This window comes from Aquabacterium sp. CECT 9606 (genome assembly GCF_918741295.1).
In the GTDB taxonomy this organism is placed as follows: domain Bacteria; phylum Pseudomonadota; class Gammaproteobacteria; order Burkholderiales; family Burkholderiaceae_C; genus Aquabacterium.
The window spans coordinates 227624-280035 of sequence record NZ_CAKKNB010000005.1; the positions used below are offsets into that span (position 1 = coordinate 227624).

The 52412-nt window shown below is 62.9% G+C and carries 36 protein-coding genes and 2 pseudogenes (1 of these 38 cut by a window edge); 19 read left to right on the top strand and 19 right to left on the bottom strand.

Annotated elements, in window-relative coordinates; genetic code table 11:
- From LQ232_RS22250 to LQ232_RS22275, 6 genes are all read left to right on the top strand, one after another.
- Nucleotides 1–3126, top strand: the 3' portion of a protein-coding gene (locus LQ232_RS22250; protein ID WP_230182586.1) for an efflux RND transporter permease subunit. It extends 159 nt beyond the left edge of the window; 3126 of the gene's 3285 nt are visible here — the last part of the coding sequence; its start codon lies off the left edge, out of view; the stop codon is at nt 3124–3126.
- 30 nt (nt 3127–3156) lie between these two features.
- Nucleotides 3157–3366, top strand: a complete 210-nt coding sequence (locus LQ232_RS22255; protein ID WP_230182587.1) for a DUF2892 domain-containing protein — start codon at nt 3157–3159, stop codon at nt 3364–3366.
- 19 nt (nt 3367–3385) lie between these two features.
- On the top strand, nt 3386–3826 hold the full coding sequence (gene trxC, locus LQ232_RS22260) for a thioredoxin TrxC (RefSeq protein ID WP_230182588.1): 441 nt from the start codon (nt 3386–3388) through the stop codon (nt 3824–3826).
- Nucleotides 3827–3828: 2 nt separating this feature from the next.
- Nucleotides 3829–5223, top strand: coding sequence for a TolC family outer membrane protein (locus LQ232_RS22265; RefSeq protein WP_230182589.1), 1395 nt, complete (start codon nt 3829–3831; stop codon nt 5221–5223).
- A gap of 73 nt (nt 5224–5296) precedes the next feature.
- Entirely contained in the window at nt 5297–6568 is a 1272-nt protein-coding gene (locus LQ232_RS22270; protein ID WP_230182590.1) for an NAD(P)/FAD-dependent oxidoreductase, read from the top strand.
- Nucleotides 6569–7272: 704 nt separating this feature from the next.
- Nucleotides 7273–7398 (top strand): cyd operon YbgE family protein, encoded by a 126-nt coding sequence (locus LQ232_RS22275; protein ID WP_230182625.1) that lies wholly within the window; start codon nt 7273–7275, stop codon nt 7396–7398.
- 41 nt (nt 7399–7439) lie between these two features.
- Here the strand turns inward: LQ232_RS22275 and LQ232_RS22280 are convergent, their stop codons facing one another.
- Both LQ232_RS22280 and LQ232_RS22285 read right to left on the bottom strand, forming a co-directional pair.
- Nucleotides 7440–7817 carry a TIGR01244 family sulfur transferase gene (locus LQ232_RS22280; RefSeq protein ID WP_230182591.1) on the bottom strand — a complete coding sequence of 126 codons (378 nt, stop codon included), beginning with the start codon at nt 7815–7817 and terminating at the stop codon, nt 7440–7442.
- The gene (locus LQ232_RS22285) at nt 7814–8188 is read right to left on the bottom strand and encodes a metalloregulator ArsR/SmtB family transcription factor (protein WP_230182626.1); all 375 of its coding nucleotides are present in this window, start codon (nt 8186–8188) and stop codon (nt 7814–7816) included. The genes LQ232_RS22280 and LQ232_RS22285 overlap by 4 nt, the downstream gene beginning before the upstream one ends.
- Before the next feature lie 417 nt (nt 8189–8605).
- Here LQ232_RS22285 and LQ232_RS22290 point away from each other — a divergent pair, with 417 nt between their 5' ends.
- Nucleotides 8606–9673: a fatty acid desaturase gene (locus LQ232_RS22290; protein ID WP_230182592.1), complete on the top strand. Its 1068-nt coding sequence runs from the start codon at nt 8606–8608 to the stop codon at nt 9671–9673.
- A 14-nt stretch (nt 9674–9687) separates the two neighbouring features.
- On the opposite strand, the gene LQ232_RS22295 is transcribed toward LQ232_RS22290, so the two are convergent.
- Nucleotides 9688–10002: a YSC84-related protein gene (locus LQ232_RS22295; RefSeq protein ID WP_230182593.1), complete on the bottom strand. Its 315-nt coding sequence runs from the start codon at nt 10000–10002 to the stop codon at nt 9688–9690.
- Complete coding sequence (locus LQ232_RS22300) at nt 9996–10271, bottom strand: hypothetical protein (RefSeq protein ID WP_230182594.1); 276 nt, start codon at nt 10269–10271, stop codon at nt 9996–9998. Before LQ232_RS22300 ends, LQ232_RS22295 begins: the two co-directional genes overlap by 7 nt.
- 267 nt (nt 10272–10538) lie before the next feature.
- On the opposite strand from LQ232_RS22300, the gene LQ232_RS22305 reads away from it, so the two are divergent.
- Complete coding sequence (locus tag LQ232_RS22305) at nt 10539–11045, top strand: CBS domain-containing protein (protein ID WP_230182595.1); 507 nt, start codon at nt 10539–10541, stop codon at nt 11043–11045.
- 236 nt (nt 11046–11281) lie between these two features.
- Here LQ232_RS22305 and LQ232_RS22310 read toward each other — a convergent pair whose 3' ends face one another.
- The 3 genes from LQ232_RS22310 to LQ232_RS22320 are packed head-to-tail and all read right to left on the bottom strand — an operon-like array spanning nt 11282 to nt 14606.
- Nucleotides 11282–11935, bottom strand: a complete 654-nt coding sequence (locus tag LQ232_RS22310) for a phosphoribosyltransferase (RefSeq protein WP_230182596.1) — start codon at nt 11933–11935, stop codon at nt 11282–11284.
- A gap of 1 nt (nt 11936) precedes the next feature.
- Nucleotides 11937–12608 (bottom strand): dienelactone hydrolase family protein, encoded by a 672-nt coding sequence (locus tag LQ232_RS22315; protein ID WP_230182597.1) that lies wholly within the window; start codon nt 12606–12608, stop codon nt 11937–11939.
- 12 nt (nt 12609–12620) lie between these two features.
- Complete coding sequence (locus tag LQ232_RS22320) at nt 12621–14606, bottom strand: erythromycin esterase family protein (RefSeq protein WP_230182598.1); 1986 nt, start codon at nt 14604–14606, stop codon at nt 12621–12623.
- A gap of 186 nt (nt 14607–14792) precedes the next feature.
- On the opposite strand from LQ232_RS22320, the gene LQ232_RS22325 reads away from it, so the two are divergent.
- Entirely contained in the window at nt 14793–16877 is a 2085-nt protein-coding gene (locus LQ232_RS22325) for a [FeFe] hydrogenase, group A (RefSeq protein ID WP_230182599.1), read from the top strand.
- A 159-nt stretch (nt 16878–17036) separates the two neighbouring features.
- Here the strand turns inward: LQ232_RS22325 and LQ232_RS22330 are convergent.
- Both LQ232_RS22330 and LQ232_RS22335 read right to left on the bottom strand, forming a co-directional pair.
- Nucleotides 17037–17198 (bottom strand): annotated as a pseudogene (locus LQ232_RS22330) (YgcG family protein); the annotation flags it as partial.
- A gap of 33 nt (nt 17199–17231) precedes the next feature.
- Entirely contained in the window at nt 17232–17516 is a 285-nt protein-coding gene (locus LQ232_RS22335) for a hypothetical protein (protein ID WP_230182600.1), read from the bottom strand.
- A 160-nt stretch (nt 17517–17676) separates the two neighbouring features.
- On the opposite strand from LQ232_RS22335, the gene lon reads away from it, so the two are divergent.
- Complete coding sequence (gene lon, locus LQ232_RS22340) at nt 17677–20076, top strand: endopeptidase La (protein WP_230182601.1); 2400 nt, start codon at nt 17677–17679, stop codon at nt 20074–20076.
- A 97-nt stretch (nt 20077–20173) separates the two neighbouring features.
- Here lon and LQ232_RS22345 read toward each other — a convergent pair whose 3' ends face one another.
- From LQ232_RS22345 to LQ232_RS22355, 3 genes are all read right to left on the bottom strand, one after another.
- On the bottom strand, nt 20174–20659 hold the full coding sequence (locus tag LQ232_RS22345; RefSeq protein WP_230182602.1) for a YbhB/YbcL family Raf kinase inhibitor-like protein: 486 nt from the start codon (nt 20657–20659) through the stop codon (nt 20174–20176).
- 78 nt (nt 20660–20737) lie between these two features.
- On the bottom strand, nt 20738–23014 hold the full coding sequence (gene mprF, locus LQ232_RS22350; RefSeq protein WP_230182603.1) for a bifunctional lysylphosphatidylglycerol flippase/synthetase MprF: 2277 nt from the start codon (nt 23012–23014) through the stop codon (nt 20738–20740).
- The gene (locus LQ232_RS22355) at nt 22915–23679 is read right to left on the bottom strand and encodes a hypothetical protein (RefSeq protein WP_230182604.1); all 765 of its coding nucleotides are present in this window, start codon (nt 23677–23679) and stop codon (nt 22915–22917) included. Before LQ232_RS22355 ends, mprF begins: the two co-directional genes overlap by 100 nt.
- A gap of 20 nt (nt 23680–23699) precedes the next feature.
- Between LQ232_RS22355 and LQ232_RS22360 the strand changes: the two genes are divergently transcribed.
- Nucleotides 23700–24950: a class I SAM-dependent methyltransferase gene (locus LQ232_RS22360; RefSeq protein ID WP_230182627.1), complete on the top strand. Its 1251-nt coding sequence runs from the start codon at nt 23700–23702 to the stop codon at nt 24948–24950.
- A gap of 239 nt (nt 24951–25189) precedes the next feature.
- Here LQ232_RS22360 and groL read toward each other — a convergent pair whose 3' ends face one another.
- From groL to LQ232_RS22395, 7 genes and pseudogenes are all read right to left on the bottom strand, one after another.
- On the bottom strand, nt 25190–26821 hold the full coding sequence (groL, locus tag LQ232_RS22365) for a chaperonin GroEL (RefSeq protein ID WP_230182605.1): 1632 nt from the start codon (nt 26819–26821) through the stop codon (nt 25190–25192).
- 7 nt (nt 26822–26828) lie between these two features.
- Nucleotides 26829–27185: a hypothetical protein gene (locus LQ232_RS22370; protein WP_230182606.1), complete on the bottom strand. Its 357-nt coding sequence runs from the start codon at nt 27183–27185 to the stop codon at nt 26829–26831.
- Nucleotides 27186–27293: 108 nt separating this feature from the next.
- Nucleotides 27294–27377: pseudogene (locus tag LQ232_RS22375) on the bottom strand (IS5/IS1182 family transposase); the annotation flags it as partial.
- Nucleotides 27378–27605: 228 nt separating this feature from the next.
- Nucleotides 27606–28505: a Crp/Fnr family transcriptional regulator gene (locus tag LQ232_RS22380; RefSeq protein ID WP_230182607.1), complete on the bottom strand. Its 900-nt coding sequence runs from the start codon at nt 28503–28505 to the stop codon at nt 27606–27608.
- An 80-nt stretch (nt 28506–28585) separates the two neighbouring features.
- The gene (locus LQ232_RS22385) at nt 28586–28954 is read right to left on the bottom strand and encodes a hypothetical protein (RefSeq protein WP_230182608.1); all 369 of its coding nucleotides are present in this window, start codon (nt 28952–28954) and stop codon (nt 28586–28588) included.
- A 38-nt stretch (nt 28955–28992) separates the two neighbouring features.
- Nucleotides 28993–29490 carry a universal stress protein gene (locus LQ232_RS22390; RefSeq protein ID WP_230182609.1) on the bottom strand — a complete coding sequence of 166 codons (498 nt, stop codon included), beginning with the start codon at nt 29488–29490 and terminating at the stop codon, nt 28993–28995.
- Nucleotides 29491–29608: 118 nt separating this feature from the next.
- Complete coding sequence (locus LQ232_RS22395) at nt 29609–29920, bottom strand: hypothetical protein (protein ID WP_230182610.1); 312 nt, start codon at nt 29918–29920, stop codon at nt 29609–29611.
- Between the two features lie 411 nt (nt 29921–30331).
- On the opposite strand from LQ232_RS22395, the gene LQ232_RS22400 reads away from it, so the two are divergent.
- The 8 genes from LQ232_RS22400 to LQ232_RS22440 form a co-directional block, all read left to right on the top strand.
- On the top strand, nt 30332–31525 hold the full coding sequence (locus LQ232_RS22400; protein WP_230182611.1) for a PepSY domain-containing protein: 1194 nt from the start codon (nt 30332–30334) through the stop codon (nt 31523–31525).
- A 180-nt stretch (nt 31526–31705) separates the two neighbouring features.
- Nucleotides 31706–32182 carry a sigma-70 family RNA polymerase sigma factor gene (locus LQ232_RS22405; RefSeq protein WP_256450112.1) on the top strand — a complete coding sequence of 159 codons (477 nt, stop codon included), beginning with the start codon at nt 31706–31708 and terminating at the stop codon, nt 32180–32182.
- A 111-nt stretch (nt 32183–32293) separates the two neighbouring features.
- Entirely contained in the window at nt 32294–32506 is a 213-nt protein-coding gene (locus tag LQ232_RS22410; protein ID WP_230182613.1) for a DUF4880 domain-containing protein, read from the top strand.
- 121 nt (nt 32507–32627) lie between these two features.
- Nucleotides 32628–32867, top strand: coding sequence for an MbtH family NRPS accessory protein (locus tag LQ232_RS22415; protein ID WP_230182614.1), 240 nt, complete (start codon nt 32628–32630; stop codon nt 32865–32867).
- Nucleotides 32868–32875: 8 nt separating this feature from the next.
- Nucleotides 32876–33616 carry a thioesterase II family protein gene (locus LQ232_RS22420; protein WP_230182615.1) on the top strand — a complete coding sequence of 247 codons (741 nt, stop codon included), beginning with the start codon at nt 32876–32878 and terminating at the stop codon, nt 33614–33616.
- Nucleotides 33617–33627: 11 nt separating this feature from the next.
- Complete coding sequence (locus tag LQ232_RS22425; RefSeq protein WP_230182616.1) at nt 33628–34596, top strand: TauD/TfdA family dioxygenase; 969 nt, start codon at nt 33628–33630, stop codon at nt 34594–34596.
- Nucleotides 34597–34623: 27 nt separating this feature from the next.
- Nucleotides 34624–44451 carry an amino acid adenylation domain-containing protein gene (locus LQ232_RS23725; RefSeq protein ID WP_371820363.1) on the top strand — a complete coding sequence of 3276 codons (9828 nt, stop codon included), beginning with the start codon at nt 34624–34626 and terminating at the stop codon, nt 44449–44451.
- Between the two features lie 7 nt (nt 44452–44458).
- Nucleotides 44459–52412, top strand: a 7954-nt coding sequence (locus tag LQ232_RS22440; protein WP_230182617.1) for a non-ribosomal peptide synthetase, incomplete at its 3' end; no start/stop codon positions are given.

Genomic DNA, 52412 nt, shown 5'->3' on the forward strand with positions numbered 1-52412 from the left:
GAGGAGCCCCAGATCGACGTCACGATGGCCAATGTCATCGTGCCGTTCCCAGGCGCGTCGCCCAAGCAAGTCGAGCAGTCGGTGGCTGGGCCTGCGGAGCAGGTGTTCTCCCGGATGCCAGGGGTGGAGCATGTGGTCTCGGTGTCGCGTCCCGGTGTGGCCATGCTCACCGTGCAGTTCAAGGTCGGTGTGCCCCGCACCGAGGCCATTGTTCGTCTGCATGACACGGTCGCCGCACACCGTAATTGGCTGCCGCCGCAGTTGGGGGTGGGCGAGCCTATCATTCGCCCCAAGGGCATTGACGATGTGCCCATCGTCTCCTTGACCCTGCACGGCAAGACGGCGTCAGGCGGCAACACGCCGACTGCCTATGACCTGGAGCGCGTGGCCCATGCCATGGAGGCTGAACTCAAGCGCGTGCCCGGCACCCGTGACGTGAGCACAGTGGGCGGCCCAGGGCGCGCGATCCATGTCGAACTGGACGCCGGGCGCATGCGGTCTTCAGGCGTCACGGTGGCGGACCTTCGGGGCGTGCTGCAGTCAGCGAATCTGGGCTTGCCCTTGGGCGAGACGATCGCCGAAAACCAGTCCGTCGCGATCGAATCGGGCTCATTTCTGTCCAACGCCGACGAGGTGGCGAGCCTCGTGGTCGCTGCGCGCAGTGGCCGCCCTGTCTACCTGCGAGATGTGGCGCGCGTGAGCGATGGGGCCTTGCCGCCTGCCCGGCATGTGTGGTTTGGCCAGCGTAGCGAGAGGGGGACACCGCTGGAGGCCGACGCAGTCACGATGGCCATCACCAAGAAATCAGGCGAAAACGCCGTGGACGTGGCGCAAGCCGTGATCGCGCGTGTGGCCGAGTTGCGCAATACTGTGGTGCCGGCCGAGGTGGAGGTCAGCGTCAGCCGCAACTACGGCGAAACGGCCAACGACAAGGCCAAGAAGCTCATCCAGAAGCTGCTGTTCGCAACGGCCTCGGTGGTCGCGCTGGTGTTCATCGCGCTGGGCCGACGCGAGGCGGCCATCGTGGGCATCGCGGTGGCGTTGACGCTCACGGCCACCTTGTTCGCATCCTGGGCATGGGGGTTCACGCTCAACCGGGTGTCCTTGTTTGCGCTGATCTTCTCCATTGGCATCCTGGTCGATGATGCCATCGTGGTGGTGGAGAACATCCATCGCCACATGCTGCTCAAGCCGGGGCGGCCCTTGCAGGAGGTCATCCCCGCCGCTGTCGATGAAGTGGGCGGGCCCACCATCCTGGCCACCTTGACGGTGATCGCGGCCTTGTTGCCCATGGCCTTTGTGAGTGGATTGATGGGCCCTTACATGAGCCCCATCCCGATCAACGCCTCCATGGGCATGCTGATCTCCCTGGCCATCGCCTTCATCCTGACACCATGGTTGTCAAACCGTTGGCTGAAGGTCAGTCCTGGTGCATCGCATGAAGGTCATGGATCGGGTGGTTTGACCGGCAAGTTGCTACCGTTTTTCACCAAGCTGTTCATACCATTTCTGGACCGGCAAAGGGGACATGCCAACCGCATCAAGCTGTGGGTGGGCATCCTGGGCCTGATTGCTTTGTCGATTTCGCTGCCCGTGGGGCAACTGGTGGTGTTGAAGATGCTGCCCTTCGACAACAAATCGGAGTTCCAGGTTGTTCTCGACATGCCAGCGGGCACGCCTTTGGAGCGCACCGCCAGCGTGTTGCAGGCCATGTCGACCGAGTTGGCCAAGGTGCCCGAGGTGAGTGACTGGCAGGCCTATGCCGGCACCGCAGCTCCGATCAACTTCAACGGCTTGGTGCGCCAGTACGACCTGCGTGCTGGTGGCGAAGTAGGTGACATCCAGGTCAACTTGGTGGACAAGCACCATCGCAGCGAGCAAAGCCATGCCATCGCCATGCGGGTGAGGCCAGCATTGCACAAGATCGCCATGGCCAATGGTGGCCGTGTCAAGGTGGTGGAGGTTCCGCCTGGACCGCCAGTGATGTCGCCCATCGTGGCCGAGATCTATGGCCCCAGCGACGCCGCTCGCCTGGCCGCTGCGCGCGCCGTGCGTGGCGTGTTCGACAAGACGCCGGGCATCGTCGATGTGGATTCGTCCGACATCGCCACGGCACCTAAGCAACTGTTGGTGGTGGACCGCGAGAAGGCCGCCATGCTGGGCGTGCCGCAGTCGGCCATCGTCACCACCTTGCGTGCAGGCCTGGCCGGTGAGGATGTGAGCTATCTGCACAACCAGGCCAAGTACCCTGTTCCCTTGCACCTGAGCCTGCCTGTGAGTACACAAGGCGATACCAGCGAGATGCTGAAGCTGGCCGTGCGCTCGAACAGCGGGGCGCTGGTGCCGATTGCCGAACTCGTGCATACCGTGCAGACCATGCAAGACCAGCCCATCTGGCACAAGGACCTGCTGCCCGTGAACATGGTGATGGCTGACATGGCTGGCGTGCCTGATGCGAAGACCGGTGAGGTAGAGGGGCTGGACAGCCCGCTCTACGGCCTGGCTGGCACGCGCGGCGACATCGCCAAGCTGGATGTGGCCGGCGGGCGCATCCAAGAGTTCTTCACCACCCAGCCTACCGACCCTTACCGGGCAGTGTCCTTGAAGTGGGATGGTGAATCGCAGATCACCTACGAAACTTTCCGTGACATGGGCGCGGCCTATGGCGTGGGCCTCATCCTGATCTACCTGCTGGTGGTGGCTCAGTTCGGCTCCTACCGCACGCCGTTGGTCATCATGGCGCCCATTCCTTTGACCATCATCGGCGTCATGCCTGGCCACGCCTTGCTGGGCGCCCAGTTCACGGCCACCTCGATGATCGGCATGATCGCGCTGGCCGGGATCATCGTGCGCAACTCCATCTTGCTGGTCGACTTCATCGAATTGCAGGTGCGCGATGGCGTGGCCTTTGGCGAGGCGGTGATCCGCTCGGCGGCCACCCGTGCGCAGCCCATCGCGCTGACGGCCTTGGCGGCCATGGCGGGTGCCTTCTTCATCCTGGACGACCCCATCTTCAACGGTCTGGCCATCTCGCTGATCTTCGGCATCCTGGTGTCCACCGTGCTGACCCTGGTGGTCATCCCCTTGCTGTACTTCCGCACTTACCGGCATCGCCACGGTGCTTGAGTCCTGCTTTCTTGTTCGAAAGGAAACACCATGACCTCCTGGCAACTGACCCGTGTCATCGCTGGCACCTTCGTGCTCCTCTCTTTGGCTTTGGGTGCGCAGGGCAGCCCCCTGTTCCAGAGTCCGATGTGGCTGTGGTTCACCGCCTTCGTCGGCCTGAACCTGCTGCAAAGCGGCTTCACCCGCTGGTGCCTGATGGAGCGCATCCTGCGCAAACTGGGTGTGCCCGCGGCCAATTGATCACAACGAGGGACTCAACATGCACATCGTCTGCCCTCAATGTGGCGCCACCAACCGTGTACCGCGGGACCGCATGAGCGAACACCCTGTTTGTGGTCGTTGTGGCGCCGAGGTGGCCCCCACATCGCCAGTGGCTCTGCGTGACGACACCCTGCCTGCCTATCTGGCCAAGACCGAAGCCCCCGTGCTTGTGGACTTCTGGGCCGATTGGTGCGGGCCTTGCAAAGCGTTCGCCCCGCATTTTGCCCAGGCTGCGGCGCAGCGTCCCGGGGTCCGCTTTGTCAAGGTGGACAGCGATGCGTGCCCCCAGGCCTCCATGAGACACCGCGTGCGCAGCATCCCCACCATCGCGCTGTTTTCCGGGGGCGAAGAGATCGCTCGCGCATCGGGTGCCATGTCGGCGACGCAATTGCTGCAGTGGGTGGACACGCAACTGGCTTCGGCCAAGAAGGGAGTCTGACCATGCGATGTCGTCATGTGGCCTTGGGTGTCGGCCTGCTGATGGCCGCTTGCGGCGCACAGGCTGGCCAGGACCTGCTGGCCGGTTGGCACGCAGCGGCGGCGCACGACCCCACTTACGCGGCAGCCCGTGCGGGACGGGACGCAGGGCAGAGCAAGTCCGATCAGGCCAAGGCCTTGTGGAGGCCTGCCGTCGTGGCCGGCGCCAATCTGGGTTGGGCATCACAAACCACCCATACCAGCGGGGCCAGCTTTGAAGCGCCAGGCTTCGGAGCTTCATCTGACGTGGCTTTCAAAACCAACGTGGACAGCGGCCGGGCTCAAGGGTGGAGCCTGATGCTTCAACAGCCCCTGATCAATGCGGATCGCACCGCGTCGTCTAGCCAGTTGACGTTGCAGGCTCAACTGGCTGATGTGCAGTGGCACCAGGCTCAGCAAGCTTTGATCCTGAAGGTGAGCAAGGCCCACTTTGACGTGCTGGGCGCTCGCGCAGCCTTGAAGGCTGCCCAGAGCGAACAAGCCGCCGCCGGGAGGGCGCTGGGCGAAGCGACAGAGCGTTTCCAGACAGGCGGCGTGCCGGTGACCGCGGTGCACGATGCCCAGGCCCGGCAAGACATGGTGGCGGCACAGGTGCTCGCTGCACAAGACACGCTGGACCTGAGCAACGCTGCCTACTTCGACATCACGGGCCTTCCTGCGGAGCAGGCGGTCGATCTGCCAACGTCCGCCGATCTGGCTCAAACGCTCGCGCCGCTGGACGAATGGCTCGCGCGCGCACAGGCTGACAACCCTCAGGTGCTGCAGGCGCGCCTGGCCGCCGAACTGGCCCGCGCCGATGTGGCCCGGCACGGGGCGCTGGCTGGTGCCACCTTGGACCTGGTGGCCAGGGCCAGCGACGACCGCATCCAGGGTAACGGGCCTTATGCGAGCGGGTCTGACAACGCCAGGAGCAGCTCGGCGACGCGCTGGGTCGGGGTTCAGCTCAATGTGCCTCTGTTCACCGGCGGCATGCGGTCCTCGCAAGAGCGGGAGTCCATCGCCCTGGCCGACAAGGCCCAGTCGAACAGCGAGGCCGTCCGCATCGAAGTGAGCCGACAGACCCGCGCAGCTTGGCTGGCCGTGAGCACCGGCGTGGCACGCGTGCGGGCACTGGCGCAGGCGCGTTTGTCCGCGGGCAAGCGTCTGGATGCGAGCCGCACAGGCTTCGAAGTGGGTGACCGCACCGTGCTGGACCTGCTCGACGCCGAGCGCGAGGTGCAGACGGTCGATGTGAATTTGCAGCAGGCCCGCCATGCGGTGCTGCTGGGGCGCTTGAACCTGGCCGCGGCTTGCGGCGGCCTGGACGAGGCAGTGCTGCGCGATGTGAACCAGGCATTGGCAGAACAGGGCTTGCCGTGATGCGTTGACACAGACCACTTGCCCCAACCCCAGCGCAAGTGGCCTTTCAGAAGCGGGGCTGAGGAGACGGACCATGAAGCACATCGTTGTACTGGGCGCAGGAACAGGCGGCATGCCCGCCGCCTATGAGTTGCGCAACAAGCTCGGTGCCGGACACCGCATCACGGTGGTCAATGCCAGCGAGACCTTTCAGTTCGTTCCATCCAATCCCTGGGTGGCGGTGGGATGGCGCAAGCGTGAAGAAACCACGTTCGAGATCCGGCCGCGTCTGGCGCGCAAAGGCATCGAGTTTGTCGGCCAGCCCGTCAGCCAGATCGATGCCGCAGGCAACAAGCTGAGCTTCGCCAATGGTGAGCAACTGAGCTACGACTACCTGGTCATCACCACCGGCCCCAAGTTGGCCTTTGACGAGGTGGAGGGCGCCGGACCCGCGGGGCACACGCACTCCATCTGCACCATTGACCACGCCGAAAGCACCTGGGCCAGCTACCAGCGTTTTCTGGATGATCCAGGCCCTGTGGTGATGGGTGCCATGCCCAGCGCCAGTTGCTTCGGCCCGGCCTACGAATTCAGTTTCATCGTCAATACAGACCTTCGCCGTCGAAAGCTGCGCAACAAGGTGCCCATGACATTCGTGACCTCGGAGCCGTATGTGGGGCACATGGGGCTGGGTGGGGTGGGTGACTCCAAGAGCATGCTGGAGTCAGAGTTCCGCAACAACGACATCAAGTGGATCACCAATGCGAAAGTGACCAAAGTCGAAGACGGCGTCATGCATGTCACCCAGTTGGACGATCACGGTCAGGTGTACAAAGAGCATCAATTGCCATTCAAGTTCTCGATGATGATCCCGGCCTTCAAAGGGGTCGACGCCGTGGCCAGCGTGGATGGGCTTTGCAACCCGCGTGGCTTCGTGTTGATCGATGCGTACCAGCGCAGCCCCAAGTACCCCAACATCTACGCCGCCGGTGTGTGCGTGGCCATTCCCCCGGTCGAGCGGACGCCGGTGCCCACCGGGGCACCCAAGACCGGCTACATGATCGAAACGATGGTGACGGCGATCGTCGAGAACATCGCCGCTGAACTGGCGGGCGAGGCACCTCGTACCAAGGGCACGTGGAATGCCATCTGTCTGGCCGACATGGGTGACACAGGTGCTGCTTTTGTGGCGCTGCCCCAGATCCCGCCAAGAAATGTGAACTGGTTCAAGAAGGGCAAGTGGGTGCACCTGGCCAAGGTGGCCTTCGAGAAGTACTTCATGCACAAGATGAAGACCGGCAACTCCGAGCCGGTGTACGAAAAGTACGTCTTGAAAGCCTTGGGCATTGAGCGCCTGGAGAAATGAGGGAGGCGGGGCACGCGGCCTTGCTCATTGTGGGAGCCTTGCACATGGATCTCTTCGGGGCATCATCGGCACCTTGACACCGCGCGCTTTGGCCCGGGCTGCCATTTCTTCATGGTGCTTTGCCATGTAGGCCTTGCATTCATCCTGGTTCTTCATCGACAGCATTTTCTCCCGATGTTGAGCGCGTTCTTCCGATGTCATCAATGACCAACCCGGCGTGTTGTCCGATCCCCAGCGCATCGCGCCACGCCCAGCACCGGGCCCCATGCCCGTGGCGCTTGCCGCAGGCCCCGAACCCGTGGGGCCTGCTCCCTGGCCCGATCCCATGCCTTGGCCGGGCTGGGCGTGGGCATATCCCGCAGCCAGAGCGATAGCAGACGCGAGCGTCATCAGTCGTACCCGTTTCATTGTGAGCTCCTGATAAAGGATTGAGGAAGGCTCACGATAGCTGCCTAGAACTGACGGCGGATTTGCGCCAGCGCAAGGAAAAGCTGCGAACAAATTCTCGATTGATTTTTTATGCATTTCATTTGAGGGATGTCAATCGGCGCATGCATCTTGGTCTGAAGCATGTGAATACTGAACCATGACTCAAGGTGAACGACGCCTTTTGCGCCATCTCGTCATCGCCGTGCTGATCAATCTGCTGGTGCTAGCGGGCCTGTGGTGGGCTTTCGTTCGCGATGTTTGTGCCTTTCGTGACCATGTCCACGGGGTTCATTCGCGGGTTGGGTTTTGTCCCGCGCTACTGGCTGTGGCGGGTGCTTTTTTCTGGCTGGGCATGCGCGGCAGCCTTGCTGGCAGCGGCCGGGTTAATGTGGTTGCATTGAGGTGAGCAACTTGCAGGGGCAATCAGGCATTGTGGCCAATGCTACGAGCCCAAATTTGATTTTCTTTGGCCGACTTGGCCACCGCAAGCCTGGAAAAACGCGCTGGCCCGACCGCCTGATCTGCAAAATGCCACCACGGGATGGGGGAGGTCTGCGCAAGCCTGGCGATACGCCTCTACCTGAGTGGGGGTCAGCATCGGACTGGGAACGGGCACGTGCACATAGCGCAGGCCATGCGCCTTTGCCGCTGCCTCGATGTCAGCGCTTCGGGGTTGCTCAGGTCCGCCTTCGCCGTCCGGGCGGTTATTGATGATGCTCTTGTAGCCCTGTCTGGCAAACACGGCCACGTCTGCGACCGAAATTTGACCGCACACGGTGAACTCGGGGCACAAGGCGGTGGTGGGGACGCTCAAAGTCATGGTTTGCTCCTTGCTTTGCGTTGAGGGGCAATGTTGGTTGGCGGCGATGGCTGAGCAAGCTTCGCGCCACACAGGCGGCTGTGCAGAACGTGCATCACGGCTTCTGCGTCTTCACTGATCAGCCTGTAATAGATGTGCTTGCCCTGACGCCGGGTGTCGACCAGGCCTTCGGTGCGCAGCACCGTCAATTGTTGCGACAAGGTGGGTTGGCGGATGCCCAGGTCCTCTTCCATTTCGCCGACGCAGAACTCTCCCTGTGCGAGACGGCACAGAAGCACGAGCCGGTCGGCGTTGGCCAGCACCTTGAGCAGTGAGCACGCCTTTTCTGCTGCCACCTGCAGGGCCCCCCGATGCTGACGACGCTGTGGCAGTGCAACGGACACAAAAACATTCACATCGGTGACGGAGTGACGGAGGCGGCTTTCGTGGCGCTGCGCCAGCCAGGGATGCGACCCTTGGGATGCCCAAGCTGTCCGCGCCGGGCACTTGCTTCCGGCCGAAGCCAATGGCACGTTATCCCAAGCTTCCTATCAATGCACTCTGAGGCAACACGGCATATCCGATGCTCGCAAACCTCTTGCGAAGCAACCCATGAAGAGGCCCTTGCACCCCGTCGACGCATTGCACGGCACCGAGCTCCTCACATTGAAGAGGATTTTGCGTGTTGCGAATGTGCTTGACCCAGGTCAATGCCGCATTTCAGAGATGCGCATATTTTGCTTTTTCTCTGCCCGCATGGAACGTTGCCGAGTCGATGTGCGCGTGGCCTGGGCAGATAGGGGAAATTCATGGTTGTTGACCATTCAATCAAAGTGGAAACGATGGCCACTTCCTTGGGGAAAACAGATCTCCCTGAGCACAGCGCCGATGTGCGGATTGGCAAGGCGCTTCTGTTGGCGACGCGGCCCTTTGCCGAGGAATCCCGGGGCAAGAGTCGCTGGCTGGTGATCTCGACCTTCGTGCTTCTGTTTGCAGCCTTGGTCTGCGCCGGTGTCGTGCGCTGGTGGCCTGCTCGGACGGCATCCTCTATCCTCGCTGGCTTGCTGATGGTGCGGGCATTCATCACTTATCACGACTTCTTGCATGGGGCGATACTGCGCGATTCGCGGCTTGCCTCGTTGCTGTTCTCCGTCTATGGATGCGTGGCCTTGTCGCCCCCGCGGTCTTGGAAGCAAACCCATAACCATCACCATGGCCACGTGGGACAAATCGCTGCCGATGCCATCGGCTCTTTTCCAATCATCACCACGTGCATGTGGCGTGAGGCTTCGCTGGCACAGCGACTCAAATACCGGGCCAGCCGCAACCCCTTGACCGTGCTGTTCGGCTACCTGACGATTTTCATGATCAGCCTGTGCCTTCTGCCATTTCTGCGGAGCCCGAAAAGCCATTGGGACTCCGCGTTCGCTCTGCTGGCGCATGGTGGCCTGATCGCCCTGCTGTGGGTGTTAGGTGGTGTCCACATGGCATTCTTCGTCGTCATTCTTCCGATGTTTGTGGCCACCATGCTGGGCAGCTATCTGTTCTTTGCTCAACACAGCTTCAAGCGGATGCAGATACTGTCACCGGCGTCCTGGACTTTCTACCGAGCAGCACTTGTGTCGTCCAGCTACATGCGTCTGAACAGAATCATGCAGTGGTTCACCGGAAACATCGGGTATCACCACATCCATCATCTCAACGTGCGCATCCCTTTTTATCGCCTGCCCGAGGCCATGGCGGCCATACCAGAGCTTCAATCTCCCCTCACGACTTCCCTTGCACCGAGGGAAATCGTGGCCTGTTTTCGCTCGAATCTATGGGACGAACGCCTGCAGCGCATGGTCACCTATCGGCAGGCGTCCTTGTCCCCGTAGAAGCGCGCTCAAGCCTAGCGGGCAGCGGTGGTGAGCGCTTGCCGAAGAGCGTCCGCCTTACCCGCTTTCACGCGACCGGCAAGAAGCTCGTCAAGTCCAGTCTTCTGGCCGTAAAAGGCGTTGGTTTGGTTTTTGCTGAATCGAAGGTTGCTGACTCCCACGGCCGCCGCGTTGCCAAAGAGTCCGGAGTTGGACGACCAAGCCACAATGTCACCGACCGCATCGGAGCTGGCCACGGACCAGTTCACAATCGTCAGGCCGGCATCGGCATTCAGCGAGAAAGCAGAAGGCTTCATGAAGTGGTTCAACGCCTTGCTGCTGTTCAGCACGAGGACGGCCGGCCCGGATTGCGCGCCCGCCTGTAGCCCGACGCTGGGAGAAGGCGGTCCAGTTTCGCATCGGATCGAAGTGTGCGGACAATGTCGACCGCATCGTTCACGCGCTTCATGGCGATGCGCGCATCCTTGTCGGCGGCTGGCTCGGCGGTGGCGGCGTCCGCATTTGCGGACTGCGCGAAGGAAGGTGTCCCGAAGCACGGACTTGCGAGCAAGGCACCCAGCAATGCCACACGGCACGTGAAAGTTTCAGCGTTGGTCATGTTGACCTCCTTTGTATGAGATGGACATGGAAGACAGCGACTGCAAATGACGCAGCAGCCGAATTGAATTTGGGTTGGCCGGAACCGCCCTACTTGCGCAAAGTCAATTGGGAGGGGAGGGCTCGGCGTTCTCAAAGGAACGGATCTTCCCTCAAGCTCTTTTGCGCCATGTCAAGGCTGTGGAATTGCGTTCAAGCCATCGTCTGTATCGCGACACGGATCCGCCGCTGATGTGGTCCGATGTTTGTTGTCAATGAAGGACCTCTCATGAACATGATCAACCTTTGCAATCGATCCATTGTTTCCATCGACGCTGGGGCCTCTTTGCAGCAGGCCGCTTCGCTGATGCGTTCGGAGCATGTGGGTGCCTTGGTCGTGACCACAGGCGGCGTTGACCAACCTCATGCGGTGGGATTGGTGACAGACCGAGACCTGACCATTGAGGCAATGGCATGTCAACTGGATCCCGAAGAAACAGTGATTGGCGATATTGCCAGCCGAGAATTGGTTGTGGTGTCCGCCGACTCAGGCATTGCCGATGCGCTGACCGTGATGGCAGCAGCCGGTGTTCGCCGGATCCTTGTCACCGAGTCAGATCGGCGCGTTGTGGGGATGGTTTCATTCGACGACCTGGTGGCCGTACTGGCCGATGAAATGTCAAACATGGTGAAGTGTTTGCAAAAGGGGACGGAGCGCGAGGTGCGAGAGCGCAACACGTTCCTGCCTTTGCAACCCCCACTGCTGATCGCGTTGAATACCCCAGGCATGGCTTAGGCTGTGCGCACCATTGCCCATGGAAAGCGGCAATGGCATTCAATCCAGATCAGCCCGCAGTCCTCGTCATCTTTCGCGGCGAGTCATTGTTCTGCTCGGCCCCTCGAGCAGTGGGCGGTCGACCCTGCTCAACATCCTTGGCGGGCTGGAGAGGGCGAGTTGACCCAATGGCCGACGGCGAAGTGGGGCGCGCCGGACGTGCGGGGTTATGGCGTCTTCTGACTGGACGAAGCATCCTATCGGCCGCCTACGGCAGTGCCCCGACCCGATTCATTCAACAACCGTATCGCTTGCTCATCTTCAACCTGTTCAAAAGACTGGTAGAACCGTCCCACGGAGCCGAAGTCTCTGGGGGCATGCAGGCAGACGACCTCGTTGGCCAGTGGGCGCACCAGTTCAAGGCTGTCGCGAGATGCGACAGGCACGGCACAGATCAGCCTCGCCGGCTTGCGCGTGCGGATCGCATGCAAGGCCGCCACCATGGTGGCGCCTGTGGCCAGACCGTCGTCCACAACGATTGCGATTCGCCCGGCCGCATCGATCAGCGGACGATCGGGTGTGTATCGCTTCCGACGGTCCTTGATCAGTTCCAGCTGGAAGCGCTTTTCTTCCTTGATGTAGTGCTCATCCGCCCCGGCTGCATGGGCGTGGGGGGCCATGTACACCCAGCCGCTTTCGTCGATAGACCCGATGGCGAACTCCGGCGATGTGGGAGCCCGCAGCTTCCGGACCAGCACCACATCCAGCTCTCCATCCAGCCGGTCCGCAAGGACTCGGCCAATTTCCAGGGCGCCGCGAGGGATCGCGAGGACCAGGGGGCGATGCCCCTTCCAGTTCTGCAAGGCTTGCGAGAGCTGCTCGGCTGCGTCGAGGCGATCGGAAAAGAGCATGTCAGTCTCCTGTGTCATTCGGCGGTTTGATCTCGCTCAAGCTTTCATCGTGTGGACGAAGGTGCTGGAGAAACCATGCGCTTGCCAGTTCCGCCACGATGCCCAGGGTGCCGGCTTCTTCGAAAAGATGCGTGGCACGGGGCACGATCTCGATTCGCTTTTCGCAGCGCAGGTGCTGGAGGGCCGCGCGGTTCATCGCGATGACTTCGGTGTCCGCCCCGCCCACGATGAGAAGCGTTGGGGCAAGGACCTCTCCCAGGGTGTCTCCGGCAAGATCAGGACGCCCACCGCGGGAGACGACGGCGCGCACCGCCTGCGGACGGCGCGCCGCCGCGACCAGGGCGGCGCCAGCGCCCGTGCTGGCACCGAACAGGCCGATGGGTTGGGCTTTGTGAGGCGACAGCTCATCGATGGCGTCCATCACCCGTTGCGCGAGCAGTGGAATGTCGAACACATTGCCACGGTACTCGGCCTCTTCGTCCGTGAGCAGATCGAACAACAAGGTGCTGAGGCCTTTGCGCTGCAGGGTCTCGGCCACCTGCCTGTTGCGGCGGCTGCGCCGACTGCTGCCGCTGCCGTGCGCGAAGACCACGATGCCGCGCGAGGGCGTCACCAGGCACAGTTCTCCTTCGAGTTGCCGCGGCCCGATGGACATGGGGAGCAGGTTGAACATGACACCTCCTTGTCACAGTCCGAAGGGATAGGTGTCCGGCAGGCCTTCGGTCATTTCGATCCCGAGAGGGGCGATGGCGCCGGTCTGGTCCAGCCAGATGTACTCGTCGAATTGCAGAGGGAGCACGGCCTGAAAGTAATGGCTTTGCAACTCGGTCTCCGGCCGGTAGATCACGCCGATCGCGCGTTCCAGCCGCGGCTGCGACAGGCGCGCCAGGACGTCGCCGGATTTCTGCTTTCTCAAGGGCAGGATGAAGTTCGCAACATTCGATTGGTGGCAAAGGCGTTCATAGCTTCCGGCCATCGAATCGCGCACCGGCTTGACTTCCATCGGCCCTCCCCAATCCGATGCCGCTGCCACCGAACCGCTGTGCGTGCCGAATCCGATCAGGCAGGCGCCCGGTCCGAATTCGACACGGCAAAGCTGCCCGATGTTGTGTTCGCCGCGGCGCGACATCTCGGTGGCCCGCGAGTCGCCGACATGCGAGTTGTGCGCCCAGACGATGGCTTTACTCCGCGGGCCATGGAAGGCCAGCAGGCTCTTCAGAGTCTCGAACATGTGGCTGTCGCGCAGGTTCCAGGATGCGCGAGAGCCGTAGTACATCGTTCGGTAGTAGCGCTCCGCATTGGCGACGAGGCGCGCGTTCTGCATGGCGTCGAGAAAGCGTTCGCCGTCCTGTGCGGCGTAGTGCTGCTTCTTGCGCAGCAGGTCTCCCAGCATCGACACCACTTCACGTTCGCAACTTTGGTACCGTTCGGTGAGCGCGGCGTAGCCATAGCTGGCAGGGTCCGATTGCCAGGGCGTCAGGCAGCCATAGCGGCGACGCGCGATGTCTGCCGTGGGCGGATCGACATCCTCCAGATAGCCGACCACCGAATGGATCGAGTTGTAGAGGCTGTAGAGGTCCAGACCATGGAAGGCGACCCTGTCGCGGTCGGCGACGTCGGTATTGTGTGCGCGAAGCCAATCGACAAACCGGCGGACCTCCTGGTTGCGCCACATCCAGGTTGGGAAGCGGGCAAAGGCGGACCATTTGGACGGACGGTGGTCGGCATGACGCACGTAGCTGTCGATGCGGGACGCGTCGGGCCAATCGGCTTCGATGGCGATGAAGTTGAAGCCCTTGCGTTCGATCAGTTGGCGCGAAATGCGCGCTCGCATCCGGTAGAACTCCGAGGTCCCGTGGGTGGCCTCGCCGATCAACACGACGCGGGCACTGCCGATGCGATCGAGCAAAGGCGCCAGATCCGCCGTTTCGATGGCGTCGAACCGTTCGCACGCATCGGCAATGGCTTGGGCCGTGAATGCGTCCGCGGATCTGCCCGGCGGCTGCGCGGCCTGGCGCGCAGTCAGTCGAACGGCATCCACATCCAAAGGCGTGACCCGGATGTCCGCCATGTCCTCGATGTGGTAGGCGTCGGGCCCGGTACGCGTCACGCGAACCAACTCACGAACGGCGGGGTCTGTGCCGGCCGACACCACCATGCGTCCGCCTACTGCCAGCTGAGGCTTGAGCGTTTCCAAGAACGCCGCCCCGCTCGGATTCACGAAGATCGCATCGTAGGGACCGTGGTCCGGCAGCCCTTGAGCGGCGTCGGCGTGCACGACCTGCACATGGGTGCATCGCAGGCTCTGAAGAGTGGCTACCGCCTTCGCTGCCACGGCCGGGTTCGATTCGACGCTGTAGACCTTGGCAGCAAGCCGGCAGAGCACCGCCGTCGCATAGCCCGCACCGATGCCGATCTCAAGGACCTTGGCTTGTTTACCGATCAACAGCGCTTCGGCCATCAGCGCGACAAGGTAAGGCTGAGGGAGGGTTCGCGCCTCATCGATTTTCAGGGCCGCGTCCTCGTAGGCGAACTCCTGCAGTGGCGGTGGCAGAAAAAACTCGCGGGGCACTGCACGCATGGCATCGAGCACCCGGTGGTCCCGGATACCCCGGCCCTCGATCTGGTCTTGCACCATGGCAACGCAAAGCCGTTCGAAATCGTTCGGCATGATCACTCCATCTGGCTGACAGGAGGGTCACTGTGAACCCCAATTTTGAGGAATGGTTTGCGCTTGCTCAAGTCACACGTGCGCAGGGCACAAACCGCGCCAGGCCTGTCTACTTGACAAAGCGCAAATTGGTTTTCACCTCAGCGATCTATCATCGATCCAGGCGAGTGTGCTTGCGGGCATGAAATGGGCAAGATCAAGATCAATGGACGGGAGGTCGAGCTGAAGAAAGGCGCGACCTTGCTCGATGCTGCGCGGGCGGCTGGCATCTACGTTCCAACGCTTTGTTATCACCCGCGTTTGCCAGCGCATGCGGTCTGCCGCATGTGCCTGGTCGATGTCAAAGGGCAGGATCGCCCGCTGCCTGCATGCGTGACACTGGCGAGCGAAGGTGACGTCGTCGAGACGGACTCCAAGTCGTTGCAAGACTTTCGCACCATGAATGCGCAGTGGCTGCTGGCCCGCCATCCAAATGACTGCATGCGCTGCGAAGTCAATGGATCTTGCCGTTTGCAGAATTTGGTCAATGAGAATCAATGGGAAGAAATGTGGCCCCGCATTCCGATAGGGCCCGCTGAGCTTCCTGGCCAGGTACTGAGCGATCACACGTCACCCAGCATTTGGCGTGACGCGTCAAAATGCGTTGAGTGTGGCCTGTGTGTGGACGCCTGCGGCGACGCGGGCCAGCAACAGCACGTGATCGGGTTTGCAGGCCATGGATCGGACCGTTTGCCGGTGACGGTCTTCGATCAGTCACTCGCGGACACCCGCTGCATTTCCTGTGGCCAATGCACCCTGGTCTGCCCGGTGGGGGCTCTGATCGAAACGCCACATTGGCACGAAGTGCTGCATGTCCTGGACTCGCGTCGACGGGTCTGCGCGGTGCAGGTGGCGCCGGCTACCAGGATCGCCATCAGTGAAGAGTTCGGCATGAAGCCTGGCACCGTGAGCACAGGCCGGTTGATCAACGCCTTGAGGCACCTGGGTTTCGATCACGTGTTTGACACCAATTTTGCGGCCGATCTCACCATCATGGAGGAAGGAGCCGAGCTTGTTGCGCGGCTCAAAGAAGGGGAGCGGTTGCCACTCTTCACCTCGTGCTGCCCGGGGTGGGTCAACTGGGTAGAGATCAACCGACCGGATATCCTGACGCACCTGAGCACGACCAAGTCGCCTCAGCAAATGCATGGGGCCCTGACCAAGCGGGGGGCGTTTGCGCAGACATTTGGCGCGGCTTTCTCGGAAGGCCTTGATGAGCCGTATGTTGTCAGCGTGATGCCTTGCACCGCCAAGAAGGACGAGGCCGTGCGTCCAGGCATGTCAGGAGACTTGGACCATGTTTTGACGACGCGAGAACTGGCCAGGATGATCCGAGCCCGCGGAATTGCATTTGGCGCGCTGGCGGAAGACGGCAGCTTCGATGATCCGCTGGGCGAGAGCACCGGCGCAGGCCAGATCTTCGGCGCCTCGGGAGGGGTGATGGAGGCCCTCATTCGCACGGCGTCCCAACTGCTTGGAGTCGAATGCTCGTTTCAGCTGGAATGGCATCAACTGCGTGGCGTGGACGCAGGCGTCAAGACAGCAGAGATCGCTGGCATCGGTAAGGTGGCCGTTTGCAATGGCATCGCCGCGGCGCAGCGCCTGCTGCAGACGCAAGTTTGGCGCAACGAGTATGTGGCCATTGAGGTGATGGCCTGTGTGGGGGGCTGTTTGGGTGGTGGTGGAGAACCCAAGTCAATGGATCCGAACATCCTGGAAAAACGCATGCACGCCATCTACGCCATCGATCAAGGCGCGCCCCACCGCCGATCACATGAAAATCGGGAGGTTCAAGCTTTGTACCGGACTGAGCTCAAAGAACCCAACTCTCCAGCCGCGCTCGCATTGCTTCACACGAGCTTCGCCGCCAGGGGATCCAAGCGATTGCTGTTGATGCGTTTGCTGGATGCCGTCGACAGGCGCGATGCGGATGGTGCGGCCAGGTTGTTTCATCCAGATGCCTCGTGGTTGACGGGGCCTCCTTTCCATGGCGTGCGAGGAACCGCGGATATCAAAACATTGATCGCGACGCGCCTGCCCCCGCGCAAGCATGGCCCACTTTATGCGCGGCACCGGATGGCGTCCGCAGCGGATATCGATGACCTCACCGTCATCACGCCAGACGGCAGGCGCTGCAAATTCAACATGGAGATCGACACCGTTGTGCGGGACGGCCACCCGACGACTGTGATCCGAAGTCTGGAGCGACACGTCACAGAATTCCGATCATGAGTGGAGGGTGCGCAGGAGGGCCTCACAGGAGGACAGGAGCGTTGGGCAACTCATTGCCGTGCCGATCACTGTCGGGGAAGTGCTTTCCAATGTGGCGAGCCACCGCCTCAATACATGTAATGGCACCGCTTTCGTAGTGGCCATGGCGCAATGCCGCTTCCCCGCCATGATCCCCCCGGCAAAGTCCTGCTGCTTGAAACGAGGGACGATGGTGTCGCTGATGATCCGCTTGGCGGTCGCATCGTTGAGCACCTCTTCGAGGCCATAACCGACCTCGATTCTCAGCGCACGATCATTTTTGGCGACGACGAGGATGACGCCCTGATGCCGATGCTGGCAAGAACCATGTAGTGGCTAATTTCCATCGTCCTTGGTTTTCGGATCAATCCAATCGACGATGACCGTTTCTCGCTCAGCCAAATCCTCTTCGTCTGTGCTGCTGGCGTTGCGGGCCAGTTCATAGCTTTCATACGGACCAAATTCAAGCAAGCCCTCCGTTGCAAGCCAGTAGAAGCCATCAGGGCGTTCGACAATATCTCTGGAAGCAGAGTCTTCCGTTGATGCAGTCTTGTCTTCTTGTCTTGTTGGCAAGGGCGCATGCAGCCCTTGAAGACGCTGAGCCTTTTCTTTCTTAGCCATGCTGATGCTCCTTTCCAAGGCGTCCAGACGGTTGCGAGATGCCCAGATGGGTAGCACCAGCACGATAGCGTCATGGCCCAGCAAGTAATGTAGGGGGCTAAAAATTTGGCAGTTTGCGTTTTCTCAAATGCACACAGACGAGTTCCATTAGTTTGTGGGCATGGACAAACCCATCACTTCGCTTCCCGTGCCAGAAGGCGTGATTGCGCTGATTCCCATGCGCAATGTAGTGCTGTTTCCTCATGTGCTCATGCCCCTTGCTGTTGGCAGGCCGAAATCAGTGGCCGCGCTGGAGCATGCACTGCGCGAAAAGGTGCCAATCGGTATCGTGCTGCAAAAGAACGCTGCGGTTGACGAGCCAAATCGGGATGAGCTTTGTGACGTGGGTACTCATGCCACCGTGCTGCGCTACATCGGTGTCAATGACGGAGTGCACCAGGCGATTTGCCAGGGCCTGCAACGTTTCCGGTTGATTGAACTGGTGGATGGGTATCCATTTCTCGCAGCCCGGATCATTCGGCTGGATGATGCTGTCGAGATCTCCACCGCCATCGAGGCGCTGGCAATTCAGTTGCGCGAGCGGGGCGCAGAGTTGTTGTCGTTGCTCCCCGGTGTGCCCGCCGAGTTGGGCCATGCCCTGCAAGCTACCCAGGCCCCAGATCATCTTGCAGACATTGCTGCAAGCCTGCTGGACACCGAGGTCAGCGAAAAGCAATCTTTGCTGGAAGAGCTGGATCTGCAATTGCGACTGAAAAAGTTGCTCGACATCGTCGCGCACCGCATTGAAGTTTTGCGCCTGTCTCGTGAAATCGGTGAACGGACCAAGGAGCAGCTGAGTGATCAACAGCGCAAGCACTTATTGCGTGAGCAATTGCGGACGATCCAGGCGGAGCTTGGTGAAGACGATGACAGTGCACAGGAAATTCAGCGCCTTGATCATGCGATAGGCGAGGCCGGCATGCCGGCCGATGTCGAGGCTCATGCGCGAAAGGAGCTCAAGCGACTGGCGCACATGTCAGGCAACTCAAGCGAGTATTCCATGCTGAGCACCTACATGGAATGGATGATCGAGTTGCCATGGAAGCTGCCCGCCGAAATGCCCATTGATCTCCAGGCTTCACGGCAAACACTGGAAGCCGATCATTTCGGCTTGGAGCGCGTCAAGCAGCGCATCATTGAGTTTCTCGCTGTTCGCAAGCTCAATCCCCGTGGCCGTGCACCGATTCTCTGCTTTGTCGGCCCTCCTGGTGTTGGTAAGACCTCGCTGGGACAAAGCATTGCGAAGGCATTGCAGCGCCCCTTTGCGCGGGTTTCACTGGGCGGTGTGCATGACGAGGCTGAGATCCGTGGGCATCGACGCACCTATGTCGGGGCCATGCCCGGCATCATTGTTCAGCAAATTCGCAAGGTGGGCGCACGTCATTGCGTGATGATGCTCGATGAAGTCGACAAAGTATCCGCCAGTGCCCATGGTGACCCTTCGGCAGCTTTGTTGGAAGTGCTCGATCCGGAGCAGAACTCGACCTTCCGCGATAACTATCTGGGTGTTCCGTTTGACCTCAGTAGCGTGGTCTTCATTGCAACAGCCAATGTGATCGACAACGTGCCGGCGCCGGTACGGGACAGGATGGAGATCATCGAGTTACCCGGCTATACACAAGAAGAGAAATTGCAGATCGCCCAACGCTATCTGCTCAAGCGACAGTTCGAGCTCAATGGGCTGAATGAGGTGCAATGCAAGATGACGACGCAGGCATTGATGGCGTTGGTGGCGGACTACACGCGCGAAGCGGGAGTGCGTCAACTTGAACGTGAGATCGGTCGTGTCATGAGGCATGTGGCCCTTCTGGTAGCCGACGGACTCGATCAACAGGTGGTGGTGGACGCAGGCGATCTGGAGAAAGTACTGGGCCCGGCCAGATTCGAGCATGAAGGCGCCATGCGCAGCAGCCTGCCGGGCGTGGCCACGGGGTTGGCCTGGACGCCTGTTGGCGGCGATATTCTCTTCATTGAAGCAACCCGCGTCATGGGCACTGATCGATTGATTCTCACAGGCCAGCTGGGCGATGTCATGAAGGAAAGCGCGCAAGCAGCGTTGACACTCGTGAAATCGCGAGCCAGCACATTGGGAATCCCGTCATCCATGTTTGAGGGCATGGACATCCATTTGCATGTTCCCGCAGGCGCCATTCCAAAAGATGGACCCAGCGCCGGGGTTGCCATGTTCATGGCCCTGGCCTCATTGCTGACCAATCGTGCTGTGCCGCCAGATATCGCGATGACTGGGGAAATCAGCCTGCGCGGCCTGGTTTTGCCCGTGGGCGGTATCAAGGACAAGGTTCTGGCTGCTCAGCGGGCTGGCATCAAGCGAGTGTTGTTGCCAGCGCGAAATCACAAGGATATGAGCGAGATCCCTGCCGACACAGCAGAGGCGATGCAGTTCATTTGGATCAACACGGTTGATGAAGCGGTAGATGGCGCGGAGATACGAGGAGAGAAATCACTTTTCGACGGTGCCCCTGTAGCAGCGACACAGCAAAGCACTGGCCGCTTGACTTGAACTTTGCGGCCGATCTGAAAGCCTGACTAAAGGAAATCCGCGGGAAGGCATCGTCCTTTGAAACGGACAAGGCGCGAAATCAGGACGCATCATCTGGTCATCGCCTCAAATGGCCATGAGCATCGTTCCGTTTCTGATACGTCCCGATCAGTTCTGCACTGTCGAGCACGTGTCCCCGCATGGATTGCTCCAGCTCCGCCTTTGTTGGCTTCGCCAGCGCAGGCAGGGTGGTGTCGAGTGCGTAGAGCTTGAAGAAATAGCGATGGCGTCCGATGGGCGGGCAAGGGCCGCCATAGCCGGGGCGCTTCCAATCGTTCAACCCATGTCTTGCTCCGTCCGGCAATGAACCGCCTTCTGGTAGCGTGTTGGTGGTTGGCGGTATGTTGAAGACGATCCAATGCACCCAGGTGCGCACCGGAGCGCGAGGGTCTGGTGCATCCGGGTCGTCGACGACCAAAGCGAGGCTAAGGGTTCCGGACGGTACTTCAGTCCAGGTCAGGGGAGGGGAAAGATCGCTGCCCTCGCAGGTATGGTGCGGCGAAATTTCTCCTTTGTGGGTAAACGCGGGCGACGTCAGTATCATGAGCGGCTCCTGCACTGCCAAGGCAGTTCATTGATATTAAAGCACCCCGTGCTAACAAATCACCCGCATCAGGATGCGCTATACCTGTGTCTTTTCCCGTGCATTTTGGCGGATGCGTGGACCATGTCGCGTGACGATGCCCGCCAAACTGCCGGCTATCAAGGTTGTGACGTCCACCAAAATGGCAGGTAATGCCACGCCGCCAGGAGAAGCCAAATAAAGTGGAATCCATTCAGGTTTGAACTTCGCCTTGTACCGCCGCAGGCCTTGGAAATTGTAAAAGTGCTCCCCATGTCGATACAACAGGGTTCCAATGCGAGCCCACAACAGGGTGTTTTTTTTGGAATCCAGTCCGGACAATGGGGCCATGCCGAAGTCGAACCAGCGAAAGCCTTGCACTCGTCCCCAGGTCATTAGCTCACAGAACAGCAAGTCCATCGAGCCGTTCGGTGCACTTGGAAGGTGCCGCATCAGATCAATGGACAACTCTTGCCGGTCAGCGCCTTGCCATATGTTTGCAAAGGCAACGATGTTTTTTTCATCGCGCACGAGCGCAAGCGGAAACTGTTTCAGATAGGCCGCGTCGAAGGAGGCATTGGAAAAGCCCTTCTCGTGCGTGGCCTTGTTGGCCAACCATGCTTTGGAAATTTGTGCCAATTCGGGCAACAACGGTTCGACAGATTCGCGCGGGACGATTTCGAAGCGATACCCTTGGCGGATCAATCGTGCGCAGGTCCTCCTCAGGCCCCGGTATTGTTCAAGCGCGAGGTCGAAATGCCGCAGTTCGACTCGGGCCTGTTCACCGAGCGGCGTCAGGACCAGGCCAAGCTCTGCGTAGTCCGCACGAAGGTCTTCGCGTACCTCGAAGAATACGCACCAAGTGCCATGGCGATTGCACATGTCCTTGAAGCGGCCCAACAACTCGCGCACACCTGTGGTGCTGCCGACGGGATCCCCCATAGCGATGCAGCTTCGGCCACACCTGCTGTACATCAGGAAGGCGTCTTGGCAGGTGCTGAACAGCAATGCCTTGTCACCACGAAGCACCAAATTGGCGTAGGTGCGCGGCGAGCGTTCGACAAGCCAACGTGCTCGCTCAAGGTTGTCGCTCGATGGTGCACCAATGGAGGGATACACCGGACGCAGCAATCTAGACAAGCCAAAGAGCGCCAGAAGTGATGCGGTGCCGACCATTGCTCGCGCCGATCGAGATGCCTCTCCATGCAACGCGAAGTCCCACCATGACAAGCCGGCCTGAAGCTCATGGCGATGCGTGAACTGCACCAGCCAAGCCGACGTGCCAAGCACCATGATGATGGCCGCGGCCCAGGGCACGCTAGGGGGCTCATCCAAGAGTGATGACTGGCGGTGAAATTGGTCGCGAAAGGGCAGCAGGATGACGATGGCGGCCACCAACATTGCTGCTTCCTCGTAGTCCCAGCCTTTTGCGAGAGAAAATAGCGTGGCGATAAAAAGCAAAAGAAGCGTCAACAACCAAGCGGAGTCGAGTCGACGCCACAGGCCTCGAGCCAACAATAACAGCGCCGCGCCAATCAAACTTGCCAGGAAGTGAGAGGCTTCGATGAAGGGCAGTGCAAGTGCGCCGCCCAGGATCTGGAGCCTACTTTGAGCCGCTGGTACGGAGCCTGACAAGATGAGTAAAGTGCCCGCGGTGAAAACCATCATGGCCAAGAGCTGTGGCATCAGTTTGGCAATTGGCCGGCTGACGGTGGCGAAGTGGGTACGCAACGCTGGCCACTGCAGGCCTCCCAGCAATAGTCCAGCAAGGAACAATGGAGCGAGGAGATAGACCCCTCGAAACATCAGCAGGGCTGCCGCCAATTCTGGAGCAGCGACATATTTGCCCAGCATGAGGACCATTGCCGACTCGAACACGCCCAGCCCGCCCGGAACGAGGCTCAGGTTACCGGCCACCATGGCGATCAACATGGCAGCGGTGCAAGTAGCGAATCCCACGCCAACGGATGCCGGAAGCAACGCGTGGAACGCGCCGGCCATGAGCCAAAGATCCAGTGCGCCGACCGCGATCTGGCCGACGGTCAGGGGCAGGGTGGGCAATCGGAGGCGAAAGGTTCGCATGCCGAACAAACGATACCCTGCTGATGGCAAAGCCGTTAACAGGGTATACAAGCTCAGGATTGTGAGGAATGCGATGCCCAATGGCTGGGTGGTCGAGTCCGCCCAGGCAAACGCTTGCGCGGTCACCGGATCTGCTATGAAAGCGATGCCGCCAATCAGCAGGAAGCCCAGCCAAAAGCCGAGGCTGCAAAACAGCACAACCTTGGCGATCTCGGGCGTCGAAAGGCCAGCAGCTGTGTAAGCCCAGTAGCGCACCGCCCCCCAGTGAGCAGGGTGTTCCCAAAGTTGGCACCCAGCGCGTTGCCGAGGAATGCCGCCAGAATGACCCAAGCCTTCGGCGGCTGGCGTGCGATGAAGACCATGGCCATCAAGTCATGGCCGATCATTACCACATAGCTTGCAACCGTCAGCGCACCGGCTTGCCAAAGGGCTGGCGTGGACATACTCTCCAGCGTCGGCCAGAGGTCTCGGCCAGGGGGCGCCCGCAGCCAGTCTTGAAGAATCCACGCTGCGATGCAGAAGGCTGCGAAGCCGATGAAGTGGCTGGGCCTGAGAGAAATGCGTCGTATCCACATGGGGCCATGCATCCTCCGTTGGGTGAACAGGAAACGCCATCTTGGCAATCCGCGGGCCGGGCTGGACTGATATTTGTCAAAACCGATTGCGTCGATCCTCCAAAGAATGCTTGTCACCGCATCTGGTGTCACGCGACGAAATGGAGCATGCAGATGGATTTCTCCTTCGATCCAAATGAGGTTCGGCACCACCCTGACAAAGCCACGCGTGGCCGGACCTTCGAAATTGATGAGGCCCAAGAGCGGCGCGACCTTGAAGAAATGGACCTGGGCAAAGCCGCCTTGCTGCTGCGCCCGCTGGTCCAAACCGCTGCCTGGCGATGTGAAGCCTGTCAGAACGCACATGAGCAGGGGGTGTCGAGATGATGGCCATGGCGGACCGCTTGTTCTTGCAAAGGGCCGAGCAAAGGCTTGCCGCCTTGCCCTTGCCATGTTCACTGCGACTTCCTGGTGGGTTGTGCGTTGGTGCGGCGCAGCCTCGGTTTGAATTGGTTGTGCGAGACATCCGGGCTCTGGTCCACCTGGCGGAGGGCGCCATCGGCAAACTGGCGGAGGACTACGTCGAAGGCCGGCTGTTGATCGAGGGGCAGTTGCGGGACCTGATGATCGCCGCACCGGCTCTGCTTGGCCTGGATCCCACGAAGGGGCCATCCAATTCGCTGCATTGGGCCTGGCAGCGTCTGCGACTGGGTATCAGGGAGCGCATCAACCACAGCTTGGCGGGCGATGCCAGGCAGATCCGACGCCACTACGATGTCTCTGATGACTTCTATGCGCTCTGGCTAGATCCACGGCGCGTTTACTCTTGTGCCTACTTCGCGGATCCTGGCATGAATCTGGCGCAAGCCCAGGAGGCCAAGCTGGAGCACATCTGCAAGAAACTGATGCTGAAACCGGGTGATCGCTTTCTCGACATCGGTGCGGGCTGGGGCGGCTTGCTGATTTGGGCCGCGCAACACCATGGTGTCGATGCCACTGGCATCACCTTGTCGCGTAACCAGCATGCTCATGTGAACAAGCTTATCCAGGACAACAAGCTGCAGGGGCGGGCGCGCATGCTGCTGCAAGACTATCGTCAGTTGGATGAATGCCAACCCTTCGACAAGGTGGCCTCGGTGGGCATGTGCGAGCACGTGGGACTGAACAAGCTGCCAGCGTATTTCTCCAAGATTCACCGGCTTCTCAAATCGGGCGGCATGGTCATGAACCACAGCATCACCAGCGGCGGCACGGACAACACCCAGTTGGGTGGAGGCATGGGCGACTTCATCGAGAAGTACATTTTCCCAGGCGGCCAACTGGCGCATGTGAGCCTGATGATGGGGACCATGGCGAGGGCAAGCATCGAGGTTTTGGATGTCGAATGTTTGCGGCCGCACTATGCTAGAACCCTTTGGCATTGGGCCGACGCATTGGAGGCTCGTCTCGGCGAAGCAAGGCGGGTGCTGGGAGCGCAAGCGGACACCGTCATCCGAGCCTATCGAATGTATCTGGCAGGTTCGGCCATGGGTTTCGAGAAAGGGTGGATGTCGTTGTACCAGGTGCTGGGCACTCGTCCCGGTGAGGCATTGGATGGTGCTTACCCTTTCAACCGGGACTACATGTACCGTCCTTGAGCACGGGCGAAAATTCTCTGCGATGCAAGGTGACAAGCTTGTCGTGTAGCGTGATCGCATTGATGGTGCCGTGTCGATACCTTATCCAAATTTTGAAGGATCCATCATGAATGCATGGATACCATTCGAACGCTTGGACGAGCGGTTGCCCGCAGCCCGCGAAGATTCGCTGCCGCGCATGCTCCGCGATGTCGATGTGTCCTAAAGGGAATCTTGAGCCTGTCGTTCACCTTGCCGAGCTAAAAGTCAGGCATGCCCCCACCAGGCAAGCCGGCCGTGCCATCGGCCTTGCTGGCCACGCTGGCGATGAGGCAGTCGGTGGTCAGGACGAGCGCGGCGATGGATGCGGCGTTCTGCAGCGCCAGGCGTGTCACCTTGGCCGGGTCGATGACCCCCATCTCCACGAGGTCGCCGTACTGGCGCGTCGCGGCGTTGTAACCAAAGGCCGCCACGGTCGCCTCGTCCACGCGGTGAAGCACCACTGAAGGCTCATCGCCCGCGTTCGCGACGATTCTCCGCACCGGCGCCTCAAGTGCCCGCGCGACGATGCGCCGACCGCAATCGTGGTCCAGCGTCGCGCCTTCGAGACCGGCCAGCACACGCCTTGCGCGGAGCAGGGCCACGCCGCCGCCGGGGACGATGCCTTCCTCCACGGCAGCGCGCGTGGCGTGCAGCGCGTCCTCGACGCGGATCTTGCGCTCCTTCAGTTCGGTTTCCGTGGCCGCACCAACCTTGATCACCGCCACGCCCCCTGACAGCTTCGCCAGGCGCTCGTCCAGCTTTTCCCGGTCGTAGTCGCTGGTCGCTGCATCGCGCTCCTTGCGGATCGCCGCGATCCTCTCCGCCACCAGGGTTGCGGCACCGGCGTCACCGATCAGCGTGGTCTCGTCTTTTCCCGCCTCGACCCGCCGCGCACGGCCAAGATCCTTCAGGGTCGCACTCGCGAGTGTCAGTCCAACCTCATCAGAGATGACGTGGCCGCCAGTGAGCGCCGCAATGTCCTGCAACATGGCCTTGCGCCGATCGCCGAAGCCGGGTGCCTTGACGGCGCATGTTTTGAACGTACCACGGATGGTGTTGATCACCAGGGTTGCAAGTGCTTCGCTGTCGATGTCCTCGGCGATCACGAGCAGGGGCCGGCCTGCCTTGACCACTTCCTCGAGCAGGGGCAACAGTTCTTGCAGGGAAGACAGCTTCTTGTCGCACAACAAGATGGCCGCATCCTCGAGGAGTGCGGTCTGGCGGTCGGCATTGTTGATGAAGTACGGGGACAGGAAGCCGCGGTCAAACTGCAAGCCTTCGACCACTTCAAGTTCACTGGACAATCCCGATCCATCTTCGATCGTCACCGCGCCTTCCCGACCCACCTTGTCGATCGCGCGGGAAAGGAGATCGCCGATCGAGCGGTCATTGTTGGCCGAAATCGTGGCGACGTGCGCCACTTCTTGCGAAGTCAGGCAGGGCCGTGCCATGCGTCGGATTTCGGCGATGACCGCTTCGACGCCTTCTTCGATGCCACGTTTCAGTTCCATCGGGTTCATGCCTCCCGCAAGGTAGCGCATGCCCTCATGGATCATCGCGTGCGCAAGGACGGTGGCCGTGGTGGTGCCATCACCGGCTTTTTCACTCGTGCGTGAGGCGACCTCGCGCAGCAGCTGGGCGCCAATGTTCTCAAACTTGTCCTCCAGCTCGATCGATTTGGCCACCAGCACTCCTGAATTGACGATCTGAGGTGGACCGAAGTCGCGCTCGAGGATGACGGTGCGTCCGCGCGGGCCGAGCGTCACCTTCACGGCATCGGCCATCGCATCGACGCCGCGGCGAATCCGATCGCGCGCCTCATCCTGGAAGATCAGTTGCTTGGCAGTCATGGTTTTCTCACCTTGGTGTTGCTGGAATTCCTACCATTGGTTCGGAGCCTGAAACGAACTTCCTCTCGGCGCTGACCAGGAGAACGCAGGCCCAACCGACATCGTTGGCTTCGTCGAGTCGCCCCTGATAGGGCTGAACGTCTGGCGCACCTTGTCGCACTTGCACTTCATCGCTGACCTTCATGTGCCAGAAGGCGGTCTGGCCACCTTCCCGAATGATCCCGGATGCGGCGGCTTCACCTCGCGCGTCATCGATGTCGGCCAGGGCCACCTCGGCAGCTTCGCGCGCCATGAGCATGCGGGTGGTTTCGCCAATGCTCATCGCGCTGTCGGTAACGAGCGCTACAGTGCCCATGAGCCGCATGTGAATCTCCAGTTGCATCGCTGTTGATCATTGTTCGGTCAGCTTGGGTAACGCCTTTGCGCAAACGCAAAAAACGCTGCCATGGAAGACGGAAAGCAGTGAACACATCCGAAGCCCATCAGCGATGAGTACGAAGCTGACGAAACGGAGGAACGCGATGTCCAGCTTCTCAAAGCTGAAAAAGATGCGGCGCTTTGGGCCAGCGATTCATTCGTGTGCACCAAAAGCTGGGCGACCCGGGCATGTGCCTGGCGATGAGCTCCAGATCGTTACTCATCGTGTATGGTGCCAGCCTGTCCGTTGGGGAATGAGCGGAGGGGGTGGAGGGGCGATTCGGTGTTTGCACTTGTGAATGCGACCGACATGGGATGTCCATCAATGGATGGGATGAATGTGGCGAGAGAGGGCCGCGGCACGGACTCAGTCCAAGGTCCACAGCGCTTCGAGCTTGAGGGGATCTAGCCATACGATGTCATTTGCGTAGGTGGACACCACGCCATAGCGTTTGAGGCGTTTGATCTGTACACACAGCGCCTCCATGTCCATGGCCAGCCACGAGGCCAGACTGGGCAAAGGCAGAGTCAATGAAATGGTCCCATCGGCTTGCGCCACCACCGGCTTGAGACCGGTCAGGCTAGCGATGTGCGAAAGACCCGCAACAGTCCGGGCGAAGGCTGGTAGATCGCGAAGGCGGTAGGCCACCCGCCAGTCTCTGAACAGCGCGGCCCCGGCCGTTCGCATGAGCAGGTCGTTGATCAAGGTGGACGATGGCACCAAGGCCTGGAGGGCCTTGATCGACAGGGCGAGTACCGTCGCTTTCGTGACAGCCCAGGCCCTCTCCGGCCGACGGCTAAGGCCGAGGTGCAGGCCGATCAACTCCTTTTTTCCCGACAGCGCAATGGGGGAGGGGCCTTGCACGGCGGCCGACTTCGCATTGCAAACTTGCTGGCGTGCAAGGATGCCCTCCAGGAGGATGAAGGCTTGCCCGACATGTTGTCCCTGTTCGTAGAGGCTGGCGCCAGCATCCAGCCGGATTTCCTCGCAAGGCAATGTGCGTTTGGCGTCAAGGGCAAGGTCGCAAGCGCCGAATCCCAGGGCTGTCAGCAGATCGTGAATGCCGATTTCTCGCGGGATGATCCGGCTTCCTTCGGAAGTCGTACGCAGAATCGCCGCCCGTTGGCTTATCGACCTCGCGGGTTGTGCTGTGCGGCCCTGAGCGGATCCATTAACGGGTTTGTTTTGGTGAACCAGCGCCAAGCCGTACTGCTGTGCGTGGAGATGGGGACGGGGACTTCTGTTTTCGGTCGATGGGGTGTTCATGGCGCGTCCTGTTTTTTCGTCAGATGCGATTTGACGTGTTCCGTGACTTTTCTGGCAGCCGTTCACCCACGTACGTGCAGTCACTTAGGCCAGACCGGCCTCAGCTCTTGGGCCAGAATCAAGTAGCGGGGCTCGGCATCGACCATGGCCGTTCGGTAACCGCATTGGAGTTGATCTTCATCAACGGCTTGAGCTGGTCTGGCCATAGGCTGATTCGGTCGTGCACATCCGGTGAGATGTTTTTTGCGAATTGGATAAGACCATGCCTGAACGCTCACCCCATCGACAAAGTGCCTTCTGCGATGCCATTGACCGTCTTTTATGGTTCTTGATCCGAGCGATCCAGCTTTGCTGGATTCCGAAACCTTCGAAGAAGGATGAGCCGTGAGCCAGCCGACCACGCGTTCCAGGTCGGTATCGCAGATCATGTTGGTGATCTTTGCGGGCACTCAGGGGATCCATCGTTTGGCGAAGCGAATCAAAAGCTTCACCGCTCCGGTGCTGCCAGAGAAGTCGTCTCGGCTAACTTCTCCACGTCCTTGCCTCCTCGGACCAACAGCACGGGCACGGGCGACAGACGCAGGACCTGCTCCGCATCGCTGCCCAGCAGGAAACGCCCCACACCGCGGCGGCCATGGGTGCCCAGAACAATGACGTCTGCATCCCAGGCCCTGGCTTCCTGGACCACAAGGTCGGAGACGCGGCTGCCCATGCTCTCAAGCAACAGGGTATCGACAGTCAGTCCCGCCTTCTCCGCGAGGTGCTTGCCCTTGTCAAGGATGGCATGACCTTCCCGCTTCATCACGGGGATGACTTCGCTGATATACGCTGCGCAGGTCTCGAAGCCGGTGGCGTATTTCATCACTTCGACGACATGCACCAGCCGTATGTGGCCTCCGCTGAGCGTGGCCAACTGGATGGCCTCTTCCAGGCCTTTGGTCGAAGTGGCGCTGGCGTCGAATGGAACAAGGATGCGCTGGTACATGGCGTGTCCATCGGTTCGGTGAGGTTTCCACAATCTAAGCACCCACTCGGTCCGGCTGCTTGATCTCGATCAAGCGAAAGCCAGTGGGCGCGCAGTGGCGGCTGGTGAGGTGAGTCGATCACGGACCGGACGTTCTCAGTGAACCAGCCCGCAGATAGGAGCGCATCGGCGAGGCCAGGCGGCCCATCCAGATGGGACTCATGAGGACCACATGGTCAAACCGGCCGGGTGGCGGTCCGATGTAGTGGTAAGGGGGCTTGCGCTTGAGCAAGGCATCCCATACGCAACGGACATCGCCCACCCAGCCCGCACGCGGTGCGACATCTTCGATCAGGGCCAATTGCCAGCCCGCCATGGCCGCAAGCAGTCTGGCAACCGTCAAGGTCGTGCCGGTGCGGGAATAGCAAATCATCAGTACCTCGTGTTTCATCCTCGGCTCCTGAACCTGGCGGTCGAGTCGATTTGCCAGGGTGGTCTCACCCTAGCGGCATTGGATGTGATGAACTTGCGCTGGATCAAGCGGCGGGTCCCGCTCGGCGAGGATATCTGGACGGTGATGTAGGCGCTTCGGCGTGATCGTTCTCATCCGTGAGGGCGCCAACTTACAATTTCAGGCTCGCCATGTACACCAGAAACCGCGAGCGGGTTAGCAGAGCTGGCCGCCCGCAGGCATAACGAGGTCTTGTCGACGCACTTCACTTATTTCCCTGTAGTCAGTATCAGTCATCGGCTGGACGATGTCTGCGTTGCATACGCTGTGACATCGTCACGCCCATTGCAATTGCTGAGAATGGGAATGAGAATGGATATCATTTGAGTGTTGCTCACTGAATGTCCTGACATGCGTCCCTGGTTTGTCCGTCTACACCGCTGGTTTGGCCTCACCGCTGCCTTGTTTCTTTTCATCGCGGGCGTCACCGGTGCCTTGATCGCGTGGGACCACGAACTTGATGCGTGGCTGAACCCTCAATTCCATGTGGCTCGCACAGCGGGCAAGGCTTTGCCGCCCATGGATTGGCTGGCCAGAATAGAAGCGGCGGACCCTCGCGTGCGTGTGACGTACATGCCCTTGGCCGTCGAGCGGGGCGAAGCCTTGACGGCCACGGTGTTGCCGCGCGTCGATCCGGCCACGGGCCAGTTGTTTGAGCCGGGCTACAACCGGGTGACCATCGATCCGGCCACAGGCGAGATCCAGGGCCGCCGCCAATGGGGAAGGGTCTCGCTGGCACGTGAAGACCTGATGCCATTCCTGTACAAATTGCATTTCAGCATGCACATCCCCGAGGTCGGGGGCGTGGAACTGGGCACGCTCGTGATGGGCGTGGTCGCCATTGGCTGGGTGTTCGATACGCTGATCGCGCTGTGGATTTCATTCCCGAGCTGGCGGACTTGGCGGCGTTCCTTCGCATTTCGCTGGGAAGCCGGCGGTCACAAGCTGACTTTCGACCTGCATCGCTCGGGCGCGATGTGGATCTATGCTTTGGTGTTGATGTTGGCGGTCACTGCGGTCGCCATGAACCTGAATCGCGAGGTGATGCGGCCGGTGGTGTCTCTGTTCTCGACGCTGTCGCCTTCGCCATTGGCCAGTCGAGTTGCCTTGCCGCCAGAGCAGTCGTTTGAGCCGGTGCCAAGCGTGCTGCCTCGGGTCATCGCGCTAGCGCAGGCCGAGGCCGCGCGCAGGGGCTGGACGGCGCCGCCAGGCGGCATTTTGCTGTCGACCGACGTGGGGATCTGGGGTGTGGGTTTCTTTCACGCTGGTAACAGGCGTGGCGATGGGGGCTTGGGCAACCCATGGTTGTATTTCGATGCCCGCACGGGCGAGTTGGCCGGGGCGGATGTGCCTGGTACAGGCAGCGCCGGAGACATCTTCATGCAGAGCATGTTCCCGTTGCATTCTGGTCGGATCATCGGCGTGACGGGCCGCGTTTTGATGACGGTCACGGGTTTGGCGATCGCTGTGTTGTCTGTGACAGGCGTGCTGGTTTGGGCCCGCAAACGGCGCGCTCGCAGGCGTGTCCATGCCCGAGCATCCTGACCGCCCATGGTTGACCACCCATGGGGTCGATGACGACAGGATTATTTTTTACAACTCAGGATCACGGTAAACCCTGTCTTTGTTGAGATAATGCGAATAGTTCTTATTTGTATTCAATAAATGGTGGGGGTCCCGATGTCTGAGGGCGAAGTTCAATCGGATTTAGGTGCCACGTTTCTGATGCACCGCATTCCATTGCGGCGAGCCGTGCTTTCCATTGTTGGCAAGCCTGAGCAGGCTGACGACGTGATGCAGGACGCTTACGTCAAGCTGATCGGTGCGGCCACGGCCATGGTCATCAAGCAGCCACTGGGCTATTGCTTCCAGGTGGTGCGGAACATGGCGCTGGACCACTGCCGGCGCTCTTCGTTGGAGGCTGGGCTTTTTGCCCAGGAAGAAGAGGGGCATCACGTGCCCGCGGCCCTGGGTGCGCCCGAGCAGAAGGCCATCAGCCGGCAGAACCTGGCCATCGTCGACCAGGCTTTGGGCACCTTGCCGGAGCGCACGCGCAAGGTTTTCGAGATGTACCACGTGAGCGGCCTGACGCAACGGGACATTGCTCAAAACCTGGGTGTGTCCATCGGCCTGGTCAACGGCATGATCCGCGATGCTACCAACGCCCTGATGGGGTGTCGTCACCTGCTGGCCACCGAATAAGACCCGGTGCTACGATCGCCGCCGACCACACTTTGTGACTGAACAAAAGCGTGGGCTGGTCCGTCTGTACCACCATACGGAGCCTCAGACACGCAAGGAACGGCGATCGCCATGAACACACCTGATCGCGACGATGACCCCATCTGGCAAACCGCCTGGCAGTGGGTCACGCAGGCGCACGAGCAGCCTTTGAGCGCGGAGCAGCTTGCCGAACTCAAGGCCTGGCTGGGCAGCCATCCCGCCCATCGCCAAACCTATGACGAGGCCGCGAGGCTGTGGCTGCTGGCCGGCTTGGTGCCTCCGGTCCACGTCAAACCCGAGTAGCCGGGCAAAGTCAGCAAGCGCTGAACATTTCGCTGACTCATCCGTCTTGTCCATTGAGCAGGTCGCGCAGGTCCAGGTAACGGACGCGGGCCGCTCATGTTCAACCGCATGAGGAATCAGCATGTCCACCAGTTGCTTTGACCGTGAAGACGAGACTTTCATCGTTCTCGTCAACCATGAAGACCAATACTCGATCTGGCCGAGCTGGAAAGCCGTGCCCGGTGGCTGGAAGGCCGTCGATGGCGTGAGCGGTGACAAGAAGACGGTACTGGCCTATGTCGAGTCCGCCTGGACCGACATGCGTCCGCTGTCGTTGCGCCAGTGGATGGACCAGCAGGCTGGCGCCGACGTACGCGGGTGAACGGCACCATGCGGTCCCCGCTCATCAATGTGCTGTGCCTGCCCTGTGCGGGTGCCAGTGCGACCATGTACCTGCGCTGGCGGCGCTTGCTGCCCGAGTGGATCCGTGTCGTCCCGGTCGAGTTGCCGGGGCGGGGCGAGCGCTTGGCCGAGCCGCTGGCGGAAGACTTTGATGCTTTGGTGGCGCAGCTTTGCCACGAGCAGGCGCCGCTGCTGTCCGGGCAATTCGCCTTGTTCGGCCACAGCATGGGGGCCTTGCTGGCTTATGGCATGACACAGCATCTTCGGGCTGCTGGCCTGGGCCTGCCACAGGCCCTGTTCGTGTCGGGCAGCCCGGCGCCATCGCGCCGCGACCCGAACCGCTTCAAGGGCAAGGACGGTGATGCGGCGTTGATCGCCGATCTGCACAAGCAGGGCGGTACACCGCAGGAGGTGTTCGACAACCCCGAGCTGTTGCGCCTCACGCTGGACACGCTGGGGGCCGACTACCGCGTCTGCCAAAGCTTCGCGCACCGTGTTGCCCAGCCTTTGCCACTGGCCTTGCATGTGTTCGGTGGGCGTGATGACGACATCTCGACCGAGCGTCTGCAAGCCTGGAAGCAGGAGGCCGCCGGCATGTTCTCGCTCAAGTGGTTCGAAGGCGGGCACTTCTTCATCCGCCAGAAGGAAGACCTGGTGCTGCAGGCCATCGTGCGCGAGCTGCTGCACCCATTCACCGGCACTGCCCAACCGATCTCTGCGGTTGCTTGACAAGGAACGACATGAATGAATTGCTGACCCGCTTTGAAAGAATGGGGCCGGCGGGGTGCGATCTGCCTGTGCTGATCACGCCCGCCGGCCTGGACGAATCCCTGCTGGATGCGCAGGCGCGCCTGCGGCCTGAGATCGAAGGCCACTTGAGCACGGTGGGGGGGGTGTTGCTGCGCGGCTTCAAGGTGCCCTCGGTGCAGCACTTCCAGCAGTTCGCGGCAAGCTTCGGTCACCCTCTGCTGGCCTACGAGTTCGCCTCCACGCCGCGCAGTGCGGTGGATGCCGGGGTCTACACATCGACCGAGTACCCCGCGCACCAACACATCCCGCTGCACAACGAGCAGGCCTACACGCGTGAGTGGCCGATGAAGATCTGGTTCCACTGCGTGACGGCATCGCCCGTGGGCGGAGAGACCCCCATCGCCGACAGCCGGATGGTCTACCGCCGCATGCCGGCCCACATCCGCGAGCGCTTCGAGCCGGGGCTGCTGTACGTGCGCAACTATGGCGATTTCGACGTGCCATGGCAGAAGGTGTTCAACACCGAAAGCCGCGCCGAGGTCGAGGCATTCTGCCGCCGCGCCGATATCCGTTGGGCTTGGAATGACGAGGGCGAATTGCGCACCACGCAGCTGTGCCAGAGCATCGAGACGCATCCGGGCACGGGCGAGAAGGTGTGGTTCAACCAGGGGCACTTGTTCCACATCTCCAACCTGCAGCCTGAGGTGCGCGAGTCGCTGGAAGAGCTGCTGGGCATCGAGAACGTGCCTCGCAATGTTTACTACGCCGACGGCAGCCCGATTCCCGATGCGGTATTCGAGGAGGTGCGTGGCGTGCTGGCCGAGGCCACCGTGACTTTCCCCTGGCAGGACGGTGATGTGCTGATGCTGGACAACATGTTGGCCGCGCATGCGCGAACGCCTTTCAAGGGGCCACGCAAGGTGGTCGTGGCCATGGCCGAGCCGCACGGCAACCTCTGACGCCTTCCTTCTCACGGTACGACGACGATGAACGCGAACAACCGCTCCAGCGCCCCAGTGGGCCGCCCTTTCTCCAACATGGTAGGGCGCTTGCGCCACCTGGCCTTGAGCCGCCCTGAGGACACGGCCCTGATCGCGGTCTCGCGCGATGGCGAGGTCCGCCTGGACTACGCCGCGTTGGACACGCGTGTGCGCGCACTGGCCACGCAGTTGCAGGGGCGTTTCGGCCAGGGTGAACGGGCGCTGCTGCTGCTGGACAACGATGAGCACTACGTCGTGGCGTTCTTCGCGTGCCTGTATGCGGGCTTGACGGCGGTCCCTGTGTTTCCGCCGGAGTCCGTCCGCGGGCAACATCTGGCGCGCTTGTCCGCCATCGCCGTTGATTGCGATGCGGCCTGCGTGTTGACCAGCGCGGCGATCCTGACCATGGTGGGCACGCAAGCCTGCTTGTTCGGCCAGGCCCAGGCCCTGGCCGTCGACACGCTGGACGAGGCGCTGGCCGATGGCTGGGCGCCGCATGATCCGAAAGACGGCGACATCGCTTTCCTGCAGTACACCTCGGGCTCGACGTCCACACCCAAGGGCGTGATGGTCAGCCACGGCAACCTGATGGCCAATGAGCGGGCCATCGAGGCCGGCATGTCGGTCGTGGACGATGATGTGTTCGTGACCTGGCTGCCGCTGTACCACGACATGGGACTGATCGGCGGCTTGCTTCAGCCGCTGCACCGTGGGGTGCCTGTGGTGCTGATGAGTCCGACTTATTTTCTGGAGCGGCCCATCCGTTGGCTGGAGGCCATCGCGCGCCATGGCGGCACGGTCAGCGGCGGGCCTGACTTTGCCTTTCGCTTGTGCCTGGAGCGCATCAAGCCCGAACAGGCGGCCGGGCTGGACCTGTCGAGCTGGCGCCTGGCTTTTTCAGGTGCGGAGCCGGTGCGGCATGACACGCTGGCATCCTTCATCGAACACTTCTCGGTGGCAGGGTTTGCCGCTGAGGCGGTCTACCCCTGCTATGGCTTGGCCGAGGCGACCTTGTTCGTCACGGGCGGGCGCCCGGGCTCGGGCCTGATCGCACACAGCTTTGCCGACGACAGCGTGGCGCAAGGGCGGCCAAGGCCGGATGCGCAGGGTGGGGTCAAGCTGGTGAGCTGCGGCCAAGCCGCCGCGGACCATGTGGTGGCCATGGTGGATGTCGCCACACGGCAGCACGTGGGCGAAGGCCAGGTCGGCGAGATCTGGGTGAGCGGGCCCAGCGTGGCACAAGGCTATTGGCGCCGTCAGGCCGAGAGCGAAGAGACCTTCGTGGAAGAGGCTGGCCGGCGGTGGTTGCGCACGGGTGACCTGGGCTTTGTGCACGAAGGGCAGCATTACATCGCGGGGCGCATCAAGGACGTGATCATCCTGCGCGGGCAGAACATCTACCCTCAGGACATTGAGCGGGCGATCGAGGCCGAGGTGGAGGCGGTGCGCAAAGGCCGCGTGGCGGCGTTCTCGGTCAGCACCGCCGATGGCGGCGAAGGCATTGGCGTCGCCGTCGAGGTGTCGCGGGGGCTGCAGAAGCTGGTGCCCGCCGAGGCTCTGGTCGAAGCCTTGAGCCTGGCTGTGAGCGCGGTGTGCCGTGAGCCGGTGGCCGTGGCCTTGCTGCTGAACCCGGGCGCGCTGCCCAAGACGTCGAGTGGCAAGCTGCAGCGGGGCGCTTGCCGACAAGGGTGGCGAGTGGGTTCGCTGGACGCCTACGCGGTCTTCGAGCATGGGCGCTTCGTGCAGGGCGGTCTCGCTGCCCAGGGCGCGGAGGCCGTCGCCGCGGTGGAGGACGAGGTCGAATCCAGCCTGATGAACTTGTGGGGGCAGGTCTTGCATCGGCCACGAGGTGCGTTGCCGGCCATCGGGCGCGAGGCGCACTTCTTTGCCAGCGGCGGCGACTCGCTGGCGGCGGTGCAGTTGGCGGCGCGCGTTGGTGACCAATGGGCCATTGACTACCCGGTCCGATTGGTTTTCGAGCACCCTCGTTTGAATGCCATGGCGGCTGAGGTCAGACGTTTGCGCAGCCTCGGCACGCCCAAGGCCAGGCTGGTGGTGCCGGTGCTGTCGGCCGAGCGCCGTGCTGCGCCGCTGCCCTTGTCGCATGCGCAGCAGCGCCAATGGTTCCTCTGGCAGCTCGATCCCAAAGGCACGGCCTACCATGTCAGCGGGGCAGTGCGCCTGAGCGGTGCGTTGGACGTGTCGGCCCTTCGTGCGGGCGTGGCGGGTTTGGTGGCCAGGCACGAGTCGCTGCGCACGCTGTTCGTTGACCAGGGCGATGGTCAGGCCGCGCAGCGGATTCTGCCCAGCCTGGCGCTTGAGGTGCCCCTGCATGATCTCCGAGGGATGGAGCCGGGTGGGCGCGAGACTCGCGCGGCACGGCTTGCGCAAAGCGTGAACGATGTGCCTTTCGACCTCACGCGTGGGCCCTTGCTGCGCGCGGCCTTGATCCAGTTGAAGGACGACGAGCACATCCTGGTGCTGGTCATGCACCACATCGTGTCTGACGGCGCATCGATGCAGGTGTTCATCGATGAGCTGGCCACACGCTATCTGGCGCATCTGAAGGGACAAGCGCCTGCCTTGCCCACATTGCCGATTCAGTATGTCGACCATGCCGTCTGGCAGCGCGATTGGCTGGCCGCCGGCGAGGGCGAACGGCAATTGGCCTACTGGCGCGCGCAACTGGGTGACGAGCAGCCGGTGCTGGCCTTGCCAACCGACCATCCGCGCCAGGCGGGCGGCAGCAACCGGGCCGGATTGCATGTCTTTGAACTCCCCCAGACGCTGGTGGGTGAATTGCGTCAGGTGGCGCAGGGCGGTGGCGTGACCTTGTTCATGCTGCTGCTGGCCGGCTTCCAGGCGCTTTTGCACCGCTACACCGGCCAGGAGGATGTGCGGGTGGGCGTGCCTGTGGCCAACCGCCACCGCATCGGCACCGAAGGGGTGATCGGCTTCTTCGTGAACACCCTGGTCTTGCGCAACCAGGTGCGGGGCCGCAGCAGCCTGGCCCAAGTGCTGGCACAGACCAGGGAGGCCGCCTTGGGTGCTCAGGGGCACCAGGACATGCCTTTCGAACAACTGGTCGATGCCTTGCAGGGCGAACGCAGTCTGAGCCACAGTCCGCTGTTCCAGGTCATGTTCAACCACCTGGTCGAAGATCACCGTGCTTTGCAGGCGCTGCCGGGCATCGTGCTGAACGACCATCCACTGGACGTGGCCGCCGCGCAGTTCGAGCTGACGTTGGAGGTGCGCGAGCGACCGGATGGCACATTGAAAGGCAGGCTGGTCTACGCGGCTGAATTGTTCGAGGCTTCAACGATGGCCCGCCTGGCCGGGCACTATGTGCAGGTGCTGAAGGCCCTGGTGCACCAGTCTTCGCTGCCGGTTGGCGATGTGGCCTTGATGAGCGAGGAAGAGCTGGCCCAGGTCGATTCTTGGAGCCGAAACAAGGGTGCGGTGCCACCGTTGGCGCCATCGATCGCGGTGGTCCATCACCTCTTCGAGCAACAAGTCGTGAACAGCCCCAATGCCGTGGCCCTGGTGTTTGGCGAGGCGGTGCTGAGCTATACCGAGCTGAATCGGCGTGCCAATCAGTTGGCGCACCACCTGATCGGCCTGGGTGTGCGGCCAGAGACCAGGGTGGGCATCGCGGCCGAGCGTTCCATCGACATGGTGGTTGGTGTGTTGGGCATCATGAAGGCTGGCGGCGCCTATGTGCCTCTGGACCCGGACCACCCTGTCGAGCGCCTGTCCTATGTGGTCGAAGACAGCGGGATCGGGCTGCTGCTGAGCCAGCAGCATCTGAACGACCGCTTGCCGAAGTTGGATGGCCTGACCGTGCTGGCGATGGACGGACTGGATCTGGGCAGCGAACCTGCTCACAACCCCGATGTTCCGCTGCATGGCGAGAACCTGATCTATGTGATCTACACCTCGGGCTCAACGGGGCGACCCAAGGGCGCAGGCAACCGGCACCGCTCACTGCTCAATCGCCTGGCCTGGGGCCAGCAGCACCAGCCCCTTGGCGCGGACGACACGGTCTTGCAGAAGACACCGTTCAGTTTCGACATCTCCTTCTGGGAGTTTTTCTGGCCCTTGACCGTGGGGGCCAGGCTGGCCCTGGCGGGGCCGGGCGATCACCGCGATCCGGGCAGGCTGGTCGAGCTGATCTTGCAGCATGGCGTGAGCACCCTCCATTTCGTGCCGTCCATGCTGCGGGCTTTCATGGGCCATGAAGGCATTGAGGCTTGTGGCGGCTTGAAGCGCATCATCTGCAGTGGCGAGGCTTTGCCGGCTGATCTGCAGAACCAGGTGCTGACCCTGTGGCCGGGCGTTGAGCTGCTGAATTTGTATGGCCCCACCGAGGCGGCCATCGAGGTGACGTACTGGGATTGCCGCCACGATGGTGCGCTGACCGTGCCGATCGGCCGGCCGATCGGTGATGTGAGCGTCCATGTGCTGGATGCCGACCTGCAAGCCGTGCCGCGTGGCGTGGCGGGCGAGCTGGTGCTGGGGGGCGCAGGTTTGGCGCGCGGTTACTGGCATCGGCCCGCCCTGACGGCCGAACGCTTCGTGGCCGACCCGCTCAGTGGCGATGGCGGGCGGTTGTACCGCACCGGCGATCTGGTGCGCTGGCGATCGGACGGTCAGATCGAGTACCTGGGCCGCATCGACCACCAGGTGAAGATCCGCGGTTTCCGCATCGAACTGGGCGAGGTCGAAGCGCAACTGCTGGCGCAGGCTGGCGTGAAAGAAGCAGTCGTGGTGGCGCAGACGGTGGCCACGGGGGCCCGCCTGGTCGCCTATGTCGCACCCCATGAGGGCATGACGCTGGACTTGGCCCGGCTGAGGGAAGACCTGGCGCGGGCGCTGCCCGACTACATGGTGCCCGGCGCCATCGTGGTGCTGGCGGGCCTGCCGCTCAATGCCAATGGCAAGGTCGACCGCAAGGCATTGCCTGAACCTGAGCTGGCGAGCGAGGCCGTGTACGAAGCGCCGCAAGGCGTGGCGGAGCAGGCATTGGCATCGGTCTGGCAAGCCGTGCTGGGCGTCCAGCGTGTGGGCCGCCATGACAATTTCTTCGAACTGGGGGGTGATTCCATCCTCAGCCTGCAGATCGTGGCGCGAGCCCGCCAGGCGGGCTGGAAGCTGACGCCGCGTCAGTTGTTCGAACGCCAGACTGTGGCCGCCCTGGCTGGCGTGGCACAGGCTGCGACGGCCAAGGCGCAGACCTCGGAGGTCGTGACAGGACAGGTGCCATTGCTGCCGATCCAAGCCGCATTCTTTGAGCATGAGGTGCCGGCGCCCCACCATTGGAATCAGGCGGTGATGCTGGCCTGCCCGCAAGGGCTGGACGCCGCCGTGCTGGCGCAAGCACTGGATGCGCTGGTGCGACACCATGACGGCTTGCGTTTGCGCTTCACGCGTGAAGCCGATCAGCGCGGTGCCTGGACCCAGGCGCATGCGGAACACGCGCCGCAGGATTGCTTGTGGGTTCGCCGGGCCACAGATGCGGGACAGATCGAAGCCTTGTGCGCAGACGCCCAGCGCAGCCTGGACCTGGCCGCGGGCCCCTTGCTGCGTGCCTTGCTGGTCGAGCTGGTGGATGGCGGCGCGCGCCTCCTGCTGGTGGCGCACCACTTGGTGATCGACGGGGTGTCGTGGCGCATCTTGTTGGAAGACCTTCAAACCGCTTGCGCGCAACTGGCCGCGCATCAGCCGGTCGTGCTGCCGGACAAGACCTGCAGCTACCAGGCCTGGTCACAGCGCCTGCAGCGCGATGTGCCCTTGCATGGCGCGCAATTGGCCCATTGGCAGTCTCTGGCGGGGTTGCCGGTCGAGCTGCCTTCCGATGTGCCGCCAGGGGTTGCAACAGGTGGCGACACGGTGGCGGGCGAATCGCACTTGAGCCTCAAGCTGGACCAGGCGGCCACGCAGGCCTTGCTCAAGTTGGCGCCTGCGGCCTACCGCACCCAGGTCAACGACATCTTGCTGACCGCGCTGGGCCGCGCCTTGTGCGCCTGGAGTGGGCAGGATCGCCTGCTGATCGATCTGGAGGGGCATGGCCGAGAAGACACCGAGGGCGACCTGGACCTGTCACGCACGGTGGGCTGGTTCACATCGATTTACCCGGTGCTGCTGGATGCGCAGGGCACACCGACTCAGGCCTTGCAGCGCGTCAAAGAGCAATTGCGGCAAGTGCCGCACAAGGGGCTGGGACATGGCGTGCTCAAGCACTTGGGTGATGCGCAGCAGCGCGCTGCACTGGCCGACTTGCCGCAGCCGCAGGTGGTGTTCAATTACCTGGGCCAGTTCGACACCAGCTTTGGCGCAGGCTCGCCATGGCAGCTTGCGCAGGAAGAATCCACCGGCCCCTGGCAGGATGCAGGTGCCCCACGCTGGCATGCCTTGGCCATCAATGGCCAGGTGCAGGGTGGAGAGCTGAGCCTGCGCTTCAGCTACAGCGAGGCACGCCACCGGCGCGACACCATCGCCGCGCTGGTCACGCGCTGCGAGGCCGAGTTGCGCGGCTTGATCGCCCTTTGCACGGCCCCTGGCGTGGCTGGCGCCACGCCTTCGGATTTTCCGTTGGCCCGCATCGACCAACCCGCGTTGGACGCGCTGCCGGTGCCCATGGGTGAGGTGGAAGACCTGTACCCCTTGTCGCCCATGCAACAGGGCATGCTCTTCCACAGTGTGCTGGACCCCGATGGCAGCGCCTACCTGACGCAGTTGCGGGTGGACATCGCAGGCCTGGACGTGACGGCATTCCAGACCGCCTGGCGCGAGGCTTTCCAGCGCCATGCGATCCTGCGCACGGGCTTCCTGGCCCGCATGGACCCACCTTTGCAGTGGGTGGCGCGGGGCGTGGACCTGCCCATTCACCTGCTCGACTGGCGTGGCCATGATGGCGATCTGTCCGACGCGCTGGATGCGCTGGCGCAAGCTGATCTGGCGAAGGGCTTCGATCTGGCGCGACCACCCTTGACACGCCTGGCGCTGGTGCGGATCAGCGAGGACACACACCACTTCATCTGGACCAGCCACCACCTGCTGCTGGACGGCTGGAGCACGGCGCGCCTGATGGCCGAGGTGTTGAGGCCACAAACAGTGCAAGACGCATCGCCCACCATCGCCAGCAGCTACCGCGACTACATCGCTTGGCTGCAAGGCGTCGATCAGCAAGCGGCCCGCGAGTACTGGAGCGGGCAATTGAAGGACATGGCAGGGCCGACGCGCTTGGCCGAGGTCTGGCCCAGGCCCCAGGCACTGCCCTTGGGCCAGGCACCCATGCAACAACAGTCCTTGCTGATCGATGCCGCGCATGCGGCGGCCCTGCTGGCTTTGGCACGGCGAGAGCATGTCACCCTGAACACCATTGTTCAGGCCGCCTGGGCCTTGCTGCTGCAACGTTGCACCGGCCAACAAACCGTGTGCTTTGGGGCGACCACGGCTGGCCGGCCTGCCGACTTGCCCGGTGTCGAGCAACTGCTGGGCCTGTTCATCAACACGGTGCCCGTGGTTGCCACACCGCAGGCTGCGATGGCCCTGGGCGACTGGCTGCGCGAACTGCAAGCGGCCAACCTGGCGGGACGAGAGCACGAGCACACGCCGCTGTCGGAGATCCAGCGTTGGTCGGGGCAGGGCGGACAGGCCTTGTTCGACAGCATCCTGGTCTTCGAGAACTACCCCATTGACGCCGCCTTGAAGGGTGACGAGCAAGGCGCGGCACGCTTGTCCGCGCTGCGCTTCCGCGACGACACGCACTATCCGCTGACGGTCAGCGTGATGCTGGAGCAGGCTGGAGAGATCAAGCTGGTGTTCAGCCACGATCCCAGGTCCTTCGACCAGGGCACGGTGGCGGGCATCGCGGCGCGTCTGGACATGCTCTTGCAGCGCTTGCCCGGCAAGGCCTCATTGCCTTTGGGCCAGTTGGACACCTTGCTTGACCGTGAGCGCGCGCAGTTGTGGCAGTGGCATGCCAACGCTGAACGCCATCGCAGCACCGATCCCGTCCACATGCTGATCGAGGCGCAGGCCTTGAGCCGACCACAGGCCCATGCGCTGATCCACGATGACGTGGTGCTCAGCCATGCCGAGCTGAACCGCCGGGCCAATCGCCTGGCCCACCGGCTGATCGCGCTGGGCGTGCGGCCCGAGTCGCGTGTGGGTCTCTCGCTGGAGCGGGGCGTGGACATGATCGTGGCCTTGCTGGCCATCCTGAAGGCCGGCGGTGCCTATGTGCCGCTGGACCCGGACTACCCGGTGGATCGTTTGGCCTACATGGTCAAGGACAGCGGCCTGTCGCTGGTCCTCACGCAGGCCTCGCTGCTGCCAAGTCTGCCCACCCACGAAGGTGTGCGCGTTCTGTGCGTGGACCAGATGGTCGACGAGGCCGGTCCCGATCACGATCCGGCCGTCCGGGTGCATGGGCACCACCTGGCCTATGTCATCTACACCTCGGGCTCGACCGGCAAGCCCAAGGGCGTGTGCGTGGCCCACCACGCGCTGGCCGAGCATGCGCAAGTGGGCATCGGCTTCTTCGGGCTCACGCCGGGCGACCGAATGCTCCAGTTCTCGACCCTGAACTTTGACGGCTTCATCGAACAGGTGTTCCCCACCCTGTGCGCCGGGGCGGCCATCGTGCTGCGCGGCCCGCAACTGTGGGACAGCGAAACCTTCCACCGCGAACTGATCGACCAACGCATCAGCGTGGTCGACCTGACCACCGCTTACTGGTTCCTGCTGGTCCAGGACTTTGCGCGACGAGGATTGCATGACTACGGCGTGCTCCGCCAGGTCCATGCCGGCGGTGAAGCCATGCCGCCCGAAGGCCTGAAGGCCTGGCAGGACGCAGGCATGTCGCACATCCGTTTGCTGAACACTTATGGGCCCACGGAGGCCACAGTCACGGCCACGGTGCAGGATTGCGCTGAACTGCCACGGCCCTGGCCCAATCCCCTGCCCATCGGCAGGCCGCTGGCTGGGCGTCAGTTGTACGTGCTGGATGCGAACCTGCACCTGGTGCCGCCTGGTGTGGCGGGTGAGCTGTGCATCGGTGGTGAGCTGCTGGCGCGTGGCTATGGTCAGCGTCCCGGCCTGACGGCCGAGCGCTTCGTGGCGAACGCCTTCGACGAGCGTGGTGGCCGGCTCTACCGCACAGGCGACCTGGTGCGCTGGGATGCCGAGGGGCGCCTGCAGTACCTGGGGCGCCTGGACCACCAGGTCAAGATCCGGGGCTTTCGCATCGAACTCGGCGAGGTCGAGGCCGAGTTGCTGCGTCAGGACGGTGTGCGCCAAGCCCTGGTGCTGGCCGAACCGGCCGCATCTGGCCTCCGGCTGATTGCCTACGTGGCGGGTGGCATGGGCGCAGCTTTGCACGCCGGTGCGCTGCGTGCGCAGTTGGCCCGCACCTTGCCCGACTACATGGTGCCTGGCGTGATCATGGTGCTTGATGCCTTGCCTTTGAACCCCAACGGCAAGATCGATCGCCATGCGCTGCCCAGGCCGGATGCCGCCCTGGCCGCGCAGTTCGAGGCGCCGCAGGGCGAGGTTGAGCAGGCCTTGGCCGCCATCTGGGCCCAGGTACTGGGTGCCGAGCGCGTGGGCCGCCACGACAACTTCTTCGAGCTGGGCGGGCACTCGCTGGCCGCCATCCAGATCACCGCTTTGCTGGCCCAGCGCCATGGCTGCGAGTTGGCCGTGCGTAGCCTGTTCGAGCACAGCAGCCTGAGTGTGCTGGCGGCCTTGCTACCAGCCGAGCGATTTGGCCAGAGCCGGGCACACCGGCTTTCGGAGATGGACCGTCTCCTGACAGAATTTGAGGAATGAACAAGACATGAGCCGCGACGAAGACCAACAACTGGCCCGGCGCTTTGCCGCCCTGAAGCCCGCTTCACGCCGTGCCTTCCTGGCCAGGATGCAGGCCGCTGGGTTGAACTTCGCCGAGTTGCCCATCGTGAGGCTGGAGAGCGAACCCGCTGATGACCTGCCTTTGTCGATGGCACAGCGCGGCCTGTGGCTGACCTGGCAGTTGGACCAGGCCAGCCCCGCCTACAACATGCCCGGTCTGCTGCACCTGAGCGGGCCGCTGGACGAGGCAGCGTTGCGCCGCAGCATGGGCGATCTGGCGCGGCGCCACGAGGTGCTGCGCACAGTCTTCGTGGCCGACGCACAGGGCGAGCCCTGGCAGCGCATCCTGCCCGATGCCGAGGTGGTTTTGAGCCACAGCGATCTGCGCCCATCGCCCATGGCGGTGCGTGAAGCGATGGCCCGCCAGCAGGCCCAGGCCTTCGCGGAGCAGGCCTTCCAGCTCGACGCGCAAGCGCCCTGGCGCGCGGCGCTGTTCCGGATCGGCGATGCCGAACACCTGCTGGCCATCGTGGTCCACCACATCGCGGCCGACGCCTGGTCGCTGCGCATCCTGATGGACGAGTTGCTGGCCCTGTACGAGGCCCACGCCCTGAGCCAGTCGCCCAGCTTGGCATCCTTGCCGATCCGCTACGCGGACTATGCCGTGTGGCAGCGCAACTGGATGGAGGCGGGTGAGCAGGACCGGCAACTGGCCTATTGGCAGGCCAGCCTGGGCAGCCTGCACCCCGTGCTGGACTTGCCACTGGACCGCCCACGCGAGGCCATGCGCCATGCGCCCGAAGGCCGACTCGTGCAGGCCTTGCCGGCCGAGCTGAGCGCTAAGCTGCGCGAGGTGGCCAAGGCGCAGGGCACCTCGCTTTACATGGTGATGCTGGCCCTGTTCGGGCTGACCTTGAACCGCCTGACGGGGCAGACCGACATCCGCATCGGCTCGCCAACCGCCAACCGCCTGCGCGCCGAAACCCATGGCTTGGTGGGCTATGTGGCCAATGTGCAGGTGTTGCGTGCCCAGATGGACACGCGCCTCGGATTTTCGGATTGGCTGTCCCAGGTGCGTGAAACGGTGCTGGGCGCCCAGTCCCACCAGGACCTGCCTTTCGATGCACTGGTGGCGGCCTTGCTGCCTGAGCGTCAGGCTGGCGTGCATCCGCTCTTCCAGGTCAAGTGCACCGAGCAATCGGCGTGGCCCGATGTGCGATTGGCCGCTGGACTTGAGGTGCGCCTGGAAGAGCTGTCGGGCGGACGTGCCCACTTTGACCTCAGCTTCGATTTTGTCGACAGCGGCCAGGGCATCGAGACCACATGGGCCTATGCGGCTGACTTGTTCGAGGACGCCAGCATCGACCGCATGGCGGCTTTGTGGGTGCAACTGGCGCAAGCGGCCGTGCGTGACCCGTCCTGCTCGCTGGGGGATGGATTCCTGCCTGCTGTGCCTGTCGAAGATGCATGCCTTCAGGGCGAGGCCGTGGCATGGGCGGATAGCCACGTCCTGTCGCTGTGGCAGCGCAGCGTGGCCCGCTTACCCCAGACAGACGCGGTGCGCTTCGAGGACCAGGCCTGGACTTACCAGCAGCTGGACGCGCAGAGCGAGCGCCTGGCGCAAAGGCTGCGCGCCCTGGGCGTGGGCCCGGAAGTGCGCGTGGGCGTGCATGCCCCGCGCGAAGGCGAATTCGTGCTCGGCCTGCTGGCCGTGCTCAAGGCCGGTGGCGTGTTCGTGCCGCTGGACCCGCAACTGCCCGCAGACCGGCTGGCCTACCAGTTGGCCGACAGCGGCGCGGGCTGGTTGCTCAGCACGCAGGCCCCTTCCTGGACGCCAGATGTGCCGGTGCTGGCGCTCGCGTTTGAACACGACATCATCGATGGCGAGCCCGCAGCCCCTTTGCGTCACCAGCCCCATCCCGACCAGGCCGCCTACGTCATCTACACCTCCGGCTCGACCGGGCGGCCCAAGGGCGTGGTGGTCGGCCATGGCGCGCTGGCCAACTACGTGCAGGCCGTGCTGGCCCGCCTGGCCTTGCCGGGCACGGTCAAGAGCCTGGCCATGGTCTCCACGGTGGCGGCCGACCTGGGCCACACCAGCTTGTTCGGCGCGCTGTGCTCGGGCCGCACGTTGCACCTGATCAGCGCGCAGCGTGTCTTTGACCCGGACGCGTTCGCGCAGTACATGCACGCGCACCAGGTGGACGTGCTCAAGATCGTGCCCAGCCATTTGCAGGCTTTGATGCAGGCCGCGCGGCCCGAGCAGGTGTTGCCTCGGCACACCCTGGTTGTGGGCGGCGAAGCCACTTCATGGCGCCTGCTGGACCAGATCCAGGCCTTGAAGCCGGGCTGCCGCGTGCTCAATCACTACGGCCCCACGGAAACCACCGTCGGGGTGCTCACGCAGGCGGCGTCGGAGGCTGATCGCCATGCCACGCATTTGCCTTTAGGCCGGCCCCTGGCAAATGTCGACGCCTGGGTGCTGGACGCGGATCTGAACCCCGTACCGCAGGGCGCGGCGGGCGAGCTGTACCTGGGCGGGTCAGCCCTGGCGCGGGGTTACCAGCAGCGGGCTGGTGCCACCGCCGAGCGCTTCGTGCCCCATCCATGGCAAGCTGGCGCGCGCCTTTACCGCACGGGCGACCGGGTGCGCCAGCTTGGCCAGCAGGGCGGCCTGGCCTTCCTGGGCCGGGTCGACGACCAGGTCAAGGTGCGCGGCTACCGCGTTGAGCTGAGTGAAGTGGCCTCGGCCTTGCGGGCGCAGCCCGGCGTGCATGAAGCCGCCGTGGTGCTGGTGCAGGAGGACGATGGCCGTAGCGCGCTGGCTGCCTATGTGGTGCCTCAGGCCGACCAGGCCGCGCAACCGCTGGACGTGGTGGCACTGAAGGCCGGTTTGGCAGCGGTCCTGCCCGACTACATGGTGCCCAGTGTGATCATGGTGCTGGCCCAGTTGCCGCTGAATGCCAATGGCAAGCTTGACCGCCAGGCCCTGCCCAAGCCGCAGGCCATGGCCGGGGACGCTCATGAAGCCCCGCAAGGCGAGGTGGAAGAAACATTGGCCGCCGTCTGGGCAGAAGTCCTGGGCCGTGACCAGGTGAGCCGACACGACAACTTCTTCGAACTGGGGGGCGACTCTATCCTGAGCTTGAAGGTGGTTGCCCGGGCGCGCAAGCGCGGCGTCCACCTGCTGCCCAAGCAACTGTTTGAAAGCCAGTCGCTGAGCGGTCTGGCGCTGTCCGTGAGCAAGCCATCGGCCAAGGCTGCGCGCAGTGCCGAGCCGCTCATCGCGCGCCTGGATGCACAGCGCAGGCAAGCTCCGATGCCGTTGTCGTCCGCGCAGGCGCGGCAATGGTTCCTGTGGCAGTTGGACCCGGCCAGCTCGGCCTACCATGTCTCTGGCGGCCTGCAATTGCAGGGCGAACTGAACCTCGATGCCTTGAGGCGTGCGTTCCAGGCGTTGGTCGATCGGCATGAGTCGCTGCGCACGGTGTTCCGCGCCAGTGCCGACGGCCTGGCCGAGCAGTGGATCCAAGCCGTGGTGGCACTGGACGTCCCGCTGATCGACGTGTCGCAAGCCGACGAGGCTGAACGAACCAGCCTGGCGCAAGCGCAGGCCCGGCAAGTCAACCAGACCCCATTTGACCTGGGCAACGGCCCGCTGTTGCGTGTGGCCGTGATCCGCATGGACGCGCGCACGCACCTGCTGGCCGTGGCGATGCACCACATCGTCTCTGACGGCTGGTCCATGCAAGTCATCGTTGACGAGTTCGTGGCGCTTTACCGCGCCCACCTGGCGGGCCAGGAAGCCAGCTTGCCGCCCTTGGCCATCCAATATGCGGACTACGCCGCTTGGCAACGCCAGTGGCTGGCCGATGGCGAGAAGGATCGTCAGCTCAGTTACTGGAAGAACCAGCTTGAAAGCGGCCTGGAGGACGGTGAGCACCCCGTGCTGCAACTGGCCACGGACCACCCGCGTCAGGCCCAGCCCGTCTACCGGGCTGCCCATCACCAGCAGACCCTGCCTGTCGCCTTGGTGCACGATCTGCAGCGCCGAGCGCACGAGCAGGGCGCCACCTTGTTCATGGCCTTGCTGGCTGGCTGGCAGGCGCTGTTGCAACGCTACACCGGACAGGATGACATCCGCGTGGGCGTGCCCGTCGCCAACCGACACCGCATCGAGACACAGGGCGTGGTGGGCTTTTTCGTCAACACCCAGGTGCTGCGCAACCTTCTGCATGCCCGCATGCCGCTCAGCCAGGTGCTGGCGCAGGCCAAAGACGCCGCGCTGGGCGCGCAGTCGAACCAGGACCTGCCTTTCGAGCAACTCGTGGAGGCCCTGCAGCCCGAGCGCAGCCTGAACCACAGCCCCCTGTTCCAGGTGCTGTTGAACCATCAGCGCGACCAGCGCGGCGCCTTAGCCCAGGTGCCCGGCTTGACCGTGCAGCCCTGGGATCTGGGCGAGCAGGCCGCGCAGTTCGAGCTGGCCCTGCACACCACCGAAGATGCGCAAGGCGGCGTGCACATCATGCTCAGCTACGCCCGTGAGCTGTTCGAGCCCGAGACCATCGCTCGTCTGGTGGGCCACTACCAGGCCATGCTCCAGGCGCTGGCCAGTCAGCCGGATTTGCCCTTGGGCGATGTCGCCTGGCTGAGTGCGCCTGAACAAGCCGTGCTCGGCCAATGGAGCGTGAACCGCACGCACCATGCCGATGGCACGCAGGTGCATCACCTGATTGAGCGCCAGGCCGCTCGGACACCGGATGCGCCGGCCCTGGTTTTCGAGCAGACCACCTTGAGCTACGGCCAGCTCAACCGGCGGGCCAACCAATTGGCCCACCTCCTGATCGGGCAAGGCCTGCAACCCGAGGTTCTGGTCGGTATCGCGGTAGAGCGGTCTATCGAGATGGTGGTTGGCCTGCTGGCGATCATGAAAGCAGGGGGCGCCTATGTGCCGCTGGACCCAGAGTATCCCAAGGACCGCCTGGCCTACATGATGCAGGACAGCGGCATGGGCCTGTTGCTGACGCAAAGCCATGTGTTGCCTGGCCTGCCCGTTGTCGAGACCGCCACGGGTGCTTTGCGCACATGGTGCCTCGACACGTTGGACCTGAGCGCCGAGCCTGACCACGATCCTTGCGTGCCTCTGCATGGCGACAGCCTGGCGTATGTGATCTACACGTCCGGGTCGACCGGCCGCCCCAAGGGCGCGGCCAACCGCCATCGCTCCTTGCACAACCGCCTGGCCTGGATGCAGTCGGCCTATGCCCTGACCCCGGCGGACACGGTGCTGCAGAAGACGCCCTTCAGCTTTGACGTGTCGGTGTGGGAATTCTTCTGGCCGCTGATGGTGGGTGCGCGCCTGGCCGTGGCGCGTCCCGGCGATCACCGTGATCCTGATCGACTGATCGGGCTGATTCAGCGGCATGGCGTGAGCACGTTGCACTTCGTGCCATCCATGCTGCAGGCCTTCATGGCGCACCAAGGCGTGGGTGTCTGCACCTCGCTCAGGCGCATCGTCTGCAGTGGCGAAGCCTTGCCTGCCGAGTTGCAGAACCAGGTCTTCTCACGCCTGCCGGGCGCCGGCCTGTACAACCTGTATGGCCCGACCGAAGCGGCCATCGATGTCACCCATTGGACTTGCCGTGACGATGGCCTGAACCACGTGGCCATCGGCCAGCCCATCGCCGACACCACCGTGCGCGTGCTGGACGCCGGCCTGAACTTGTTGCCACAAGGCGTGGCTGGCGAGCTGTACCTGGGCGGCATCGGCCTGGCCCGCGGCTATGTCGGGCGCCACGGCTTGACGGCCGAGCGCTTCGTGGCCGACCCCTTCAGCACCACGGGCGAGCGCTTGTACCGAACCGGCGACCTGGTGCGCTGGCGCCTGGATGGCCAGATCGAATACCTGGGCCGCATCGACCACCAGGTCAAGATCCGGGGCTTTCGCATCGAGCTTGGCGAGATCGAGGCGCAGTTGTTGCGCCAGGCTGGCGTGCGCGAAGCCGTCGTGGTGGTGCAGCCGTTGGCCGCAGGCGCGCGCCTGGTGGCCTATGTGTCGGGCGCTCAGGTTCTGCACACGCCGGGCATCAAGGCGCAACTGGCCCTGGACCTGCCGGACTACATGGTGCCCGCGCTGATCATGGTGCTGGATCAGTTGCCCTTGAATGCCAACGGCAAGGTCGACCGCAAGGCATTGCCTGCGCCTGATGTGACGGGGCACGACAGCGAGGCCGAGGCACCGCAAGGCGAGGCCGAACGGGTGCTGGCGGGTATCTGGTCCGAGGTCCTGAGTGTGCAGGCCATCGGCCGGCAAGACAACTTCTTTGAACTGGGCGGGGATTCCATCCTGAGCCTGCAGATCGTGGCGCGGGCCCGCAAGGCCGGTTGGTGGATCACGCCCCGGCAGATGTTCGAGCGGCAGCGTGTGGCTGACCTGGCCCAGGTGATGCAGCCGGTTGCCGCCATGACGGCGGCTGGCCAGGATGCCGCGCAGGGCGAGGTGCCGCTTCTGCCCATCCAATGCGAGTTCTTCGGGCGCGCCGTGCCCACGCGCGCGCACTGGAATCAGGCGCTGCTGCTGCAAACTCATCTGCCTTTGGACACGGGCCTGCTGGCCCAGGCGCTGCACGCATTGGTGCAGCAGCACGATGGCCTGCGCCTGCGCTATCGTCAGGAAGCGGGTGTCTGGCAGCAAGCCTATGGTGCGGCTGCCTTGCAGCCCGAGCTATTGTGGATTCGCCAGGCCCGCGACGCCACCGAGTTGGAGGCGCTGTGCGATGAAGCGCATCGCAGCCTGGATCTAGCCCATGGCCCGCTGATGCGCGCACTGGCCGTGTCCATGGCCGATGGCACGAATCGCCTGCTGTTGACGGCTCACCATCTGGTGGTCGATGGGGTGTCGTGGCGCGTGCTGGTCGAGGACTTGCACTTGGCCTATGGCCAACTCGTGGCCGGGCAAGCCCTGAGCCTGCCTGCGCGAACGAGCAGTTACCAAAGCTGGGCTCGACGGCTGTTGGACAGTTTGCCGGTGCATGCCGCCGATATGCCCTGGTGGAGCAAGCTGGCCGATGTGCCCTTCAGCCTGCCTTTGGCGCAGGCCGAGTCGCCACATGGTTCGCGCGGCCAGCAGGCCAGCGTGACGCGCCAGCTCGATGCCGTGGCCACACAGGCCTTGCTGAAAGACGCGCCCGCCGCCTACCGCACGCAGGTCAACGATCTGCTGCTGACCGCCCTGGGGCGTGCGCTTTGCCGCTGGAGTGGTCACGAGCGCATCCTGATCGACCTGGAAGGGCATGGCCGGGAGAACCTGCATGCGGACATCGACTTGTCGCGCACGGTCGGCTGGTTCACCAGCCTGTATCCGATCGAGCTGGATGCGTTGGGTGAGCCTGGCCAGGCGCTCAAGCGGGTCAAGGAGCATCTGCGGCAGGTGCCCCACAAGGGCGTGGGTCATGGCCTGCTCAAGCACCTGGGCACCGTCGCGCAACGCGAGGCGCTGGCCGCCTTGCCCAAGGCGCAGGTCGTTTTCAACTACCTGGGCCAGATCGACAGCGGACTCGATGCCCTCGCGGACTGGACGCCTGCGTCGGAATCCCTCGGCACCCCGATGGACCCGCAGGCCCAGCCCTGGCATGCGCTGTCGGTCAGCGCCCAGGTCGCCCAAGGCGTGCTGAGCCTGAGCATGAGCTACCCGGCATCGCGTGTTGACGCGGGCACCATGTCGTCCCTGCTGGACGACTGCCTGAGTGAACTGCATGCCCTGATCACCCACTGCGGCAGCGGTGCAGCCGGGCTGACGCCATCGGACGTGCCGCTGTCCGGGCTGAACCAGCATCAACTGGACGCGCTGGCCTTGCCTGCCGTGCGCGTGGACGACCTGTACCCCTTGTCCCCCATGCAGGAAGGCATGCTCTTTCACAGCGTCTACGAGCCCAGCGGCA

Bases quoted from the DNA above. Each gene is read 5' to 3' on its own strand.
- LQ232_RS22270 (WP_230182590.1), top strand. From the start codon at position 5,297: ATGAAGCACATCGTTGTACTGGGCGCAGGAACAGGCGGCATGCCCGCC.
- LQ232_RS22415 (WP_230182614.1), top strand. From the start codon at position 32,628: ATGTCCACCAGTTGCTTTGACCGTGAAGACGAGACTTTCATCGTTCTC.
- LQ232_RS22380 (WP_230182607.1), bottom strand. From the start codon at position 28,505: ATGAACACCCCATCGACCGAAAACAGAAGTCCCCGTCCCCATCTCCAC.
- LQ232_RS22280 (WP_230182591.1), bottom strand. From the start codon at position 7,817: ATGACTTTGAGCGTCCCCACCACCGCCTTGTGCCCCGAGTTCACCGTG.
- LQ232_RS22315 (WP_230182597.1), bottom strand. From the start codon at position 12,608: ATGTTCAACCTGCTCCCCATGTCCATCGGGCCGCGGCAACTCGAAGGA.
- LQ232_RS22395 (WP_230182610.1), bottom strand. From the start codon at position 29,920: ATGAAACACGAGGTACTGATGATTTGCTATTCCCGCACCGGCACGACC.
- groL (WP_230182605.1), bottom strand. From the start codon at position 26,821: ATGACTGCCAAGCAACTGATCTTCCAGGATGAGGCGCGCGATCGGATT.
- LQ232_RS22405 (WP_256450112.1), top strand. From the start codon at position 31,706: ATGCACCGCATTCCATTGCGGCGAGCCGTGCTTTCCATTGTTGGCAAG.
- LQ232_RS22345 (WP_230182602.1), bottom strand. From the start codon at position 20,659: ATGATACTGACGTCGCCCGCGTTTACCCACAAAGGAGAAATTTCGCCG.
- LQ232_RS22310 (WP_230182596.1), bottom strand. From the start codon at position 11,935: ATGCTCTTTTCCGATCGCCTCGACGCAGCCGAGCAGCTCTCGCAAGCC.
- lon (WP_230182601.1), top strand. From the start codon at position 17,677: ATGGACAAACCCATCACTTCGCTTCCCGTGCCAGAAGGCGTGATTGCG.
- LQ232_RS23725 (WP_371820363.1), top strand. From the start codon at position 34,624: ATGAACGCGAACAACCGCTCCAGCGCCCCAGTGGGCCGCCCTTTCTCC.
- LQ232_RS22290 (WP_230182592.1), top strand. From the start codon at position 8,606: ATGGTTGTTGACCATTCAATCAAAGTGGAAACGATGGCCACTTCCTTG.
- LQ232_RS22300 (WP_230182594.1), bottom strand. From the start codon at position 10,271: ATGACCAACGCTGAAACTTTCACGTGCCGTGTGGCATTGCTGGGTGCC.
- LQ232_RS22305 (WP_230182595.1), top strand. From the start codon at position 10,539: ATGAACATGATCAACCTTTGCAATCGATCCATTGTTTCCATCGACGCT.
- LQ232_RS22370 (WP_230182606.1), bottom strand. From the start codon at position 27,185: ATGCGGCTCATGGGCACTGTAGCGCTCGTTACCGACAGCGCGATGAGC.
- LQ232_RS22400 (WP_230182611.1), top strand. From the start codon at position 30,332: ATGCGTCCCTGGTTTGTCCGTCTACACCGCTGGTTTGGCCTCACCGCT.
- LQ232_RS22265 (WP_230182589.1), top strand. From the start codon at position 3,829: ATGCGATGTCGTCATGTGGCCTTGGGTGTCGGCCTGCTGATGGCCGCT.
- LQ232_RS22360 (WP_230182627.1), top strand. From the start codon at position 23,700: ATGGCCATGGCGGACCGCTTGTTCTTGCAAAGGGCCGAGCAAAGGCTT.
- LQ232_RS22335 (WP_230182600.1), bottom strand. From the start codon at position 17,516: ATGGCTAAGAAAGAAAAGGCTCAGCGTCTTCAAGGGCTGCATGCGCCC.
- LQ232_RS22355 (WP_230182604.1), bottom strand. From the start codon at position 23,679: ATGTGCGTTCTGACAGGCTTCACATCGCCAGGCAGCGGTTTGGACCAG.
- trxC (WP_230182588.1), top strand. From the start codon at position 3,386: ATGCACATCGTCTGCCCTCAATGTGGCGCCACCAACCGTGTACCGCGG.
- LQ232_RS22410 (WP_230182613.1), top strand. From the start codon at position 32,294: ATGAACACACCTGATCGCGACGATGACCCCATCTGGCAAACCGCCTGG.
- LQ232_RS22420 (WP_230182615.1), top strand. From the start codon at position 32,876: ATGCGGTCCCCGCTCATCAATGTGCTGTGCCTGCCCTGTGCGGGTGCC.
- LQ232_RS22320 (WP_230182598.1), bottom strand. From the start codon at position 14,606: ATGCCGAACGATTTCGAACGGCTTTGCGTTGCCATGGTGCAAGACCAG.
- LQ232_RS22255 (WP_230182587.1), top strand. From the start codon at position 3,157: ATGACCTCCTGGCAACTGACCCGTGTCATCGCTGGCACCTTCGTGCTC.
- LQ232_RS22425 (WP_230182616.1), top strand. From the start codon at position 33,628: ATGAATGAATTGCTGACCCGCTTTGAAAGAATGGGGCCGGCGGGGTGC.
- LQ232_RS22275 (WP_230182625.1), top strand. From the start codon at position 7,273: ATGTCCACGGGGTTCATTCGCGGGTTGGGTTTTGTCCCGCGCTACTGG.
- LQ232_RS22325 (WP_230182599.1), top strand. From the start codon at position 14,793: ATGGGCAAGATCAAGATCAATGGACGGGAGGTCGAGCTGAAGAAAGGC.
- LQ232_RS22390 (WP_230182609.1), bottom strand. From the start codon at position 29,490: ATGTACCAGCGCATCCTTGTTCCATTCGACGCCAGCGCCACTTCGACC.